General features: G+C 68.6%; 44 protein-coding genes and 3 pseudogenes. 22 read left to right on the top strand and 25 right to left on the bottom strand.

Annotation, left to right across the window (positions count from 1 at the left end; translation table 11 throughout):
- The 4 genes and pseudogenes from Taqua_RS13240 to Taqua_RS08980 form a co-directional block, all read left to right on the top strand.
- Positions 1-301: pseudogene (locus Taqua_RS13240) on the top strand (hypothetical protein); the annotation flags it as partial.
- A gap of 370 nt (positions 302-671) precedes the next feature.
- Positions 672-2,915: an RNA polymerase sigma factor RpoD gene (gene rpoD, locus Taqua_RS08990; protein ID WP_144326349.1), complete on the top strand. Its 2,244-nt coding sequence runs from the start codon at positions 672-674 to the stop codon at positions 2,913-2,915.
- An 89-nt stretch (positions 2,916-3,004) separates the two neighbouring features.
- A pseudogene (locus Taqua_RS13795) lies at positions 3,005-3,088 on the top strand (hypothetical protein); the annotation flags it as partial.
- 82 nt (positions 3,089-3,170) lie between these two features.
- The gene (locus tag Taqua_RS08980; RefSeq protein ID WP_246094670.1) at positions 3,171-3,509 is read left to right on the top strand and encodes a PD-(D/E)XK nuclease domain-containing protein; all 339 of its coding nucleotides are present in this window, start codon (positions 3,171-3,173) and stop codon (positions 3,507-3,509) included.
- A 67-nt stretch (positions 3,510-3,576) separates the two neighbouring features.
- On the opposite strand, the gene Taqua_RS08975 is transcribed toward Taqua_RS08980, so the two are convergent.
- Together Taqua_RS08975 and Taqua_RS08970 are read right to left on the bottom strand one after the other, a co-directional pair.
- Positions 3,577-4,428 carry a class III extradiol dioxygenase family protein gene (locus tag Taqua_RS08975; RefSeq protein WP_144326342.1) on the bottom strand — a complete coding sequence of 284 codons (852 nt, stop codon included), beginning with the start codon at positions 4,426-4,428 and terminating at the stop codon, positions 3,577-3,579.
- 40 nt (positions 4,429-4,468) lie between these two features.
- Entirely contained in the window at positions 4,469-4,825 is a 357-nt protein-coding gene (locus Taqua_RS08970; RefSeq protein WP_144326341.1) for a protocatechuate 4,5-dioxygenase subunit alpha, read from the bottom strand.
- A gap of 115 nt (positions 4,826-4,940) precedes the next feature.
- On the opposite strand from Taqua_RS08970, the gene Taqua_RS08965 reads away from it, so the two are divergent.
- On the top strand, positions 4,941-5,843 hold the full coding sequence (locus Taqua_RS08965) for a LysR family transcriptional regulator (RefSeq protein ID WP_144326340.1): 903 nt from the start codon (positions 4,941-4,943) through the stop codon (positions 5,841-5,843).
- Here the strand turns inward: Taqua_RS08965 and Taqua_RS08960 are convergent.
- From Taqua_RS08960 to Taqua_RS08920, 9 genes are all read right to left on the bottom strand, one after another.
- On the bottom strand, positions 5,840-6,844 hold the full coding sequence (locus Taqua_RS08960; protein ID WP_144326348.1) for an aldo/keto reductase: 1,005 nt from the start codon (positions 6,842-6,844) through the stop codon (positions 5,840-5,842). The two genes, Taqua_RS08965 and Taqua_RS08960, sit on opposite strands and share 4 nt — an antisense overlap.
- Positions 6,845-6,928: 84 nt before the next feature.
- On the bottom strand, positions 6,929-7,912 hold the full coding sequence (locus tag Taqua_RS08955) for a Gfo/Idh/MocA family oxidoreductase (protein WP_144326339.1): 984 nt from the start codon (positions 7,910-7,912) through the stop codon (positions 6,929-6,931).
- Positions 7,909-8,766, bottom strand: a complete 858-nt coding sequence (locus tag Taqua_RS08950) for a class III extradiol dioxygenase subunit beta (protein WP_144326338.1) — start codon at positions 8,764-8,766, stop codon at positions 7,909-7,911. Before Taqua_RS08950 ends, Taqua_RS08955 begins: the two co-directional genes overlap by 4 nt.
- Positions 8,767-8,788: 22 nt before the next feature.
- Positions 8,789-9,229: a protocatechuate 4,5-dioxygenase subunit alpha gene (gene ligA / locus Taqua_RS08945; protein ID WP_144326337.1), complete on the bottom strand. Its 441-nt coding sequence runs from the start codon at positions 9,227-9,229 to the stop codon at positions 8,789-8,791.
- A gap of 10 nt (positions 9,230-9,239) precedes the next feature.
- Positions 9,240-10,964: a tannase/feruloyl esterase family alpha/beta hydrolase gene (locus Taqua_RS08940; protein WP_246094669.1), complete on the bottom strand. Its 1,725-nt coding sequence runs from the start codon at positions 10,962-10,964 to the stop codon at positions 9,240-9,242.
- An 18-nt stretch (positions 10,965-10,982) separates the two neighbouring features.
- On the bottom strand, positions 10,983-11,927 hold the full coding sequence (locus Taqua_RS08935) for an amidohydrolase family protein (RefSeq protein WP_144326336.1): 945 nt from the start codon (positions 11,925-11,927) through the stop codon (positions 10,983-10,985).
- 17 nt (positions 11,928-11,944) lie between these two features.
- Complete coding sequence (ligK, locus tag Taqua_RS08930) at positions 11,945-12,631, bottom strand: 4-carboxy-4-hydroxy-2-oxoadipate aldolase/oxaloacetate decarboxylase (RefSeq protein WP_144326335.1); 687 nt, start codon at positions 12,629-12,631, stop codon at positions 11,945-11,947.
- A gap of 30 nt (positions 12,632-12,661) precedes the next feature.
- Positions 12,662-13,702, bottom strand: coding sequence for an amidohydrolase family protein (locus Taqua_RS08925; protein WP_144326334.1), 1,041 nt, complete (start codon positions 13,700-13,702; stop codon positions 12,662-12,664).
- 67 nt (positions 13,703-13,769) lie between these two features.
- Positions 13,770-14,495 (bottom strand): substrate-binding domain-containing protein, encoded by a 726-nt coding sequence (locus Taqua_RS08920; RefSeq protein WP_246094668.1) that lies wholly within the window; start codon positions 14,493-14,495, stop codon positions 13,770-13,772.
- Positions 14,496-14,631: 136 nt separating this feature from the next.
- Between Taqua_RS08920 and Taqua_RS08915 the strand changes: the two genes are divergently transcribed.
- Positions 14,632-15,567, top strand: a complete 936-nt coding sequence (locus Taqua_RS08915; RefSeq protein ID WP_144326333.1) for a LysR substrate-binding domain-containing protein — start codon at positions 14,632-14,634, stop codon at positions 15,565-15,567.
- Between the two features lie 22 nt (positions 15,568-15,589).
- On the opposite strand, the gene Taqua_RS08910 is transcribed toward Taqua_RS08915, so the two are convergent.
- The 9 genes from Taqua_RS08910 to Taqua_RS08870 form a co-directional block, all read right to left on the bottom strand.
- Entirely contained in the window at positions 15,590-16,531 is a 942-nt protein-coding gene (locus tag Taqua_RS08910; protein WP_144326332.1) for an NAD(P)-dependent oxidoreductase, read from the bottom strand.
- Between the two features lie 30 nt (positions 16,532-16,561).
- The gene (locus Taqua_RS08905) at positions 16,562-17,884 is read right to left on the bottom strand and encodes a TRAP transporter large permease (RefSeq protein ID WP_144326331.1); all 1,323 of its coding nucleotides are present in this window, start codon (positions 17,882-17,884) and stop codon (positions 16,562-16,564) included.
- Position 17,885: 1 nt separating this feature from the next.
- Positions 17,886-18,407, bottom strand: a complete 522-nt coding sequence (locus Taqua_RS08900; RefSeq protein WP_144326330.1) for a TRAP transporter small permease — start codon at positions 18,405-18,407, stop codon at positions 17,886-17,888.
- Between the two features lie 129 nt (positions 18,408-18,536).
- Entirely contained in the window at positions 18,537-19,583 is a 1,047-nt protein-coding gene (locus Taqua_RS08895) for a TRAP transporter substrate-binding protein (RefSeq protein WP_144326329.1), read from the bottom strand.
- Positions 19,584-19,795: 212 nt separating this feature from the next.
- Positions 19,796-21,112 carry a fumarylacetoacetase gene (gene fahA / locus Taqua_RS08890; RefSeq protein ID WP_144326345.1) on the bottom strand — a complete coding sequence of 439 codons (1,317 nt, stop codon included), beginning with the start codon at positions 21,110-21,112 and terminating at the stop codon, positions 19,796-19,798.
- Between the two features lie 36 nt (positions 21,113-21,148).
- A complete protein-coding gene (locus Taqua_RS08885; RefSeq protein ID WP_144326328.1) occupies positions 21,149-21,355 on the bottom strand; it encodes a DUF2783 domain-containing protein in 207 nt (68 codons plus the stop codon).
- Positions 21,356-21,393: 38 nt separating this feature from the next.
- The gene (locus Taqua_RS08880; RefSeq protein ID WP_144326327.1) at positions 21,394-23,001 is read right to left on the bottom strand and encodes an FAD-dependent oxidoreductase; all 1,608 of its coding nucleotides are present in this window, start codon (positions 22,999-23,001) and stop codon (positions 21,394-21,396) included.
- Between the two features lie 97 nt (positions 23,002-23,098).
- Positions 23,099-23,644: a VOC family protein gene (locus Taqua_RS08875; RefSeq protein ID WP_132963535.1), complete on the bottom strand. Its 546-nt coding sequence runs from the start codon at positions 23,642-23,644 to the stop codon at positions 23,099-23,101.
- Between the two features lie 46 nt (positions 23,645-23,690).
- On the bottom strand, positions 23,691-24,647 hold the full coding sequence (locus Taqua_RS08870) for an MBL fold metallo-hydrolase (RefSeq protein ID WP_144326326.1): 957 nt from the start codon (positions 24,645-24,647) through the stop codon (positions 23,691-23,693).
- A gap of 172 nt (positions 24,648-24,819) precedes the next feature.
- Here Taqua_RS08870 and Taqua_RS08865 point away from each other — a divergent pair, with 172 nt between their 5' ends.
- Positions 24,820-25,644, top strand: a complete 825-nt coding sequence (locus Taqua_RS08865; protein ID WP_144326325.1) for an IclR family transcriptional regulator — start codon at positions 24,820-24,822, stop codon at positions 25,642-25,644.
- Between the two features lie 61 nt (positions 25,645-25,705).
- On the opposite strand, the gene Taqua_RS08860 is transcribed toward Taqua_RS08865, so the two are convergent.
- Complete coding sequence (locus Taqua_RS08860; protein WP_144326324.1) at positions 25,706-26,497, bottom strand: enoyl-CoA hydratase/isomerase family protein; 792 nt, start codon at positions 26,495-26,497, stop codon at positions 25,706-25,708.
- 102 nt (positions 26,498-26,599) lie between these two features.
- Between Taqua_RS08860 and Taqua_RS08855 the strand changes: the two genes are divergently transcribed.
- The 6 genes from Taqua_RS08855 (at position 26,600) to Taqua_RS08830 (ending at position 33,536) form a co-directional block, all read left to right on the top strand.
- Positions 26,600-27,388, top strand: coding sequence for a crotonase/enoyl-CoA hydratase family protein (locus Taqua_RS08855; protein ID WP_144326323.1), 789 nt, complete (start codon positions 26,600-26,602; stop codon positions 27,386-27,388).
- 25 nt (positions 27,389-27,413) lie between these two features.
- Positions 27,414-29,312 carry a feruloyl-CoA synthase gene (locus tag Taqua_RS08850; RefSeq protein ID WP_144326322.1) on the top strand — a complete coding sequence of 633 codons (1,899 nt, stop codon included), beginning with the start codon at positions 27,414-27,416 and terminating at the stop codon, positions 29,310-29,312.
- 19 nt (positions 29,313-29,331) lie between these two features.
- Complete coding sequence (locus Taqua_RS08845; protein ID WP_425472591.1) at positions 29,332-30,609, top strand: thiolase family protein; 1,278 nt, start codon at positions 29,332-29,334, stop codon at positions 30,607-30,609.
- A gap of 63 nt (positions 30,610-30,672) precedes the next feature.
- On the top strand, positions 30,673-31,461 hold the full coding sequence (locus Taqua_RS08840) for an SDR family NAD(P)-dependent oxidoreductase (RefSeq protein WP_144326321.1): 789 nt from the start codon (positions 30,673-30,675) through the stop codon (positions 31,459-31,461).
- A gap of 16 nt (positions 31,462-31,477) precedes the next feature.
- Positions 31,478-31,903 carry an acyl-CoA thioesterase gene (locus tag Taqua_RS08835; RefSeq protein ID WP_144326320.1) on the top strand — a complete coding sequence of 142 codons (426 nt, stop codon included), beginning with the start codon at positions 31,478-31,480 and terminating at the stop codon, positions 31,901-31,903.
- Between the two features lie 58 nt (positions 31,904-31,961).
- Positions 31,962-33,536 carry an acyl-CoA dehydrogenase family protein gene (locus Taqua_RS08830; RefSeq protein ID WP_144326319.1) on the top strand — a complete coding sequence of 525 codons (1,575 nt, stop codon included), beginning with the start codon at positions 31,962-31,964 and terminating at the stop codon, positions 33,534-33,536.
- Here Taqua_RS08830 and Taqua_RS08825 read toward each other — a convergent pair whose 3' ends face one another.
- Positions 33,537-34,289, bottom strand: a complete 753-nt coding sequence (locus Taqua_RS08825) for a type 1 glutamine amidotransferase (RefSeq protein ID WP_144326318.1) — start codon at positions 34,287-34,289, stop codon at positions 33,537-33,539.
- Between the two features lie 276 nt (positions 34,290-34,565).
- On the opposite strand from Taqua_RS08825, the gene Taqua_RS08820 reads away from it, so the two are divergent.
- The gene (locus tag Taqua_RS08820) at positions 34,566-35,048 is read left to right on the top strand and encodes a MarR family winged helix-turn-helix transcriptional regulator (protein WP_144326317.1); all 483 of its coding nucleotides are present in this window, start codon (positions 34,566-34,568) and stop codon (positions 35,046-35,048) included.
- A gap of 37 nt (positions 35,049-35,085) precedes the next feature.
- On the opposite strand, the gene Taqua_RS08815 is transcribed toward Taqua_RS08820, so the two are convergent.
- The gene (locus Taqua_RS08815) at positions 35,086-35,946 is read right to left on the bottom strand and encodes a fumarylacetoacetate hydrolase family protein (protein ID WP_144326316.1); all 861 of its coding nucleotides are present in this window, start codon (positions 35,944-35,946) and stop codon (positions 35,086-35,088) included.
- A gap of 127 nt (positions 35,947-36,073) precedes the next feature.
- Here Taqua_RS08815 and grpE point away from each other — a divergent pair, with 127 nt between their 5' ends.
- From grpE to dnaJ, 3 genes are all read left to right on the top strand, one after another.
- Positions 36,074-36,640, top strand: coding sequence for a nucleotide exchange factor GrpE (gene grpE, locus Taqua_RS08810; protein ID WP_144326315.1), 567 nt, complete (start codon positions 36,074-36,076; stop codon positions 36,638-36,640).
- Between the two features lie 80 nt (positions 36,641-36,720).
- Positions 36,721-38,652 carry a molecular chaperone DnaK gene (gene dnaK / locus Taqua_RS08805; protein WP_144326314.1) on the top strand — a complete coding sequence of 644 codons (1,932 nt, stop codon included), beginning with the start codon at positions 36,721-36,723 and terminating at the stop codon, positions 38,650-38,652.
- Positions 38,653-38,750: 98 nt separating this feature from the next.
- Positions 38,751-39,878, top strand: a complete 1,128-nt coding sequence (gene dnaJ, locus Taqua_RS08800) for a molecular chaperone DnaJ (RefSeq protein ID WP_144326313.1) — start codon at positions 38,751-38,753, stop codon at positions 39,876-39,878.
- 126 nt (positions 39,879-40,004) lie between these two features.
- Here the strand turns inward: dnaJ and Taqua_RS08795 are convergent, their stop codons facing one another.
- Positions 40,005-40,733 (bottom strand): spherulation-specific family 4 protein, encoded by a 729-nt coding sequence (locus tag Taqua_RS08795; protein ID WP_185969596.1) that lies wholly within the window; start codon positions 40,731-40,733, stop codon positions 40,005-40,007.
- Between the two features lie 272 nt (positions 40,734-41,005).
- Between Taqua_RS08795 and Taqua_RS08790 the strand changes: the two genes are divergently transcribed.
- From Taqua_RS08790 to Taqua_RS08770, 5 genes are read left to right on the top strand one after another with little or no spacing between them, the layout of a single operon-like run.
- Positions 41,006-43,741, top strand: coding sequence for an endo alpha-1,4 polygalactosaminidase (locus Taqua_RS08790; RefSeq protein WP_144326312.1), 2,736 nt, complete (start codon positions 41,006-41,008; stop codon positions 43,739-43,741).
- Positions 43,701-47,492, top strand: a complete 3,792-nt coding sequence (locus Taqua_RS08785) for a tetratricopeptide repeat protein (RefSeq protein ID WP_144326311.1) — start codon at positions 43,701-43,703, stop codon at positions 47,490-47,492. The genes Taqua_RS08790 and Taqua_RS08785 overlap by 41 nt, the downstream gene beginning before the upstream one ends.
- 43 nt (positions 47,493-47,535) lie before the next feature.
- Positions 47,536-48,057 carry a penicillin-binding protein activator LpoB gene (locus tag Taqua_RS08780; protein ID WP_144326310.1) on the top strand — a complete coding sequence of 174 codons (522 nt, stop codon included), beginning with the start codon at positions 47,536-47,538 and terminating at the stop codon, positions 48,055-48,057.
- Entirely contained in the window at positions 48,054-49,358 is a 1,305-nt protein-coding gene (locus Taqua_RS08775) for a PelD GGDEF domain-containing protein (protein ID WP_144326309.1), read from the top strand. The genes Taqua_RS08780 and Taqua_RS08775 overlap by 4 nt, the downstream gene beginning before the upstream one ends.
- Positions 49,355-50,137: a hypothetical protein gene (locus Taqua_RS08770; RefSeq protein ID WP_144326308.1), complete on the top strand. Its 783-nt coding sequence runs from the start codon at positions 49,355-49,357 to the stop codon at positions 50,135-50,137. The genes Taqua_RS08775 and Taqua_RS08770 overlap by 4 nt, the downstream gene beginning before the upstream one ends.
- A gap of 2 nt (positions 50,138-50,139) precedes the next feature.
- On the opposite strand, the pseudogene Taqua_RS08765 reads toward Taqua_RS08770, so the two are convergent.
- Positions 50,140-50,250, bottom strand: a pseudogene (locus Taqua_RS08765) (IS5-like element ISCARN85 family transposase); the annotation flags it as partial.

The raw sequence follows: 50,250 nt of genomic DNA, 5'->3' as shown, positions 1-50,250 counted from the left end.
CCACGGCGCCCAACCATGGGCGGCGCTGCGCGAGGCGCTGCGTGGCCAGCCTTTCGAAGCCCTGGCCACGGCGCTGCACGACAGCACGTTGGTGCTGGGCGAGGCCACCGACGGCGCCAGCAGCGCCGAGGAATTGCGCCAGGAGCTGCATGAACTGATGCGGCGGCTGCGTATCGAACACCTGAAGGCGCGCGAGACCGAACTGCTGGCGCGTGCCGCGCACGACCCCGCCGCGTTGGCGGACTATCGGCGTGTGCAGGCCGAGCGGCGCGCCTTGCTCGAAGGCGAGGATGCGGTATAATGAAAAGCTTCGCAAGTGCGACAGCAGCACCTCCGGACAGAGCCCGCCGGGCCCGCTTGAACCACCAAGCCCGCACACCCCGGCGCCGCGGCAGCACGACCGCAGGCTGATGGCGCCCCGCGCCGATTCCGCAAGGGCTGCACACCAAATGTTCGCCCACCGGCTTGCGAAATATCGACCACGCCCCCACCTTGCCCGGGCGCGTGGTTGGGGCTGGCCGCCGCCATGGCGTCCGCCCGCTTGGCCTGCTTTGGACCCCACCACGCTTGGATCGTCGTGTTGACCTGAACCCTGCCGGCCCCGCGCCGGATGGAGAGCGTTTGCCGTGAGCACCCGCAAAAAGACCACCGCTGCCGAACCCGTCGAGTCGATGGAAACCGCCGCCGCGCCGGCGCCGGCTGCCCGCAAGCGCAGCAGCAAAAAAGCCGCTGAAGCCGAGGCCGCGGCCGCCAGCGTCCCTGCCCAGGCTGCCAGTGGGGCCGAGGCGGACGCGGCGCCAAAGCCCAAAGCCCGCAAGGCCAAGACCAGCGGCGGTGGCGGCGCCAAGCGCGGCCGCAAACCGAAGGCCAAGGCGTCCGGCGACGACGACGTCTTTGCCGACGCCGAGCTGGACGTGCTGGATGACGAGCTGGCCGACGTCGACGCCGAGGCCGTACCCGACGAGGTGGAAGCCGCGCCGGACGAGCCGGCCGAAAAGGCCAAGCGGCTGCGCATGAAACTGTCCAAGGCCAAGGAACGCGCCTTGATGAAGGAATTCGGCCTGGACGACACGGTGCTGACCGAAGAGGAAGCCAAGCTGCGGCGCGAAAAGCTCAAACAGCTGATCAAGCTTGGCAAAACCCGCGGCTACCTGACGCACGCCGAAATCAACGACCACCTGCCTGACAAGCTGGTCGAGCAAGAGACGCTGGAGATCGTCGTTTCGCTGCTCAACGACATGGGCGTGGCGGTCTACGAGCAGACCCCCGACGCCGAAACGCTGCTGCTGACCGGCGCGCCCACGGCTGTCACCTCCGAAGAAGAAGCCGAGGAAGAAGCCGAAGCGGCGCTGTCCACGGTGGACAGCGAGTTCGGCCGCACCACCGACCCGGTGCGCATGTACATGCGCGAAATGGGCACCGTCGAGCTGTTGACGCGCGAGGGCGAAATCGAAATCGCCAAGCGCATCGAGCGCGGCCTGCACGACATGATGGCGGTCATCTCCGAGTCACCCGCCACCATCGCCGACATCCTCAAGATGGCCGACGATATCCGCGCCGGCACGGTGATCATCTCCACCGTCGTCGACGGTTTCCGCGACCGTGACGAGGCGGACGACTACGTCGCCGAAGAAGACTTCGACGACTACGAAGATGATGACGACGGCAAGGGCGGCTCCAAGGCGTTGACGCGCAAGATGGAGGAACTCAAGCAGGAGGCGCTGCGTCGCTTCGACCTCATCCGCGCCGATTACGATGAGCTGCGTGACGTGGTGGCCGCCGAAGGCTGGGGCACGCCACGCTACCGCGAGGTGCAAGCGCGCATCACCGAAACGCTGATGACGATCCGCTTCACCGCCAAGACCATCGAAACGCTGCGCGACACGGTGCGTCAGCAGGTCGAAACGGTGCGCAAAATCGAGCGCGAGCTGCGCCGCATCATCGTCGACAAGTGCGGCATGCCGCAGGACAAATTCGCCGCCGAGTTCCCGTCCAACCTGCTCAACCTGCAGTGGGTCGAACGCCAGGCCGCGGCCGGCAAGCCGTGGAGCGCGGTGCTGGGGCGCAACATCCCCGCCATCCACGAGCTGCAGCAAAAGCTGATCGACCTGCAAACGCGGGTGGTCGTGCCGCTGGAAGAGCTCAAGGCGATCCACAAGCGCATGAACGACGGCGAGGCCATGTCGCGCGACGCCAAGCGCGAAATGATCGAAGCCAACCTGCGCCTGGTGATCTCGATCGCGAAGAAGTACACCAACCGCGGCCTGCAATTCCTGGACCTGATCCAGGAAGGCAACATCGGCCTGATGAAGGCGGTGGACAAGTTCGAATACCGCCGTGGCTACAAATTTTCCACCTACGCCACGTGGTGGATCCGGCAAGCCATCACCCGCTCGATCGCCGACCAGGCGCGCACGATCCGCATCCCCGTGCACATGATCGAGACGATCAACAAGATGAACCGCATCAGCCGCCAGCACCTGCAGGAGTTTGGCGTCGAGCCAGACGCCTCGATCCTGGCGGAAAAGATGGACATGCCGGAGGACAAGATCCGCAAGATCATGAAGATCGCCAAGGAGCCGATCTCGATGGAAACCCCCATCGGGGACGACGACGACTCGCACCTGGGCGACTTCATCGAGGACACCACCAACGTCGCGCCGGTGGACGCCGCGATGCAGGCTGGGCTGCGTGAGGTGGTCAAAGAAATTCTCGACACCCTCACGCCGCGCGAAGCCAAGGTGCTGCGCATGCGCTACGGCATCGAAATGTCCACCGACCACACGCTGGAGGAAGTGGGCAAGCAGTTCGACGTCACGCGCGAGCGCATCCGCCAGATCGAAGCCAAGGCGATCCGCAAACTCAAGCACCCGAGCCGCTCGGAAAAGCTGCGCAGCTTTTTGGACAACCTGTGATCGGCACCTGCCCCGGGTGAGCAGCCCACCACGCCGCCCACCCCGGGGCGTCCCGCCACACGGCAAGCCGTTGGGCTAAGATCGTCGGCATGACCCTGCGTCGCAAGCTGCCGATCGGCATCCAAACCCTGCGCGACATCCGCGACGGCGGTTACTACTACGTCGACAAAACGCCGCTGGTGGCGCAACTGACCCACAGCGGCAAGTACTATTCAAGGGCGCGACGCCGACGTGCGCTTTGCCATGCTGACGGGTGTGAGCAAGTTTTCCAAGGTGTCGATCTTTTCCGGGCTCAACAACCTGCGCGACATCACCCTGTCGGCACAGTATGGCACGCTGTGCGGCTACACCGAAGACGTCAGCCACGAAGGGCAGTGCGACCTCACCGTCAAGCACGCCGGCATCGCCTGGGTATTTGAGTTCAAGGTGGTCGATGGCGACCAAGGCACGGGTGAGGCGCTGCGCCAGCTGCAGGCGCGCAACTACGCGGCCAAGTACCGCGGCGCGCCCGGCATCGAGCGCGTCATCGAGGTTGGTGTGGAGTTCAGCCGCACGCGGCGGCAGGTCGTCGGGTGGGACGTGCGCGCGCGGTAGCCGTGCCCCACCCCGCACGGCTGGGCATGCAGGCCCGGCAGGTGGGGGCGTCGGCACGGTACGGCGATCAGGCCTGCACCTCCAGCGCCATGACCCCCGTGGCGGTGTTCGAGATCGGGATATGGTAGTTGCGGTGCACCAGGCGCACGCCGCTGCCGGCCTCGGTCAGCGCGGCGCGCATGGCCAGCCACATCAGCAGCTCCACCCCCTGGGTGCCGGCGAGTTCCACCAGCTCCCGGTCGGTGAACTGGGTGGCCCATTGCGGGTTGGTCTCCATGCTTTGCAGAAATTGCAGGTCGAAGCGCTTGTTGATGAAGCCGGCCCGCTCACCCTCCAATTGGTGGCTCAGCCCGCCGGTGCCGATGACGGCCACGCGGCGGGCATCGTCCCAGCAGCCGATCGCGCGGCCAACGGCGCGGCCCAGCTCGTAGACGCGGCGGGCAGTCGGCAAAGGAAACTGCACGGTATTGATGTGGATCGGCACGATGCGCACCGGCGCCGGCTGTTGGTCGGGCCAAAACAGCTGGAATGGGATCGTGCAGGCGTGGTCGACCAGCATCTCCTGGCAGACGGTCAGGTCGAATTCGGCCGCGGTCAGCTGTTCGACCAGGTGCCATGACAGCTCGGGGCAGCCCGCCAGCGGTGCGGTGGTCGGGATACCCCAGCCTTCGTCGGCGTGGCGGTACTCGGCCGCCGCGCCGATGGCAAACACCGGCAGCTTGTCGAGGAAAAAATTCAACCCATGGTCGTTGTAAAAGACCACGGCCACCTCCGGCTGCACCTGCTGCAGCCACGTGTGAATCGGGGGAAAGCCATCGAAAAACGGCTTCCAGTACGGCTCGGCCTGCCGCCCTTTGGCAATGGCGGCACCGATGGCAGGGATGTGCGAGGTGGCCAAGCCACCGACGATCTGGGCCATGGCAACGTGCTCCTGTGCGTGGGTTGGAAGGGCAGCGGGGTCAGCACTGCTGGTTGGCCGCGACGAGCTTGGCCTGAAACTCGGCCTTGGTGACGCCGGTTTGCTGCGCGCCAATGTCTTGCATGTCCCAGCCAAAGATGCCAGCCAGCTTGGCCAGGTAGTAGGCGTTGCCACCGGCGGCCAGCATCGCCAGCACCTGGCCGCTGCGCACAGCTTGTTTTTGCGCCTCGGTCAGGCCATAGCGCTGCATGTAGCCCTCGGGGTCGTTGCGAAACGCCTCGCGGTTGGCGGCGTCGTTGAACGAAAAGCACATTTTGTTGAGCGCGTAGCCGCGCTGCGCCAGCGTGGCGTCAAACGGCTGCGTGCCCGGGATGGGACGGTGATGCGGTTGGCTCATCGGGCCGGTCTCCTCTGGAAAAACTCAGCGGCGGGGTGGCAAGTCACCACCGTGCCGCCGGCCCAGTGTCGCGCAGGGCTTGCATCGTGTAAACCGATCCATCAAGATACGACACATGAATGAAATTGATGAGTCGGCACTGGACCCGCGCTCGTTGCGGTTGCTGCTGGCGGTGCTGGAGACGGGATCGTTCACGCGCGCGGCGCAACACCTGGGCTTGACGCAATCGGCGGTGAGCCACGGTGTGCAGCGGCTGCGTCAGGCGCTGGGGGACCCGCTGTTTGTCAAAAGCGGACGCGGCATCGTGCCCACCGCACGGGCGCAAAGCCTGGCGGAGCCGGCGCGTGAGCTGCTGACCGCGCTGCAGCGGCTGGCGCACGCGCACGCCTTCGACCCGGCGCGCTGGCAGGCCGAAATCACGATCGCGGCCAACGATTTGCAGCGCGACGTGCTGGTGCCGCCGCTGCTGGCGCGCTTGCGCGCGGCCGCGCCCGGGGTGACGCTGCGCATTGTGCCCTCTGGCGCGCCGACGCCGGAGCTGCTGCGCGACCGCCATGCACACCTGCTGCTGACACCGCGCCCACCGCAGGTGCACGACTTGCTGCAACGGCGCTTGTTCGTCGACCGCTGGGTGGTGTACCACGACCCCACCCAGCGCCCTGCCCCCACGACGCTGGAGGACTATCTGGCGGCGGAGCACGCCACCGTGGTGTACGAGCCACGGCGCACGCTGGCGCTGGACGATGCGCTGCTGCGGCGTGGGGTGCGGCGGCGCATCCGCGTGACGGTGCCGGGGTTTGCGGGGCTGGGCGCGCTGCTGCGCGGCAGCGACTTGCTGGCCACCGCCCCGGCGCGTCTGGCCCAGCACCTGCTGGCCGGACTGGCGTGGGTCGAGCCACCGCTGCCCTGCCCACCGTTGCCGATGTACCTGGTGTGGCACCGGCGCGACCATGACGACCCGGCATTGCGCTGGTTGCGCGCGCAGCTGGTGGAGGTGGCCGCCACCGTCGCCGGCTAAAAACGCTCGGTGTCCACTTCCTCTTCGCCCTGCGCGTTGTAGCGCGCGCCGCTGGGCGCGCCGGGGACGAAGATGGCGTCGAGCTCGGCCAGCACCGCCGCGCCCGGCTGCACGTGCAGCGCACCCAGGTCTTCCAGCAGATGCGCCACACGCGTGGTACCGGGCAGCGCGTGCACGTGCTGCCCGCGCGCCAATACCCACGCCAGCGCCAGCTGCGCCGGGGTGCAACCCACTTGCTCGGCCAGCGCCACCAGGCGCGTACGCAACGCCAGGTTGCGCGGCCAGTGCTCGGGGGCAAAGCGCGGCATCGCGCGGCGGATGTCCTGCGCGTGCAACGCCTGGGGGTCGGGCGGGGTGCTGGTGAACACGCCACGCCCCAGCGGGCTGAACGCCACGAAGGCCACCCCCAGCTCGCGGCAGGCATCCAGCACAGCGATTTCGGGGTTGCGCGTCCACAGCGAATACTCCGACTGTACCGCGGCAATCGGATGCACGGCGTGGGCTCGGCGCAGGGTGGCGGCGGACACTTCGCTCAAGCCAATGGCGCGGATCTTGCCCTCGCGCACCAGGTCGGCCAGGGCGCCGACGCTGTCTTCGATCGGCACGCGCTTGTCCCAGCGGTGCAGGTAGTACAGGTCGATGGCGTCGGTGCGCAGGCGCCGCAACGCTTCATCGCAGGTGGTTTTCAGGGTAGCGGGCCGCCCGTCGATGACGCGCACGCGCTTGCCATCGCCGCGCAGGTCCACGCCGGTCATGCCGCACTTGCTGGCCAATACAAAGCGGTCGCGGTGCGGGGCCAGGTACTTGCCGATCAGCGTTTCCGACAGGCCAAAGCCGTACAGCGCTGCGGTGTCGAAATGCGTCACGCCGGCGTCCAGCGCCGCCAGCAGCAGTCGCGCGGCGTCGGCCTCGGGTACTGGCTCCCCGTAGGCGTGGCAGATGTTCATGCAGCCCAGCCCGATGGCCGAAACGCTGAACGGCCCCAACCGCCGCTGCGGCAGCGGGGTCGGCGGCGCCTTCAGGGGCTGCGCTGGGGTCGCGGCAACTCCGTCGGATGTCGAAGACGTCGACGCAGCCATGGCGGTTCAACGTGGTGCCGGGCCGTTGTCGGCCAGCAGTTGTTGCTCCAGCTGGTGCAGCACCTGGTAGCACGGCAGCACCTGCGCAACGCTGGCGTTGGGCTCGCGCCGTTCACGGATGGCGGCAAAAAACTCGCGGTCTTGCAGCTCGATGCCGTTGAGCGACACGTCCACACCCGACACGTCGATCGGCGTCTCGGGCCCTTTGCTGTGCGACTGCACCAGGTCGTCGTAGCGTGCGATGTAGGTGCCGGTGTCGCCGATGTAGCGGAAGAACGTGCCCAGCGGGCCGTCGTTGTTGAACGACAGCGACAGCGTGCAAATCGCCCCGCTGGCGGCCTTGAGCTGGATGCTCATGTCCATCGCGATCTTGAGCTCAGGATGGTACGGCCCCTGGATGGCGTGCGCCTGCACGATGGGGCTGCGCGTCTGGTACGCGAACAGGTCCACCGTGTGCGCGGCGTGGTGCCACAGCAGGTGGTCGGTCCACGAGCGCGGCTGACCCAACGCGTTCATGTTGGTGCGCCGGAAAAAGTAGGTCTGCACGTCCATTTGCTGGATCGTGTACTCGCCGGCCAGGATGCGGCGGCGCACCCATTGGTGGCTGGGGTTGAAGCGGCGGGTGTGGCCGACCATGGCCACCAGACCTGTCTGGCGCTGCAGCTCGACCACTTCTTCGCCCTCGCGCAGCACGTCGCACAGCGGGATTTCCACCTGCACGTGCTTGCCAGCCTCAAGGCACTGCTTGGCCTGCCGGGCGTGGATTTGGGTGGGGGTGCACAGGATCACCGCGTCCACCTCGCGCATCGCCAGCGCGTCGGCCAGCTCGGTGCTGGTATGCGGGATGCCGTACTTGTCGGCCACCTCGCGGGTTTGGTTGGGATCGCGGCCGATCAGCGAAATGACCTTGACATCGGGGATGTTGCGGATGGCGTCGAGGTGTTTTTGGCCAAAGGCCCCCGGCCCGGCCAGGGCAACTTGGATGGTCATGCGGCGTTCTCCAAAATCAGGTGTCCGACGGCGGTGTTGCTCGCCGGTACATGGTAAAAGCGATGCGCCACGCGCGGCTTGGGGCCGCCGGCCACGTCGGCCATGGCGCCACGGGCGATCAGCCACATCACGAGCTCGATGCCCTCGGAACCGGCTTCGCGCACGTATTCGATGTGCGGCACCTCGGCCAAAGCGGCCGGGTCGTCGATCAGGCGGTCGAGGAACTGGTTGTCCCATGCCTTGTTGATGAGGCCGGCGCGCGGCCCCTGCAACTGGTGGCTCATGCCGCCGGTGCCCCAAATCTGCACGTTGAGGTCGTCGTCGAAGCTTTCGATCGCGCGACGGATGGCCTGCCCCAACTGGAAGCAGCGCCGCCCGCTGGGCACCGGGTACTGCACCACGTTGACGGCAAACGGGATGACCTTGAACGGCCACGCCTGCGGCTGGCCGCACATCAGCGACAGCGGCACGGTCAGGCCGTGGTCCACCGCCATCTTGTTGACGATGGTGAGGTCGAAGTCCTCTTGGATGACGCTTTGCGCGATGTGGCTGGCCAGCTCGGGGTGGCCGATCACCGGCGGCACCGGGCGCGGCCCCCAGCCTTCGTCGGCGATGGGGAATTCGGCCGCGGTACCGATGGCGAAGGTCGGGATCAGCTCCAGGCTGAACGCGGTGGCGTGGTCGTTGTAGACCAGGAACACGACGTCGGGCGTGTGCTCGCGCAGCCACTGTTTGGAAAACTCGTAGCCGGCAAACAGCGGCTGCCAGTACGGCTCGTGGGTTTTGCCCAGGTCGATGGCCGCGCCGATGGCGGGAACGTGGCTGGTGTAGACGGAGGCGGTGATGCGTGCCATGGATGAGGTCTCCCGGGGATGGTCACAGCAAGCGGCCACTGCCGTGGCCTTGGGGCTGGCGATGCGGCTGGGCGTCGCCGTCCTCACCCAGGTGGCGGTTGCCCTCGATCGAGCGCCCACCGCGCAGCATCATCGCGCGGTACTCCTCTTCGGTCATGCCGGTCATCGAGCCCGCCATCTGCTGAAAACTCTTGCCGTGCGTGGCGCCGAGCTTGGCCAAAAAGTAAATGTTGCCGCCCAGTTGGATGCAACGGTTGAGGTCGCCGTCGAGCACGGCCTGTTTTTGCTCTTCGGTCATCGGCCACTCGTCCAGGTAGGCACGGCGGTCGGCCAGGTAGCGCTGGCGGTTTTCCGGCTTCATCAGGCTCATGCAGAACTGGTTGAGCCAGTAACCGCGGCGCGATTGGTCGGCGTCGAAGATGACGGTGCCGGGGATGTCGGCGTAGGGTTTGTGCAGGGCCATCTCAAACCTACTAGCGGGTACAAACAAAACTCTCTGCCTTCGTTTGATCTCCGCCCCGATAGCGCGGGACCTCAGGCCAACGACAAAGCGGACGACTACGGATCACTGCAAACGGCGGCTTATCGGCCTGTTCGACCACCGTGAGCGTCGCTGGGGCGCGCCCGCGCTCGACCCAATCTACCAGTACGTCCAGCATGTCTACTAGTGCAGGTGCACCAGTGCCGACGTGGTCGACGTTTGGAGCGACATACAGACGGGCAAACTCCGCGACTCGATCTGCACCGAGCCGTCGTTCAACACCCTCAAAATATTGGATACCCGCGTAAGGACTTTGTGCATAATCGCCCATGTACTCAAACATAATTAACTTGCCGCCGCGAGCCGCAAACGCCGAGAGATCAGGATCAGTTGCATCCATTAGACGAGATATGTACATAACACGATCACGATATTCGCGCGGATCGTATTTTCGAACGTCGAGCGCAGGGTCGCGCGCGAAGAAATACTGTATAGCACCAGCGCCGTAATACCACGCGATGCCGTTCTTGGGTGGTGCGGAAGGCGGAAAATCGGGAGGCATCTCGCCCAGCCACCAGCTCACCCAACCACCGGCTGCCCCGGATGCCGGAATCGCCTCGCCACTCGGTCCGCGACCCGGATACTCGCGCACGCCGTTAGCAAGACCGAACGGCATAACGAGCGGACTCATTAGGGTGCGTATCGCTGCGATTTGCGACTGTGTCAGGCAACCGTGCGGGGGCGTACCTGCACCCACCGCACCGCAAGCAAGAGCGTCAATATCGAAGCGCTCGCGGCAAGCTAGCGGATCACCGACGATGCCATCGGCAAGACCGTCGAGCGCATCGCAGGCAGCGAGCACCGCGCGACCGACGAGCTCCGTGTGAGCACGGTTCATCCACCCGCCACGAGCCAGCGCCAGGCCATCGCGCAATCCAGTATGCTGAAGTCCCGTCCAGTTAAGAACAGGCACGCGTGAATAGATGCCATCAAAAGCATCCGGATAGCGCTGCGCCATCACGAGGCCCTCTCGCCCACCCTCGCTACTACCGACGAAATATTGGCGCTCTGGCGGAGCACCATACGCGCGACGTACAAGCTCAATAGCAACGTCGCGCACTTTCTTGTATGAAGCGTGAGCAAAGTTGACCAGCGCTTCATCATCCAGCGCAAAGCGCTGCAGTGGCTCACCCGGTTTGTTTTGGTGGCCAGAATCGGTACCCACAGTAACGAACCCGCGGGCTAACGGAACCGGGTAGTCATAAGGCTGCCCAGGCACCAGCCCGGTTCCTGTGATCAAGACCCCATTAAACCCGCCGCCACCGTATTGGACCAACCGTCCATTCCATGTCAGCGGGAGGTTCACTCTAAACAAAATTTCTGACGAGCCCGCATTAACCGGCGCAATACGCCCTATAAGCCTGCAGTAAGCAGGCAAGGCAGGCTGGATACGCGCGGCCGGCGTTGGCCCTCCATCGCTGACACGAAGGGATTTCGATTCCTCCCAGCTGGCTTCTATAACCGTCGCGGGGCCACTGCCAGTGCCGGTATCCGCGCCAATGAGGCCGGCATCGATCGTAGCCCCCCTGAAAGCCTCGCAGCGTTGCGGAAGCTCGTTATACGTGCGGGGCGCATCCAGTCTTGGCGAATCGGCCCAGCCGTATTGCGCCACTACGCACACAAGTACCACCCACAGCTTCCGCGTTATAGTCATCATAATCATTGTCTCCTCTCTTTAACACTCTTCCGGCCAATACAGGCGCATCGGGTTGTCCACCAGCAGCTTGCGCTGCAGCTCGGGCGTCGGCGCGATGTGCGGGATGAAGTCCACCAGCAGCCCGTCGTCGGGCATGTGGTCCTTGAGGTTGGGATGCGGCCAGTCGGTGCCCCACAGCACGCGGTCGGGGAAGGTTTGCACGAGGTGACGCGCAAACGGGATGACGTCGGCGTACGGCGGCTGCTCAGGCCCGCAGCGGCCCGGCAGCGCCGGCGGGCCGGACACCGACAGCCGCTCTGGGCAGCTGACCTTGGTCCAGATGTTGGGGTGCTCGCGCAGCAGCCGCACGAACAGGCCAAACTCGGGGCCATCCAGCGGCTTGCGCACGTCCGGGCGGCCCATGTGGTCGACGACGACGGTGGTGGGCAGCGCGGTGAAAAAGTCCCACAGCTCCGGCAGGTCCTGCGCCTCGAAGTACACCACCACGTGCCAGCCCAGCGGCGCGATACGCTGCGCGATCTCCAGCAGCTCGTCCTTGGGCGTGAAGTCCACCAGGCGCTTGACAAAATTGAAGCGCACGCCGCGCACGCCGGCGCTGTGCAGGGTCTGCAGTTCGGCGTCGGTGACGCTGCGCCGCACGGTGGCCACGCCACGCGCCCGCCCGCCGCTGGCGACGCAGGCGTCCACCAACGCGCGGTTGTCGGCGCCGTGGCAGGTGGCCTGCACGATGACGTTGCGCGCAAAGCCCAGGTGGTCACGCAGGGCAAAGAGTTGCTCCTTGCTGGCGTCGCAGGGGGTGTATTTGCGCTCGGGCGCGTAGGGGAAACGCTCGCCCGGGCCGAAGACGTGGCAGTGGGCGTCCACGGCGCCGGGGGGCAACTGGAAGTGCGGCTGGCTCGGGCCGTCGTACCAGTCGAGCCAGCCGGGCGTTTTGACAAAGCCACCGGTGGTGGGTCGGTCCATCGCAACCCTCCCCCGCTTCAGTCGATGTAGCGCAGGCCCGCCTGGGCCAGCGCCGGGCGCATGTCGTACATATCCAGCCCCAACACGCCGGCAGCCAGCTTGGCACGTTTACCCGCCTCGTTGGCTTCGCGCTTGCGGGCGGCCTCCAGCGTGGCGGCGGCCTTGTCGCGCGGCACGACGACGACGCCATCGTCATCGGCCACGACCACGTCCCCCGGGTGCACCAAGGCCCCGGCGCACACCACCGGGATATTGACCGACCCGAGCGTGGCCTTGATCGTGCCCTTGGCGCTGATGCACTTGCTCCAGACCGGAAAGCGCATCTCGGTCAGCGTTTTGACGTCGCGCACGCCGGCGTCGATGACCAGCGCGCGCGCGCCACGGGCCTGAAAGCTGGTCGCCAGCAGGTCGCCAAAGTAGCCGTCGCAGCACTCGGCGCTGATGGCGGCCACGACGATGTCGCCGGGCTGGATTTGCTCGGCCACCACGTGCATCATCCAGTTGTCGCCCGGGTGCAGCAGCACCGTGACGGCGGTGCCGGACACCTGCGCGCCCGGGTAAATGGGCCGCATGTACGGCTTCATCAGGCCAACGCGGCCCATGGCCTCGTGCACGGTGGCGCTGCCAAAGGCAGCCAGCGCGTCGGCGACATCGCGTGGGGCGCGCTCAATGCGGCGGTACACGACACCGAGTTCGTAGTGCATCGGGAGTCCTCCTGCGTCAGTGGGGGTGGGTCACAGGCCGCGCGCCTTGAGCTTGGCGTCCAGGCGCGGGAAGACCCGCCGCGCGTTGGTCTCGAACACCTTGCGGCGCGCCTCATCGTCCAGGTGCGGCGTGGCCAGCACGTAGCGCTTGGTGTCGTCGTAGTGGTGGCCGGTTTCGGGATCGATGCCGCGCACCGCGCCGATCATCTCGCTGGCAAACAGGATGTTGTCCACCGGCACGACCTTGGTCAGCAAATCGATGCCCGGCTGATGGTACACGCAGGTGTCAAAGAACACGTTGCCCAGCAGGTGTTGCTGCAACGGCGGCTTTTTGAGCTCCTGCGCCAGCCCACGGTAGCGGCCCCAGTGGTATGGCGCGGCGCCGCCCCCGTGCGGGATGATGAAGCGCAGCGTCGGGAAGTCCTTGAACAGATCGCCCTGGATCAACTGCATGAACGCCGTGGTGTCGGCGTTGATGTAGTGCGCGCCGGTGGTGTGAAAGCACGCGTTGCACGAGGTGCTGACGTGCACCATGGCGGGGATGTCGTACTCGGCCATGACCTCGTAGATCGGGTACCACCAGCGGTCGGTCAGCGGCGGCTCTTTCCAATGCCCGCCGGAGGGGTCGGGGTTGAGGTTGATGCCGACGAAACCGTACTGCTCGATGCACTTGCGCAGCTCGGGGATGCAGGTGCGCGGATCCACCCCAGGCGACTGCGGCAGCATCGCCGCACCAACGAAATGTTCCGGGAACAGTTGCGTGACGCGGTAAACCAGCTCGTTGCAGATGGCGGCCCAGGTGGCCGAGGTGTTGAAGTCGCCGATGTGGTGCGCCATGAAGCTGGCGCGCGGACTGAAGATGGTCAGGTCACCACCGCGCTCGCGCATCTTGGCCAGCTGGTTGGTCTCGATCGACTCGCGGATCTCGTCGTCGCTGATGCGCAGCTCGGCCGGGGACGGGGCCAGGCTGGGGTCGTTCAGCGCCGCGATCTGACGGTTGCGCCATGCTTCCAGCGCCTTCGGCGCCGTGGTGTAGTGGCCGTGGACGTCAATGACGAGCGGGGGTCTCATAGGGTGCTCCAAAGGGACGAATCCAAAAAGCGTGTTGGGGTGCCGTGCAGGGCGGGGATGGCACGTTTCATCGGGCTGGCTCCATGCCTTGACGGCGTTTGGCCTCGTCGGCGGCTGGCGAGGCCATGAACGCCAGCACGCGGCGCACGGCATCGCCATGGGGGCTGCGGCACGCCACCGCACCGGCAAACACGGTCACCAACCCCAACTCGGGCGGCAACGTGCCAACCAGCTGGATGCCGGGGATGTGAATCAGCTCGCTGAGCTGTTGAAAACCCAGGTCGATGTCCTCCGACGCGACCAAGCTGCCGACCGGCACACCGGGCGGCGGCACGACCAAACGCTGGCGCACCAGCTCGCCCAGCCCCCAGTCGTCGAACAAACGCTGCAACGCCTGGCCACTGGGGCCGGTGGACACGCCGATGCGCCGCGCCTGCTGCACCGCCGCGCGCACGTCGGCGGCGCTGTCCAGCGCGGGCCGCGCGGCGTGGGCCGGCACCGCCACCGCCACCGGCGAGCGCACCAGGTCGACGATGCTGTCGACGCAGACGTGGCCGTCGGCGGCCAAGCGTTGCAGCGCATCGCGGGCCAGGAAGACCGCGTCGAACGGCTCGCCGGCGGCCACGCGCCGCGCGGCATCCACCCCACCAACCGATTCGATCAGCAGCGGCTCGCCCCCGCTGGCCTGCCAGGCCTGCGCCAGCTCGGCCAGCAGCAGCCGCGTGGCCATCGACGAAATGCCGCGCAGCGTCGGCGCGGCCGCAGGCGGGTGGATGGGGCTGGATGCGGACATGGCAGCGCCGATTGTGCAGGGGTTGGTGGGTCAACGCGCAGCATGGCCGCACTAGCTGCTATCGCACAATGTAATAGATTGGCACCGTGGTGGCTACAATCGGCATTCCTCACGACCTTGGTGCGAGGCCGCTGCCATGGACCTCAGGCAACTGGAATATTTTGTGCGCGTGGCCGAGCTGGGCAGCTTCACCCGCGCTGCGCACGCGCTGGGGGTGGTGCAGCCGGCCCTCAGCCGCCAAATCCGCGCGCTGGAGGTGGAGCTACGCCAGCACCTGCTGGTACGCAACGGACGCGGCGCCGTCCCCACCGAAGCCGGCAAGGTGTTGCTGGCGCACGCACGCGGCATCCTGCACCAGGTGCAGCGCGCGCGCGAGGAACTGGGCCGCGTGCGCGGGGCGCTGGCCGGGCGGGTGGCCATTGGGCTGCCGCCCAGCCTGGCGCGCACGCTGGCGGTGCCGCTGACGCGCGCGTTTCGGCGCGCGCTGCCGCAGGCCACGCTGTCGATCAGCGAGGGGCTGACCGTGGCGATGCTGGATGCGCTCACGCAGGGCCACCTGGACCTGGTGCTGGCCTACAACCCCCCGCCGCTGCCGGACATCACGTTGCAGCCGTTGTTCGACGAGCCGCTGGCGCTGGTGCAGCGGCGCCAGCCGGGGCTGGCCGAAGATCCGCCGTTGCCGGTGCCGCTGCGCGAGGTGGCCACGCTGCCGCTGATCATCCCCAGCCGCCCCAACGCGCTGCGCGTGCAGGTGGAGGCGGCCCTGGCGATGCTGGGGCTCAAACCGCAGGTAGAGCTGGAAATCGACGGCGTGGCGGCCATCCTCGAACTGGTGGCCGACGGTGTCGGCGTGGCGATCCTGTCGCCGCACGCGCTGGTGGCCGCCGCCCATGCCGACGAACTGATCGCCCGCCCGCTGAGCGAGCCCGCGTTGCACGCGCACGTCATGCTGGCCTGCAGCGACCGCCGGCCTGCCACGCTGACCCAGCAGGCCGCCGCCGACCTGATCCGCGCCCTGTGCGCCGAGCGGTTCGGCGCCCCCAGCGCCGCACCGTCCGCCACCAGCGCCTGACAGCGCGCTTTGGCCGCAGACGTCACGACGTCGTCTTGGACGCACGCGCCGCCAGCAGCGCGTCGGCCCAGACTTGCCAGGGGGCGTCGGCCGCCACGTGGTCCAGTGCGCCGGCGCGGCGCAACGCGGCCATCCCGTCGTCCTTGCGGGCGGTGGCGTCGGCCATCACCGGCTCGAAGCCCGCTTCGACCACCGTGCGCGCCACTTCGCGCATTTCCTCGGCGCGGCGCTGGCCGTGCTGGGCCACACGGCTGTAAAAGTACGCCGCCTGCGCCGCCCAGTCGATGCCGGGGAAGGTCTCGTGCAGGGTGGCAATCATCGCGTCTTCCACACCGTAGTGGCGCGCCGCGGTGAAGCTTTCGATGACCAGCGCCTCGAGCCCTTTGATGATGACGCTGCGGCACATTTTGGTGGCGCTGGCCACGCCGTAGCGGTCGCTGGCCACCTGCACCTGCATGCCCCAGCCCTGCAGCACGGGGGCCAACGCTGCGGCGTGCGGACCGCCCAGCAGCATCGGCACCCGTACCCCATAGGGCGGCACCGAGGTCATCACGCCCGCTTCGACGTAGCGTCCACCGGTGGCCTCGATGGCGGCGGCGGCCTGTTGCTTGGTGCCGGGCGACGCCGAATTGAGGTCCAGCACCCACGTGCCCGGCCGCAGCTGCGCGGCCAGCAGCTCGGCCGCCGCCAGCGTGTTGGCCGCGGTGACGGCGCTGATGATCAGCTGCGCTTGGGCGCACAGCGCGGCCACGTCGGCGCAGACCGTCGCGCCGGCGGCCACCGCCCGGGCGCGCATCGCGTCGGCCTCGGGGTGGCCGGGGGTGAGCTTGACATCCCAACCACCGACCCATGCCACGCCGAGCTGCGCCAGCGCCCGGGCGAAGATGGTGCCGACCTCGCCCAAACCGATCAACCCGACCCGCGACGGCGGCTGCGGGAGGGTGGTGTCTTGCGGTGCCAGCATATCACCTCCGGTCGTGTCCGACGCAGGTCGTCAGGATGTGATCCGCAACGCGAACAAGGTGATTGCTGGGAACGCCGCCAAGATCGCCGTGCGCACCAGGTCACTCAGCACAAACGGCGTCACCCCCCGGTAGGTGTGGGCAATCGGCACGTCGCGCGCCAGGCTGTTGATGACGAACAGGTTCATGCCGACCGGCGGCGTGATCAGGCCCACCTCGACGACGATCAGCACGAGGATGCCAAACCAGATGGCTTTTTCGTCGGGCGGCAAGCCGAAATCCAGCCCCATGATCATCGGGAAAAAGATCGGGATGGTCAGCAGGATCATCGACAGCGAGTCCATCACGCAGCCCAGCAACAGGTACAGCACCAAGATGATGGCCAGCACCACCCAGGGGCTCAAGCCCATGCCAATGACCCACTGCGCCAGCTCCTGCGGCAGTTGTGACAACGCCAAAAACGTGTTGTACAGGCCAGCGCCCAGCACGATCATGAAGATCATGCCGGTGGCCACCGCGGTGCCGTAGATCGACTCGCGCAGCGTCTTGAGGTTCAGCCCCCCCGACAGCCATGCCACCAAGCCGGTGCCAAACGCCCCCACGGCGGCACCTTCGGTCGGGGTGAACACGCCGCTGTAAATGCCGCCGACCACCGCCAGGAAGATCACGATCACTGGCCAGGTGCTGGCCAGCGCGCGCCAGCGTTCGGCCATCGGGGCCGGCTCCATGTGGCCGGCGCTGTCGGGCTTGAGGCGCACGTAGACGGAAATCACGATGATGTAGCCGACCGCCGCCAGAATGCCGGGAATGAAGGCCGCCAGAAACAGCTTGGCGATGTTCTGCTCGGTCAGGATGGCGTAGATGACCAGCACCACCGACGGCGGGATCAGGATGCCCAGCGTCCCCCCCGCGGCCAGGCAGGCCGTCGACAGCGCCCCACTGTAGCCGGCGCGGCGCAGCTCGGGCAATGCGACCTGCCCCATCGTGGCCGCGGTGGCCAGCGACGAGCCGCAGATCGCGCCAAAGCCCGCGCAGGCGCCCACCGCGGCCATGGCGACGCCGCCGCGCCAGTGGCCGACCCAGGCCTCCGCGGCCTTGAACAGCGAGCGCGACAGCCCACCCAGCGCGGCAAACTGCCCCATCAGCAAAAACAGCGGCACCACCGACAGGTTGTAGTTGGCAAACGTCGTGTAGCCCACATGCTTGAGCTGGTTGAGAAGCGGCGCCGGCGTGCCGTAGATGAAATACGCCCCTACGACCCCGCACAAGGCCATCGCCAGGCCGATCGGCACCCGAATGAAGATCAAGCCCAGCAAGATGGGAAACGACCACGCGGCCAGTTCGATGCTGGACATGTCAGTGCCCCCCCGCGTGTTGCACCGGCCAGCCCTGCGGGTACTGCGCCAAGCCCAGGTTGATGAGGGTTTTCGTCAGGTACGCCAGGCAACCAATCAGCGCGCCCACCAGCGAAGCCGCGTACCCCCACCACACCGGCATTTGCAGGATGAACGAGGTTTCCAGGTACTCGCGTTTTTCCAGCATGCCGTCCCACAGTTTCCAGGTCAGCACGACCCACAGCGCCAGCATCAGCAGGTCGCAGGCCATCGACACCGCCTTGCGCGCCGCAGCCGGCATGCGGTCGTACAACAAATCCACGGTGGCGTGGCCGCCGCGCAAATAGGTCCAGGGCAAGAATAAAAACACCGCCACACCGGTGCCGATTTCGACCAGTTCAAAATCACCCGGCACCGGCCCCAGGCCCAGGCCAATCAGCGCGCGGCCGGTGATGCTGGCCACGCTCATCAGGGTCAGTGCCACCAGCACCAACCCACCCACGAGGGCCGACCACTTGGCCAGCCGGAAGACCCATACCGTCATGTCGATTGCCGTTTGCGTTGTGCGATGAACGAAACTGTCCCAACGACCCCCGCCGCCCCCCCAAAGACACGGGCGCGCAGAGCCAAGGGATTGGCACGCTGCGCGCCCGCGCAGGTGGGGCCAGCCAGTTTACTTGGTGTCGTGCTGTTTGATCATGGCGCGTGCCTCACGCAGCAGGGCCGCGCCGTCGATCCCCTTGCCTTTGACTTCCTTGACCCAATCGTCTTCGACGCTGCTGGCGGTGCGCAGCCAACGCTGGGTTTCGGCGACGTCGAGCTGGGTGATCTTGTTGCCGGCCTTCAGCGCGATGTCGCGGCCGATTTTGTCCGCTTCGTCCATGGCCTTGCCAAACGCTGCCGACAGCGCCGCGCCGCTGTTGGCGTCGATGACCTTTTTGAGGTCCGGCGGCAGCGACTCGTACTTGGCCTTGTTCATCGAAAACGCAAAGGCCATCGTGTACAGCGCCCGGTCACCGCCAAAAGTGGTGTGGTTTTTGACGATCTCGTGCACGCGCAGCGAGGGGCCGACCTCCCACGGAATCGTGGTGCCATCGAGCACGCCCTTGGACAGTGCCTCGGTCACCTGCGGCACTGGCATACCCACCGGCGTGGCGCCCAGCTTGACCAGCATGTTGTTGACGATGCGCGTGCCGCCGCGAATCTTCATGCCGCGCAGGCTCTCCAGCCCAGTGACCGGTTGCTTGGTGTGGAGCAGACCGGGCCCGTGGGTGTGCACGGCCAGTAGCTTGACGTCTTTGAACTCTTCCGCCGCGAACTTGTTGGCAAAGTCCCACGCGGCTTTCGACATCACCTCGGCCGAGCGGTCGTGCGACGGTGCGATGAACGGGATTTCAAAGACCTCCATGCGTGGGAAACGGCCCGGCGTGTAGCCCAGCACCGTCCACGACACGTCGACGACGCCGTCCTTCGCCTGGTCGAACAATTGCGCCGGCGTACCACCCAGCTGCATCGCCGGAAACACCTGCACCTTGATGCGACCGCCGGAGTCGGCCTCGACTTTCTTGGCCCAGGGCTCGATGGCCGTCTTCGGAATCGAGCCTTGGGCCGGCAGGAAGTGGTGCACGCGCAGCGTCACCTGCTGCGCCCATGCGGCGCCGGCCAGCACGGCGCCGCCCAAAGCCACGGACATGGCACGCAGGGTCCAAGGTGTTTTCATCGGGAGTCTCCTTCGGGTTGGGGCAAACCAAATGCACACTGATGATTATCTGTACTAACGGATTACGCCGCCAGGGGAACGGCATCGGGGTTTTCCCGCATGCCGCACGACCCCCGGCAGCACCGCTCGCCACAGCACACTGTAGAGCGGTGCGCGCACATCGGGCGCCCGAGCGCGGTCAAGCTGCTATTGCAAAACGGCATGGCTGGCCATCAGCCCGCCAACGCAGGCAACACCGTGCCGATGCAGGTGCCAAAGCCGATGCGCGCCGCCCCCGGCGCCTGACACCAGCCGCGCAGGATGACCTCGTCGCCGTCTTCCAGAAACGTGCGCCGCTCGCCGCTGGGCAGCTCCAGCGGCTGCTTGCCGCCTTGCGTCAACTCGATCAGCGCCGCGGCCTGGTGCGGTTCGGGTCCGGACAGCGTGCCGGTGCCGAGCAAATCGCCCGGTTGCAGGTTGCACCCCCCCACGGTGTGGTGGGCCACCATTTGCGCCACCGTCCAGTAGGTGTAGCGCAGGTTGGTCGTGGCCACGGTATGCGCGGCCATGCCGCACGCGGCCATGGCCGCCGTGCGCAGCTCGACGCTGAGGTGGATGTCGACGCCACCGGCGCGCCGGTTGGCGCCACCGTCCAGGTAGGGCAACGGCGGCGGGTCATCCGCGGGCCGCTCGAACGGCACGCGGTACGGTGCCAGCGCCTCCCACGTGACCACCCACGGTGAGATGGTGGTGGCGAAATTTTTGGCCAAAAACGGCCCCAACGGCTGGTACTCCCAGGCCTGGATGTCGCGCGCCGACCAGTCGTTGAGCAACACGACGCCGAACACGTGGTCTTCGGCCCGCTCGATGGGGATGGGCTCGCCCAAGGGGTTGCCCGGCCCAACGAACACACCCATTTCCAGCTCGATGTCCAGCCGCCGGCTGGGCGCGAGCACCGGCGCGGCGGCATCGGGCACCTTGATCTGCCCGCGCGGGCGCCGAAACGCTTGCGGCGACACGCCGATGCTGGAGCAGCGCCCGTGGTAGCCGATGGGCACCCATTTGTAGTTGGGCAGCAGCGGGTTGTCCGGCCGAAACAGCTTGCCGATGTTGGTGGCGTGGTGCACGGAGGTGTAAAAGTCGGTGTAGTCGCCGATGTGCGCCGGCAGGTCGTACTCGGCGTCGGCCTGGGGCAGCAGACACGGCTCGACGGTGGCGCGCAGCGCGCTGCCCTCGCGCAGCGCGTGCGACAGCGCGCGGCGCAACGCGCTCCAGTGCGCCGGCCCCAGGGCCATCAGCGCGTTGAGCTTGGGTTGCGCCGCGGCGGCCAGCGCCTCGGCCGCCAGCCCCTCCCACGGGTGCGCGCGGTGCAGCGCGGCCAGGTCGACGATCTGGTCGCCGATGGCCACGCCGCCACGCCAAGGTTCGCCACGGCCGCGGCGGCGAACAATCGCCAGCGGCAGGTTCTGGATCGGAAAGTCGGTGCCCGGCGCCTGTGCCGAGGCAACCCAGCTGCGCAGTGCTGGGTCGTGGGTTTCGTTGACGGTCATCATGCGGTGGGGGTGTAGCGCACGCGTGGCGCCGCGTCAAGCGCGCTGCGCCAGCGTGTTGGCGCGCGCCAGTTGGATGGCCTGGCTCAGCACCTCGCGATCACCGACGTGGTTGGCCAGGATGAGCACGAGCTTGGCCAGAAACATGTCGGCCTGCTCGTCGTTCATGTCGCGCTGGGCGTCGATCAGCTCCTCGTAAAAGGCGTCGTGATCGACGATGTTGGGCAGTCGCATCAGGGGCATGGTCGGTTTCTCCATCGAGGGCCGCTTGGCGGGCGGCGTCAGGCCAACGCCAGGGCGCGGGACAGCGCGGCGCGCACTGCCTGCGCGTCGAAGCGACGCCAGCGGGCCGCCACGTACTGGTCGGGCCGGATCAGGTAAACAGTGCCGGGCCGGCCGTCGTAACGTTCGGTCAGTACGCCCAGGCGGTCGTGCACGTCACGGCCAACCTCCAGCACTTCGGCCTGCACGTTGCCCACCCGCACCGGCTCGGCGCCGGCGCCAAAGCTCAGCAGCACGAAGCCGCGACCGAGCTGCTCCAGCAGCCACCCTGGGCGCCCCTGCACCTGCAACGGGGCGTCGGCGCAGAACATGCCGGGCACCATGCGGCCCGCGAACGGCTCGCTGTCCGGGGTGTTGAGTGGCGAGCCCAAGTACGGCGTCGGCGTGGACAGACGGCCGCTGTTGACCAGCGGGCGCGCCAACGGCTCGGCGCGCGCCAGCTCCAACACGGCGTTGCGCAGCCGCAGCGACGCGCGGCTCTTGGGCGTGATGAAGTCGGTCGAGCGCGTCGAGTTACGGATGTTGTCGTCGGCCGCCAGCGCGCGCTCCCAGTGGTAGGTGTCCAGCAGCGCTTCGGGCGCGTCGCCGGCCAGCACGGCGGCCAGCTTCCAGCTGAGGTTGTCGCAATCCTGCACGCCGCTGTTGGCGCCACGCGCGCCAAACGGCGACACCTGGTGCGCCGCATCGCCGGCAAACAGCACACGGCCGTGGCGGAAGTTGTCGATGCGCCGGCAGGCGAACTGGTACACCGACACCCACTCCAGCTCGAACGGCACGTCCGGCCCTAGCATGGCCTGGATACGCGGAATGACGCGCTCGGGCTTTTTTTCCTCGTTGGGGTCGGCGTCCCAGCCGAGTTGGAAGTCGATGCGCCAGACGTTGTCGCGCTGCTTGTGCAGCAGCACGCTCTGGTTGCGGTGGAACGGCGGGTCGAACCAGAACCAGCGCTCGGTCGGAAAGTCGGCCTTCATCACCACGTCGGCGATGAGGAACCGGTCCTGAAAAAACTGCCCGGTGAAGTCCGCCCCAATCATGCGGCGCACGTCGCTGTGCGCGCCGTCGCAGGCGATGAGCCATTGGGCCTCCATCTTGAAAATGCCGTCCGGTGTTTCCACCGTCAGCACCACGTGGTCGGGCTGTGGCTCCACCGCCAGCACCTTGTGCTTCCAGCGCAGGTCCACCCGTGGTGATGCTTCGCACGCCTGCACCAGCCGCTCTTCCAGGTAGTACTGCTGCAGGTTGATCATCGCCGGCATCTTGTGGTGGTCTTCCGGCAGCAGGTCGAATTGGTACACCAGCTCGTCGCGGAAAAACACCTTGCCCACCTTCCACTGCACGCCCTGCTCCACCAAGGCTTCGCCCAGCCCCAGGCGGTCCCAGATTTCGAGCGGGCGCTTGGCGTAACACACCGCCCGCGAGCCGACGCTGACCGTGTTGTTGTCGTCCAGCACGACGCACGGCACGCCGCGCGCGGCCAGGTCCAGCGCCTGCGTCATGCCCACCGGGCCGGCGCCGACGACGACCACGGGGTGGCGCGTGCGGCGGCCCTCGGCCTGCTCCGGGCTGGGGCGGTACGCGTACTGCGGGTAGGTGTAGGTGTGCAGCATGATGGGGAGCCTCCGGGCAAAGCCACCCCCACGCCACCCGCGCGGGGAGCGTTGGGCGTGTGGACATCAGCAGGATGAAACGGCCAGCGGCGCGCGCTCAACCGTCCACCGCGTGGAACTCTTTTTCGTGCATCCAGGCGGCGTGGCGCGGTGCGCGCTTGGTCTGCGCCCACTCGTTGAGCATGTCCCACTTGACCGCGTCGAGCCGCTCGTACATGTCGGGCGTGCCGACGTCGGCGGCCAGCTCGATACGGTGGCCGTTGGGGTCGAAGAAGTAAATGCTCTTGAAGATCGTGTGGTCGGTGATGCCCACCACCGGGATGCCGGCCGCCTCCAGCCGCGCCTTGGTCTCTTCCAGCGTGCGCACGCTGTCGACCTTGAAGGCGATGTGCTGCACCCACTCCGGCGTGTTGGGGTCCCTGCCCATCGCGGGGGAGTTGGGCAGCTCGAAAAACGCCAGCACGTTGCCCTGCCCGGCGTCCAGGAAGACGTGCATGTAGGGATCCGGTGCCTTGGTCGAGGGCACTTGGTCTTCGGCGATGGCCAGCACGAACTTCATGTTCAGGTGCTTGACGTACCACTCGACGGTCTCTTTGGCGTCCTTGCAGCGGTAAGCGACGTGGTGGATGCGTTCGATACGCATGGCGTGTCTCCTGCGGCGGGGTGGTTGCGACGGGCTGGGCGTTGGGTCAACCTTCCAGCGTCTCCCACATCTGGCGGTCGCGCTCGGCGGTCCAGATGCGCGGGTCGGGGTACTGCGTGACTTCGTCGTAGCAGCGGGTGACGTCGAACGGCATGCAGTGGTCGAAGATGACCCAGCGGCCGTACTTGGGCTGCAGCCGGGCGTAGGTTTCCTTGTACACGGCGCGCAGGTCTTTGCCGGCACGCACGCCCTCTTCCACCGCGGCGCGCACGTCTTCGATGAACGCCTTGGTGCCCGCCAAGCCGGCCTGCACATGCTCGGGCGTGATCAGCGCAGCACCTCGCCCCGGCACCAGCTTGGCCGGCTGCAGCGCGGCGATGTTGTCCAGCGTCTTGGGCCAGTCGCGGAAGTAGGCGTCACCGGCGTAGGGGGTTGCGTCGAACTCGACCAGATCGCCGCTGAACAGGATGCGCTCCTGCGGCAACCAGATCACCGTGTCGCCTTTGGTGTGGCCGCGGCCCAGCTGCAGCAGTTGCACCTCCAGCTTGCCCAGCCACAGGGTCATCTTGCCGGTGAAGGTGATGGTGGGCCACGTCAGCCCCGGCGGAATGGTTTCGACCGCGCGGAACAGACGCGGGAAGCGGCCAATCTCGCTGGCCTTGTCGGCCTCGCCACGCTCGACGATGAGGTCGTAGGTGTCCTGACTGGCGATGATGTGCTCGGGCTGATAAGCGCTGGCGCCCAGCACCCGCACCGCGTGGTAGTGGCTCAGCACCACGTACTTGATGGGCTTGTCGGTGACTTCGCGGATGCGGCGGATGACGTCCTGCGCCATGGCCGGCGTGGCCTGGGTGTCGATGACCATCACGGCGTTGTCGCCGATAACGACGCCGGTGTTGGGGTCGCCCTCGGCGGTGTAGGCGTAGGCGTGGTCGGACAGCTTGGTGAAGCTGACTTGCTTGTCCTGCAGGTCGGCCTGGCTGGCAAAGGCTTTGGTGCTCATCGGAAACTCCTGGAAGGTCGGCACGGTGATTCAACCATACCGAACGCGTTTGTCATACATTGATCCAGATCTTACGCGAGGTTTTTGTACCATGTCAAACCCATTTGTATAGGTATAAACCCGTAGAGGCCGACCCGCTCACGCGGACCGGCGCGCAGCGACAATGATGCGCATGAACAACCCCACGCTGCACCCCGCCGCGACGAACGGCGGCACCGACGACGACGGCGATGCCCGCAGCCCGCGCGGCATCCAAAGCATCGAAGTGGGCGGCCAGTTGCTCAAAGCCCTGGTGCGCGCCGGCAGCGCGTTGGCCCTGAAAGACCTGGCCCGCGCGGCGGGCATGACCCCGGCCAAGGCCCATCCTTACCTGGTCAGCTTCGGCAAACTGGGCTTGGTGGAACAAGACGCCGTCAGCGGGCGCTACGGGCTGGGGCCGCTGGCGTTGCAGTTGGGGCTGATCGGGCTGCAGCAGGTGGACCCGGTGCGGCTGGCGGTGGCACAGCTGCCCGCGCTGGCCGCGCAGCTGGGCTGCACGGTGTCGGCGGCGGTGTGGGGGCCGATGGGCCCGATCATCGTGCACGTCGAGCACGGGCCCACGCCGGTGCACGTGGCCATGCGGCACGGTACGCCGGCGTCACTGCGGCACACCGGCACCGGCAAGGTGTTTGCGGCCTTCGCGCCGCCGCAGGCGGTGGCTGAGGCGCTGGCGCGCGAAGGTGAAGCCGCCGCCCTGGACGACCCCGCCTTTGCCGCCGAGCTGCAAGACATTCGGCGCGAGCGGCTCAGCCGCGTGCGTGACGAGCTGCTGCCAGGCATCAGCGCGATGGCGGTGCCGGTGTTCGACGGCTTTGGGCGCTTGGCGCTGGCGCTGGCCGCGATCGGCCCCAGCGCCTTGTTGGACCTTGGCGTGGGCAGCCCGCAAGCGCAGGCGCTGCGCGCGTGCGGCGAGCAGCTGTCGCGGCGCCTGGGCTACACAGGCCAAGGCATAGCGTAAACAGCGGCCACGGCCCCGCGCCCGACACTGGCAGGCGCGCGGCCGCGCCTGTGTCGCCGCTTCAGCGCCCCACGAAACGGGGCGCACGCCGCTGCAGCGCCGCCACGCGGCCCTCAGCGAAGTCGGCGCTGGCTTGGGTGAGCCGCTCGCGCTGTCGCCACGTCGCCGCATCGCCGGTGCCGGTGGCCAGCTCCAGCAGCGTGCGCTTCATGCCCTGCACCGCCAGCGGCGCCAGCGCGGCCAGCGCCTGTGCGCGGCGCTGCACCTCGGCCGCCAGCGCCGACGGCGCCACCAGCGCGTCCAAAAAACCACTTGCCAGCAACTCGTCGGCGCCCAGGGTATGGGCCGCCACGAACAGCCGCCGCGCCACCGGCAGGCCCAACACCGCCACCGCGCGGCGCAGCCCGCTGCTGCCGTAGTGCAGCCCCAGTGCCGCCGCCGGCACGCGCGCTTCCATGCCAAGCACGCCAATGCGCAGGTCACACGCCAGCGCCAGGTCCACCGCGCCCCCATAGACGCTGCCGCCCAGCGCCGCCAGCGTCACCGGCCGGGCGGCGGCCAGCGCGTCGGCGGCCTGCACAAACGCATCCGCCGCCGCCCCAGCGCCGCCATCGGCCTGCTCGAAATCCCCCAGGTGAAACCCTGCGCTGAACACCGGCCGCGCACCCGCGCGCACGCGTGCGGCCAACACCAACACGCGCACTTGTGCGTCGTCGTTGGCGCGCTGCACGAGCTCGCGCAGCCGCTGCAAATCGTCCAGATGCAAACGGTTGTGGTGCTGCGGCCGGCACAGGGTGATGGTGGCCACGCCGTCGGCCAGCGCCCACTGCGGAGGGCCGGAGGGGGTATGCATGGCGCGCGAGTATGCCCCAGCCGAACTCAGGGTTTACCCCAGTACAGTCGGCGTCGAGGATGCGCTAAGCTTCCCATATCGTTATTCTTTGTAATCATTACCATGCAACCCCAACCCGACCTCGACGCGATCCAATGCACCCTCGACGGCCCGGTGGCCGTGGTGCGCTTGCGGCGCCCGGCCAAGCGCAACGCGCTGTCGGACGGTCTGATCCTGGCGCTGCGCCACACCTTCGAAACGCTGCCCGAGGCGGCCCGCGCCGCCGTGGTCTGCGGCGAAGGCGAGCACTTTTGCGCCGGGCTGGACCTGAGCGAGCTGCGCGAGCGTGACGCCGCCGAAGGCGTGCTGCATTCGCGCATGTGGCACACCGCGCTGGAGGCGGTGGAAAAAGGCCGCGTGCCGGTGGTGGCGGCGCTGCACGGCGCGGTGGTGGGCGGCGGTCTGGAGCTGGCCAGCGCCTGCCACATCCGTGTGGCGGACGACACGGCCTACTTCGCGCTGCCCGAGGGCTCGCGCGGCATTTTCGTCGGGGGCAGCGGCTCGGTGCGCATCCCCAAGCTGATCGGGGTGGCGCGCATGACAGACATGATGCTGACCGGACGTGTGGTCGGCGCCGACGAAGCCGAGCGCATTGGGCTCGTGCAGTACCGCGTCGGTGCTGGGCAGGCGCTGGACAAGGCGCTGGCGCTGGCGCGGCGCATCGCCGACAACGCGCCGTTGACCAACTTCGCACTGATGCATGCGTTGCCGCGCATCGCCGAGCAGGCCAGCGACCACGGCCTGTTCACCGAAGCGCTGATGGCCGCCGTGGCGCAGGCCGCGCCCGAGGCCAAGGCCCGGCTGCGCGCTTTTCTGGAAGGCAAGGCCGCCAAGGTGCGCCAAGACGCCTGACGGCCCCTACGCAGAGGAGACCACCATGAACGCCCCCGAGACACCGACGGCGTTGGACGTGGCGCAGGCACCGTTTCGACCGCTGCGCTTTGGTGTGACCCGTGTGCTGGTGCGCGACGGCGCCCCCGGCGTGCACTACCTGCGCGCCGAGCAGCCGTTGCAGCCGTACCCCGAGCGGCTGACCGACCGGCTGCGTCACTGGGCCCAGACGCAGCCCGAGCGCACGCTGCTGGCGCGCCGCCGGCGCCAAGCGCTGGCCGATGGACGCATCGAGCTGGGTGAGTGGGAGCACGTCACGTACGCGCAAGCGTGGCACACCGCACGCAACGTCGCGCAGGCGTTGCTGCAGCGCGGCCTCAGCCCCGAGCGGCCAGTGCTGATCCTGAGCGAGAACAGCCTGGAACACGCGCTGCTGGCGCTGGGCTGCATGGTGGCGGGGGTGCCGTGGGCGCCGGTGTCGCCGGCCTATTCGCTGGTCAGTCAGGACCATGCCAAGCTGCGCCATGTGTGGGCCACGGTCACGCCGGGGCTGGTGTTTGCGCAAGACGCCCGCTACGCCCGCGCCATCGAAGCCGTGGTGCCACCTGAGGTCGAGGTGGTGCTGGCCGAGGGGCAACTGCCCGGCCGCCGCAGCACGCCGTGGGCCGAACTGGCGGCGACCCCGGCCACGGCGGCGGTGGAGGCCGCCATCGCCGCCACCGGGCCGGACACGATCGTCAAGTTTCTTTTCACCAGCGGCTCGACGAAGGCGCCGAAGGCCGTCATCAACACCCAGCGCATGTGGTGCGCCAACCAGCAGCAAATGACGCAGTCGATGCCGGTGCTGGCCGAAGAAGACCTGGTGCTGGTGGACTGGCTGCCGTGGAACCACACGTTTGGCGGCAACCACAACTTCGGCATGGTGCTGTACCACGGCGGCACGCTGTACATCGACGACGGCAAGCCCACGCCGGCGCTGATCCACGAGACGCTGCGCAACCTGCGCGAGATCGCGCCCACCGTGTACTTCAACGTGCCGGTGGGGTTTGAGGCCATCGCCAACGCGATGCAGACCGATGCGGTGCTGCGGCGCAACCTGCTGTCGCGGGTGCGCATGTTCTTTTACGCCGGCGCGGCGCTGGCGCAACCGGTGTGGGACAGCCTGTACGCCAGCGAGGTGCGCGAGCTGGGCATGCGCATCCCGATGACCTCGGGCCTGGGCATGACCGAAACCAGCCCGTTTGCGCTGTTCGTCACCAGCCCCGAGGTGCGCGCCGGCGACCTGGGGCTGCCCACGCCGGGGCTGGAGGTCAAGCTGGTGGACGTGGACGGCAAGACCGAAGTGCGCTACCGCGGCCCCAACGTCGCCCCGGGCTACTGGCGCAACCCCGATGAGACCGCAGCGGCCTTCGACGAAGAAGGGTTTTTCCGCTCCGGCGACGCGGTGGCCTGGATCGACGAGACCGACGTGCACCGCGGGCTGCGCTTCGACGGCCGCATCGCCGAGGATTTCAAGCTCGCCACCGGCACGTTCGTCAGCGTCGGCCCGCTGCGCGCGCGCATCATCGCGGCGGGTGCGCCCTACGTGCAAGACGTGGTCATCACCGGCCTGAACCGACACGACGTCGGCGCCCTGGTGTTCCCCACCGCACGCGTGCGCGAGCTGGCCCCGCTGCCGCCCGAAGCCTCGCTGCACGAGGTGCTGGAGCACCCCGCGGTGCTGGCGCACTTCCAGCGCGTGGTCGACGAGCTGGCGCGTCAGGCCACCGGCAGCGCCAACCGCGTCGCACGGCTGATCCTGCTGGCCGACCCGCCCAGCCTGGACCGCGGCGAAATCACCGACAAAGGCTCGATCAACCAGCGCGCCGTGTTGGCTCACCGCGCCGACACGGTGGACAAGCTCTACGCCGACGCACTGCACCACATCCTCAAACCCTCCATCTGAACCGACCGGCAGCCCCACCATGACGATGACCGACCCCTTGCGCAACCCCCACGGCCTGTTCAACACCTTCGACGGCTGCTGGATCCTCGACGGCGCCCGCACCCCCATGGTGGATTACTGCGGTGCGCTGGGCGGTGTATCCCCGACCGACCTCGGCATCCACGCGGCGCGCGCAGCGCTGGCCCGCGCCGGCGTGGACGCCGGCAACGTGGGCACCGTGCTGGCCGGCAACATGGCCCCGGGCGACAGCTTCCAGTACATGCTGCCGCGCCACATCGGCCTGTACGCCGGTGTGCCGATCGAGGTGCCGGCGCTGATGGTGCAGCGCATCTGCGGCACCGGCTTTGAACTCTTCCGCCAAGCCGGCCTGCACCTGCGCGACGGCATCGACGTGGCGCTGGTGGCCGGCACCGAGAGCATGACGCGCAACCCCATCGCCGCGTTCGAACACCGCACCGGCTTCAAGCTCGGCGCACCGGTCAAGTTCGAGGACTTCATGTGGGAAGCGCTCAAGGACCCGGCCGCCGGCGTCGACATGATCGGCACCGCCGAGAACCTGGCGCGCCGCTACGGCATCACGCGCGCCGAGGTGGACGCCTGGGCGGCACGCTCGTTCGAGCGGGCGCTGGCGGCCCAGGCATCCGGCTACCTGGCTGGGGAAATCGAACCGGTCGTCAGCACGACCTTCGAGCGTGAAGGCTACGCCGCGCGCCGGCTGCAGCTTCCTCCCAAGGTCGAGCGGCTGGAAGCCGACACGCACCCGCGCCCCTCCCCGGTGGAGGCGCTGGCGCGGCTGCGCCCGGTGCACCCGGGCGGCGTGCAAACCGCCGGCAACAGCAGCGCGTTGGTTGACGCCGCCGCGGCGGCCGTGGTGGCCAGCGACGCCTACGCCCGCGACTGGCGCACCCGCAGCGGCCGCGCGCCGCTGGCACGCGTGGTGGCGGCGGCGGTGGTTGGCGTGCCGCCGGAGATCATGGGCATCGGCCCAGCCCCGGCCATCCGGCTGCTGCTGCAGCGCACCGGGCTGACGCTGGACGCCATCGCGCGCTTCGAAATCAACGAAGCCCAAGGCGCGCAGGTGCTGGCCGTGGCGCGCGAACTCGGGCTGGACACCGAGCGGCTCAACGTCCACGGCGGCGCCATCGCGCTGGGCCACCCGCTGGCGGCCACCGGTGTGCGGCTGACGCTGACCTGCGCACGGGCGTTGCGCGCCTGCGGCGGCCGCTGGGGCGTGGCCTCGGCCTGCATCGGCGGTGGCCAGGGCATCGCGCTGCTGCTGGAAAACCCCGACGCCTGAGCGCTGCCCGGGCCTGTGCTTGCCGTTTTATCCGTACGTAGCCCTTTTCGAGGAGTCCCACCTATGCAACCCCTGCAAGGACACACGGCCCTGGTCACCGGCGCCGGCTCCGGTCTCGGCGAAGCCACCGCGCGCGCCCTGGCCGAGCGCGGCGTGCGCGTGGCCGCCATCGACCTGTCGGCAAGTGCCGCGCAACGCGTGGCCGACGAACTCAACCACGCCCACGGCGCCGGCACCGCGCTGGCCCTGGCCGCCGATGTGACCGACCCGGTCGGCCTGCAGACCGCGTTCGAGCAGGCCGCGGCCGCCCTGGGGCCGGCCCGCATCCTGATGCATGTGGCCGGCATCGGCAGCGCGCGGCGCATCGTCGGCAAAGACGGCCAGCCCGCGCCGCTGGAAGATTTCGAGCGCGTCGTGCGCGTCAACCTGATCGGCAGCTACAACGCCGCGCGCCTGTTCGCGGCCGCGTGCGCCAAGCTGCCGCCACTGGCCGACGGCGAACGCGGCGTGATGGTGCTGACCGCCTCGGTGGCGGCGTTCGACGGCCAGGTCGGCCAACAGGCCTACAGCGCCTCCAAAGGCGGCGTGGTCGGCATGACGCTGCCGATGGCGCGCGACCTGGCGCAGCATGGCATCCGCGTTTGCACGATCGCGCCAGGCTTGTTCAACACGCCGCTGATGCGCACCCTGCCCGAGGCGGTGCAGCAGTCGCTGGCGGCCAGCATCCCCTTCCCGCCCCGGCTGGGCAAACCCGAGGAGTTTGCCGAGCTGGCCTGCCACATCGTCACCAACGGCCACCTCAACGGCGAGGTGATCCGGCTGGACGGCGCGCTGCGCCTGCCGCCGCGTTGACCCCCTGGAGCCCGGCATGAGCAGCAAAACCACCGTGTGGGAGGTCGACGTCCTGTTTGGCGACTGCGACCCCGCCGGTATCGTCTTTTTTCCCAACTTCTGCAAGTGGATGGACGCCGCCTCGCTGCACTTCTTCGTGCAGTGTGGCGTGCCGCCGTGGCGCGAACTCGTCAAAACCACCGGCATCATCGGCACGCCCTTGTTGGAAATCCATACGCACTTTTACCGCCCCGCCACCTACGGCGAGCGGCTGCACGTGCACACGCGCGTGCAGGAGTGGCGCGACAAGGTCTTCATCCAGCACCATCAGGTGCGCCGTGGCGACGAGCTGCTGTGCGAAGGGCGCGAAACGCGCGCCTTTTGCATCCGTCACCCGGACGACCCGGGCCGCATCAAAGCCATCCCGATCCCCGCGGACATCCGCGCCCTGTGCGGAGGCTGACCCCCATGAGCCAACCCTACCACCCCGACCCGGACGCCGCCGCGCACCACCTGTTCTCGTGCGCCAGGTGCTGCACGAAGCGGCCACCTTCGTGCACGCGGTGGTGGCGCCGCTCAACCGCGTCGGCGACGAGGTGGGCGCACGCTGGCGCGACGGTGCCGTGACGATGCCGCCCGGCTTTGCCGATGCCTACCGGGCGTTTTGGCAGGCGGGCTGGCCCGCCCTGGCAGCCGCCCCCGAACACGGGGGGCAGGGTTTGCCAGTGGCGCTGTCGTTCGTGCTGTACGAATGGCTCAGCGCCGCCAACCACGCCTGGACCATGGCCCCCGGGCTGCTGCACGGCGCCTACGAGTGCCTGGCCCACCACGGCGACGCGGCGCTGCAGGCACGCTACCTGCCCAAACTCGCCAGCGGGGAGTGGCTGGCCACGATGTGCCTGACCGAGCCCCACGCCGGCAGCGACCTGGGCCTGCTGCGCACCCGGGCCACGCCGTGCGACGGCGACACCTACCGCATCGAGGGCACCAAGCTCTTCATCTCCGGCGGCGAGCATGACCTCACCGACAACATCGTGCACCTGGTGCTGGCGCGGCTGCCCAACGCCCCTGCCGGGGCCAAGGGTCTGACGCTGCTGCTGGCGCCGAAGTGGCTGCCCGACGGGCAGCGCAACGCCATCGTTTGCGAGCGCATCGAAGACAAAATGGGCCTGCACGGCAGCCCCACCTGTGTGCTGCGTTTCGACGGCGCCACCGGTTGGCTGGTCGGCCAACCGCACCAAGGGCTGGCCGCGATGTTCGTGATGATGAATGCCGCACGTCTGCACGTGGCGCTGCAGGGCATCGGCCTGCTGGATGCGGCCTGGCAAAAGGCACACGACTACGCGCAGCAGCGCCAGCAGATGCGCGCGCCACGGCGGCGCGACCCGACCCAGGCAGCCGACCCGATCATCGACCACCCGGCGGTGCAGCGGCTGTTGGACACCCAACGCGCCTGGGTCGACACGGGGCGGGTGCTGGCCTACCACACCGCCCTGCAGCTGGACGTAGCCCACCACCACCCGGACCCTGCCGTGCGCCGCGCCGCCCACACCTGGTGCGCGCTGGCCACGCCGGTGCTCAAGGCCGCCTGGACCGAGCAGGCCTTCCACGGCGCCAGCGATTGCCTGCAGGTGTTCGGCGGCCATGGCTACGTGCGCGAGTGGGGCATCGAGCAGATCGTGCGCGACGTGCGCGTGACGATGATTTACGAGGGTACCAACGAAATCCAGGCGCAAGACCTGCTGCTGCGCAAAACCCTGCCGGACGGCGGCGCGGCGCTGCGCGCCCTGCTGGAGGGGCTGCGCGGCGATCCCCAAGCGGCCGCCACACCCGCGTGGCTCGACGGTTGTCAGCGGCTGCTGGAGCTGCTCGGTGCGCTGGCCGCGGCCAGCGAAGCGCAGCGCTTGGCGTTGTACCCGGTGGCTGGCGACTGGTTGCGCGCCGTCGCCATCACGCTGATGGGGTGGGCGCGGGCTCGCTTGGGCGCCACCGACGCCACTTGGGACGCCGGGGCCGGCGCGGCGTTCGACCGCTGGGTGTGGCCGCAGCAGGGTTGGCACTGCCAGATGGTCGAGCAGGCACTGGCACGGGCCTGATCAGCCCGTGCGCCAGCGGCGCCGCCACTCGGCGTAAATGCGGTCGGCCAAGCGGTAGCTGGCGGCTTGGTGCCGCTGCGTTGCGGCCCGCATCGCCTCGGGGTCTTGCACCGTGTCGGGGTGGCGGCCAATCGCGTCGGGGTACACCGTGCCAGGGTCGGCCAGCCAGGTTTCGATTTTCAGCGGCGTGATCTCGACGTGAAACTGCATGCCCAGGTGCGGCCCCAACGCATACGCCTGCACCGCACAGGCCGACGAGGACGCCAGCACCACCGCGCCCGCCGGCAGCACCACCACCCCGTCGTAGTGCCACTGGTACACGACCGGCCGGGGGTCGTCGCCCAGCCACGCGCGGGCGCTGGCGCTGCCGTCGTGCTCGATCGGCAGCCAGCCTACCTCCGGCTGCGGCAGGCGCGCCACGCGGCCGCCAAAGGCGCGCGCCAGCAGTTGCCCGCCCAGGCAGTGGCCGATGACCGGTATGCCCAGCGCGTCGGCCTCGTGCATCAGCGCTTCGGCGTGGCGCAGCGAGGGACGGTCGTCGTTGGCGCTCCACTCGCCCCCCAACACCGCCAGCGCCCGGTATCCCGCCACCGACGCCGGGTACGCCTGGCCCGCCTCGGCGCAAAACACATCCCAGCGCGCGCCGACGGCATCCAGCCACGTGGCCAGGTAGCCCGGGGTGTCTTCCAGCGTGTGTTGCAGCACCAGCACGTCGGCCGTTTCACCGGCCGCAGGGGGGGTCAGGGTCGCCATGATGGCGCCGATGCTAAGGCGTCACGCCCCGCCCGCGGGGCCACTGCCAACGCCCCCCTGGGTGCCAATCGACACCCTGTGGCCGTCCCTGGCCACCGCACCGCCGGGGCCATCGGCGCGGCGGACGCTGGCGGGTCCGCCGGCACCCAGCATGCCAGCACCGCCTGCAGTAGTCCCGCGACGGTGAAGGGCTTGTACAGGCCGCGGCTCTTGGCCTCGAGCAGCGATTCGGCCTGCTTGCCCGACTGCACGACCAAGGGTGAACTATGGCGGAAAATGCGCACTGTGAACGCCCTACCCGAAAGGCCCCTTCAGGCCGCCCCCGTCGACACGGGTTTTTTGGAGTCGCTCATCGGCTACAACGCCCGCCGCGCCGCACTGGCCATCATCGGCCACGTGCTGCAGCGGCTGCAGCCGTACGGCCTGCGGGTGGTGGAGTTTTCGGTGTTGACGGTGATCGCGCACAACCCCGGCGTCACCTCGCGCCAGGTGTGCGCGGCGCTGGACATCCTGCCGCCCAACCTGGTGGGTCTGTTGCGGCGGCTCGAACAACGGGGACTGATCGAAAAACGCGCCCACCCCGGCGACCGCCGCGCCCAGGGGCTGTACGTCACCGACGCGGGCGCGCACCTGCAGGCGCAGGCACAGCAAGCGGTGGCGGCCGTGGAATGCTCCGACGTCACCCACCTCGACGCCGCCGAGCGAGCCACCTTGATCGCGCTGCTGCGCAAGGTGTACCAAGGCCCGGCAGCGGCATAACACGCCCTGGGGCCGCCGATGCCCGCCCCCCCGACGCTCAGGGCGCCGCGCCCAACGGCGCTGCCACCACGCGCTGGCGCTGCTCCCCCAGCACGCCGCCGCCCAGCGCGACGACATCACCCGGCCGCAGAAACAGCGGCGGCTTGTGGCCCATGCCCACCCCCGGGGGGGTACCGGTCAGGATGACGTCACCGGGCAGCAGGTGCATGAAGCGGCTCAGGTAACTGACCAGGTACGCCACCCCGAACACCATCGTGCGCGTGCTGCCGCGCTGGCGCGGCTGGCCGTTGACGTCCAGCCACAGGTCCACCGCCTGCGGGTCGGGTACCTCGTCGGTGGTGACCAGCCACGGTCCCAGCGGACAGTGGGTCGGGTAGCTCTTGCCTTTGATCCACTGGCCGTCCATTTCGAGTTGGTGGGCGCGCTCCGACACATCGTTGGCCAGACAGTACCCGGCCACGTAGCCCAGCGCGTCGGCCTCGGGCACGTGCCAGGCGCTGCGGCCGATGACGACGGCGAGCTCCACCTCCCAGTCCAGCTTGGCCGCCCCGGGCGGCGCCCACACCTCGTCGTGCGGGCCGGCGATGGCCGCGGTGTGTTTGCTGAACACGATCGGCTGGCGTGGCAAGGGCAGCCCCGCTTCGGCGGCGTGGTCGGCATAATTGAGGCCGATGGCCAGCACGTTGCCGATTTGCCCCACGGGCGGCCCCAACCGCACGGCCGGGTCGACTTCGGGCAAACGCTGCGTGTCCAGCCGCGCCAGCCGGGCCAACGCATCCGGCCCCAGCGTGTGGGGAGTGATGTCGCCCAGCACGCCGCTGAGGTCGCGCCGCACGCCATGGGCGTCGAGCAGGCCGGGGCGTTCGTCGCCGGGCGGGCCATAACGAAAGAGTTTCATCGCCACGTCTCCTGGTCGGTCAGCGCGATTGTGGCACGCCCCTTGAAAGCGGGCCCAGGTGCCCCCAGCTGGCTGACTTGTACGTGACACCTTGTTGGCCTGATCACCCCCATCGAAACACGACACCATGAACGACCACACCACCCCGCGCGCCGAAACCGAAGCCCCCACCGCGGCCGCCGACAGCGGCACCGAAGCCGCGACCGAAAGCCCGGCGGTCGACCTCCAAGCGGAGCTGCAAACGCTGCGCCAGCGCAACGCCGAGCTCAACGAACAACTGCTGCGCGCGCTGGCCGACGCCGACAACACCCGGCGCCGTGCCGAGGAAGAAATCGCCAAGGTGCGCAAGTTCGCCGTCGAGGCCTTTGCCGAAAGCCTGCTGCCCGTGGTGGACAGCCTGGAGGCGGGGCTGAGCGTGCAGGATGCCACGCTGCAGCAAATCCGCGAAGGCACCGAAGCCACGCTGCGCCAACTGCTGGCTGCGCTGCAGCGCCACAAGGTCACCCCGATCGCGCCGGCGGCGGGCGAGCGCTTCGACCCGCACCAGCACCAAGCCATCAGCGCGGTGCCGTCGGACCAGCCCGCCAACACCGTGGTGGCCACGCTGCAAAAGGGCTACCTGATCAACGAACGCGTGCTGCGCCCGGCGCTGGTCACGGTGGCCGCGCCCCAAACCGACGGCAGCGGGGCTTGAAAGTCGGCGCCCCCAGCCCTACATAGGCAACAGTTCAACGATTGCACGGTTGCACACCGTATTTCCATAGGAGCACCAACATGGGCAAGATCATCGGCATCGACCTGGGCACGACCAACTCCTGCGTCGCCGTCATGGAGGGCAACACGCCCAAGGTCATCGAAAACTCCGAGGGCGCGCGCACCACGCCATCGGTCGTGGCCTACCTGGAAGACGGCGAAATCCTGGTCGGCGCCCCGGCCAAGCGCCAGGCCGTCACCAACCCCAAAAACACGCTGTTTGCGGTCAAGCGCTTGATCGGTCGCAAGTTCGAAGAAAAAGAAGTCCAAAAAGACATCGGCCTGATGCCGTACAAGATCGTCAAGGCCGACAACGGCGACGCTTGGGTCGAAGTGCGCGGCCAGAAGCTGGCGCCGCCGCAGGTCAGCGCCGAGGTGCTGCGCAAGATGAAAAAGACCGCCGAGGACTACCTGGGCGAGCCGGTGACCGAGGCCGTCATCACGGTGCCGGCCTACTTCAACGACGCGCAGCGTCAGGCGACCAAGGACGCGGGCCGCATCGCCGGGCTGGAGGTCAAGCGCATCATCAACGAGCCCACCGCGGCGGCGTTGGCGTTCGGGCTGGACAAGGCGGGCAAGGGCGACCGCAAGATCGCCGTCTATGACCTCGGCGGCGGCACGTTCGACATCTCGATCATCGAAATCGCCGACGTCGACGGCGAAAAGCAGTTCGAAGTGCTATCCACCAACGGCGACACCTTCCTGGGCGGCGAAGACTTCGACCAGCGCATCATCGACTACGTCATCACCGAGTTCAAAAAAGAACAAGGCGTTGACCTGTCCAAGGACGTGCTGGCGCTGCAACGCCTCAAGGAAGCGGCCGAAAAAGCCAAGATCGAGCTGTCGTCGAGCCAGCAGACCGAAATCAACCTGCCGTACATCACGGCCGACGCCACCGGGCCGAAGCACCTCAACATCAAGCTGACGCGGGCCAAGCTGGAAAGCCTGGTGGAGGACCTGATCGAGCGCACGATCGAGCCGTGCCGCATCGCCATCAAGGACGCCGGCGTCAAGGTCAGCGACATCGACGACGTCATCCTGGTGGGTGGCATGACGCGCATGCCGAAGGTGCAGGAAAAGGTCAAAGAGTTCTTCGGCAAGGATCCGCGCAAGGACGTCAACCCCGACGAGGCGGTGGCCATCGGCGCGGCCATCCAGGGCTCGGTGCTGTCGGGTGAGCGCACCGACGTGCTGCTGCTGGACGTGACGCCGCTGTCGCTGGGCATCGAGACGATGGGCGGGGTCATGACCAAGATGATCAAGAAAAACACCACGATCCCGACCAAGTACTCGCAGATCTTCTCGACCGCCGAGGACAACCAGCCGGCGGTGACGATCAAGGTCTACCAGGGCGAGCGCGACATCGCTGCGCACAACAAGCTGCTGGGCGAGTTCAACCTGGAGGGCATTCCGCCCGCGCCGCGCGGCGTGCCGCAGATCGAGGTGACCTTCGACATCGACGCCAACGGCATCCTGCACGTGTCGGCGCGCGACAAGGGCACCGGCAAAGAAAACAAGATCACCATCAAGGCCAACTCGGGTCTGACCGAGGAGGAAATCCAGCGCATGGTGAAAGACGCCGAGCTCAACGCCGCCGAGGACAAGAAAAAGGTCGAGCTGGTGCAGGCGCGCAACCAGGCCGACGCGCTGGTCAGCTCGGTGCGCAAGAGCCTCAAGGAATACGGCGACAAGCTCGACGCCGCCGAGCGTGACAAGATCGAGGCGGCGATCAAGGAGGTCGAAGACGCCGTCAAGGGCGACGACAAGGCCGCCATCGAAGCCAAGACCGAAGCGCTGATGAGCGTCAGCCAAAAACTGGGCGAAAAAATGTACGCCGACATGCAAGCGGCCCAGGGTGCCGCCGGCACCCAGGCCGCGGGCGGCGGTGGCAGCGCCAAAGCCAGCGACGACGATGTCGTCGACGCCGAGGTCAAGGAGGTCAAGCGCGACTGAGCGCGCCGCAGCTAGCGTGATCGCCCACCGCCGCGCCGGGTGGCCTGTGCCAGGCCCCGGCGCGGCTTTTGTCCACATCGACACCCTTTGTCCTGCCCATGGCCAAACGCGACTACTACGAGGTGCTGGGGGTACCCCGCAACGCCAGCGAAGACGACATCAAAAAGGCGTACCGCAAGCTGGCGATGAAATACCACCCGGACCGCAACCAGGGTGAGGCCGCCAAGGCCGCCGAAGAAAAGTTCAAGGAAGTCAAAGAGGCCTACGAAATTCTGTCGGACGCCGACAAGCGCGCCGCCTACGACCGCTACGGCCACGCGGGGGTTGACTCCAACATGCGCGCCGGCGGCGCCGACGGCTTTGCCGGGTTCTCCGAAGCCTTTGGCGACATCTTCGGCGACATCTTCGGCGCGCCGCGCGGCGCGCGCGGGCGCCAGGTGTACCGCGGTGCGGACCTGTCGTACGCGCTGGAAATCACGCTGGAAGAAGCCGCACGCGGCAAAGAAACCCAGGTGCGCGTGCCCAGTTGGGAAACCTGCGACACCTGCCACGGCAGCGGCGCCAAGCCCGGCACCAGCGCGCGCACCTGCCCCACCTGCCACGGCAACGGCGTGGTGCAGATGCGGCAAGGTTTCTTCAGCGTGCAGCAGACCTGCCCGCACTGCCACGGCAGCGGCAAGATCATCCCCGAGCCCTGCCCCACCTGCCACGGCGAGGGCCGCGTCAAGCGCCACAAGACGCTGGAGATCAAGATCCCGGCCGGCATCGACGACGGCATGCGCATCCGCTCCAGCGGCAACGGCGAGCCCGGCCGCAACGGCGGCCCGCCCGGCGACCTCTACATCGAGATCCGCATCCGCCGCCACGAAATCTTCGAGCGCGACGGCGACGACCTGCACGTGCAGGTGCCGGTCAGCATCACCACCGCGGCACTCGGCGGCGAGGTCGAGATCCCGACGCTGGACGGCCAGAAGGCCGTCATCGACATCCCCGAGGGCACGCAGACCGGCAAGACGTTCCGCCTGCGCGGCCGCGGCATCAAGGGCGTGCGCTCCAGCTACCCCGGCGACCTGTACGCGCACATCGTCGTGGAAACCCCGGTCAAGCTGACCGAGCACCAGCGCCGCCTGCTGCGCGAACTGGACGAGTCCTTCCGCAAGGGCGGCACCAAGCACAGCCCGCACGAGAAGAGCTGGTTCGAGAAGGCGCGCGATTTTTTCTCGTGAAGGGCAGGCGGTGGCGGCGCTGATCGATGCGCAGCCGACTGCCCGCAAGATGGCCTCAACCGCCCGACTTCGACCTTGAGCCGATTCGGGCGCGCTCGGCAATGTTGACGGACACGGATCGCCGATTCAGAGAGCCACCTGCTGCGCCCAATACGATGGCAGCCGCAGGTGGTATTCGGCCGAGCTGGTGTCGGTGACAAAAAAGCCGTGCAGCCCCTGCCGTCGCACAAAGTCGTACACGGAAAGCAGTGCCTCCTGTGGTGCCGAATACACGATCAGATGGCTGCGCGCGCGCCATGGCCTCAGCGTATCCGGAAAGCGGTAGGCCGCAAACGCCGTCCAGCGATCTTCGAACACCACGATTTCCAACGCCGGATCGAGCCGAAAATAGCCCGGGTCCGGGGTCGTGCCTGAATTCAGCACGATCAAGCCACCCGGCTGCAACCGCCGCCAGCCCGCGATCAAATCGGCGTAATACGCCAGGCCGCTGGCCTGCGCAGCCACTTCATCGACGAACAGATGGCCTACCCCGTAGAGCTGATCCCAGCGCGCCGCCGCATCCAGCACCGTGGCCAGCGGCACGCGGGTGTAGTTGGTGGCGACATAACCCAACACCTGATGGCCACCCTGGCGCGCCTGCGCAATGAAACCCGCCAGTACTTCATCGCGCCGGCTTCCCGGGCCGCTGGCGGCGTTGGCGATGATCCAGTGCGCCGGATCGCGCGGTGTACTGACCGCCGCCCAAAGCGCCGTCTCGCGGAAATACGCCGGCACCAGCAACCGTGGGCGCGCGATCGCTGACGCATCCGCATCATCGCCGCCACCGCCACAGCCGGCCAAACTGCTTGCGGCCAAGCCCAACCCTGTCGCCAGGACATGGCGACGTGTCAGAGCGTTTTCGAAATACCGTTGCGGGCAGCTGCAAGGCCGCTTCCAAAACAGATCCGGCTTTTGTTTGTACCAATTCTTCATGATTTGCTATGGCATTCAGCTATGCTGACTGATTGAGGCGGATGATGAAGAGCGGCACCGCAGCCAGCCCACTACGACCGCTTCAACGCTTCACCCTACGCCGGCGCGTCGCCAAGAGGAGCTTGTCAGCTTTAGGCTGATATGATGATGGGGTTATGTTCTTGAATCTAGGCCGATTCAGCCTCGGAATCCTCGCTCTGCTCGCCCACCTCGGCGGCTGGGCACAGGCGCCGTCGGTGGCGTTGTACTACGGCGAGACCTGGCGGCCCGAGCTGACGGCGTTCGACATCGTCGTGCTGGAACCCGCCTACGGCCACGATCCCCAGCGCCTGCGCGCGCCGGGGATGGAGCCGTTCGCTTACGTCAGCGTAGGGGAGCTGCCCGACCACCACCCCGGCGCCGCGCAAGCGCCAGCCGGGTGCCTCTCGTCGGTGCGCAACCCGCACTGGGGCGCACGGATCTGGAACCACGCCGAGGCGGCGTGCCGCGGATTCTGGATCGAGCAGGTCTTTGCGCCGTTGTGGCAGCGCGGCTGGCGCGGGTTTTTTCTCGACACGCTGGACAGCTACCGGCTCGACCCCCAACTCGACCCCACACGCCAGCAAGCCGCTCTGGCGGAACTCATCCGCGCCATCCGGCAACGCGCCCCTCAAGCGCGCCTGATGCTCAACCGCGGCTTTGAGCTTTTGCCGCAGGTGGCCGACGCGGTGGAGTTGGTGGCGGCGGAATCGCTGCTGCACCGCTTCGACGCCGCCCGCGGCGCTTACAGCCCCACGTCCGAGGCCGACCAGCAGTGGCTGCTGCAGCAGCTGCGCCAGGCGCAGCAGCGCTATGGCAAGCCGGTGGTGGTGATCGACTACGTCGCGCCCGCCGAACGCGCGCAGGCGCGCGAAGTGGCCAAGCGCATCGAGCAGCTGGGCTTCATCCCCTACGTCACCGACGGGCTGTTGCAAGGCGTCGGCGTCGGGCGAGTGGAAAGCCTGCCGCGCACGTTGCTGATCGTGCTGGATCGCCAGCGCCACCCCGATTTGCAAACCACGCCGATGCTGCGCTGGCTCGACATGCCGGCCCAATACTTGGGCTACCGCACCGAAGTGGTAGCGCTGCAGGGCCCCTTTCCGCAAGAGCCGCTCGGCGGACATGTGGCTGGCGTCATCGTGTGGGGCGAGGGCCCGGCGCCCGATCCGGCGGGATTGCACGCCTTTTTGCGCCGCGCGCGGGCCGAAGGGCTGCCGATCCTGGTGCTGAACGAGTGGACGCTGGATCCGCGCGTGCTGGATCCAGCGCTGCGCACGGTGCGCATCGCGGCGCAGACCCCGCTGCAGCACGAGCGGCTCGGCGCTGAAACCCGCCCGCCGGCCCGACTGCCGGGGCCGGCGACGGGCCTGGCCGGCCCCGACCTGCGCCGCTGGGCGTGGGCCGGGACGGGGGCGTTGGTCGGCGCCGCGCCGTGGGGCGGCTTTGCGCTGCAGCCGGCGCTGGTGGATTTCGTGCCAGGTTTCAAGCAGGTGCGTTGGCTGCCCGATCCGTTTGCGCTGCTGACCGAAGCGCTGCGGCTGCCGCCGATGCCGGCGCCGGACGTCACCACCGAAAGCGGGCGGCGGCTGCTGACCATCCACATCGACGGCGACGGCTTCGTCAACCGCGGCGAATGGCCCGAGCGCCCCTTGGCGGGCGAGGTGCTGCGGCGCTTCATTGAGCGCCACCCTTGGCCGCACAGCATGTCGCTGATCGAGGCCGAACTCTCGCCGCAAGGCCCCTACCCGGCCACCGCGGACGAAGCGCAGCGCATCGCGCGCCGCCTGTTCGAGCTGCCGTGGGTGGAAGCGGCCACCCACACCTTCAGCCACCCCTACCGCTGGCAGCCGCTGGAGCAGGCCGCGCGCAACGACGAGGATGTCACCGAGCTGAACTACAACCTGACCATCCCCGGCTACCAGTTCGATCTACGGCGCGAGGTCGAAGGCAGCGTGGCGTTCATCCGCCGTCTGCTGCCGCCGGGCAAGGACGTGCGGCTGCTGTTCTGGTCCGGCGACTGCAACCCGAGCGCCGCCCAAATCGCCCACGTGCGACGCGCCGGCCTGCTCAACCTCAACGGCGGCGACACCCCCAAAAGCCAGCAATGCCCAAGCCTGACCTGCGTGGCCCCGATGGGCATCGTCAAGGAGGGACAGCTGCAGGTCTATGCCCCGCTGGCCAACGAAAACCTCTACACCAACCTGTGGACTGGGCCGTTCTGGGGCTATCAACGCGTTATCGAAACGCTGGAAATGACCGAGCGGCCCCGCCGCCTGAAACCCGCCAGCATCTACTACCACACCTACTCCGCCTCCAAGCCCGCCTCGCTGCAGGCGCTGGAAAAAGTCTATGCGTGGGCGCGCGCGCAGCCGCTGCACCCGCAGCCGGTCAGCGCCTACGTGCGCAAGGTCGAAGATTTTTTTGAGCACGTCGCGGTGGCGCGGCTGGCCGACGGGCGCTGGCTGCTCAAGGGCCGTGGCGATCTGCGCACCGTGCGCCTGCCGCCGGGCAGCCGCCCCGACTGGGCGCGCAGCGCAGGCGTGGCCGGCTACGCCGACCATCCTTCCGGCACGTATGTCCATCTGGCCAGCCTGCCGGCTGAGCTCGCGCTGCGCGAGGCAGCCGGCACCGACGATCCCCCTTATCTGATCAGCGCCAACGCCGCCATCGACCAGCACGAGGCCGTGGCGGCGCAGCGCTGGCGCTGGCGCTTGCAAGGCCACGTCCCCGTGGAAGCCGAATGGCGCGTGCCGGACGGCTGCCGCCTGATCCCTGCCACTTCCGCCACGGTGACCGCATCCGCAGGTCACCGCGTTCGCGTCACGAGCCCCCATGCAACGGTCACCCTGGACATCGACTGCACGCCCCGCTGAGCGTCCGGCGCGCGCCGTGCCGCCTTGGAGCGTCGCGCTGCTGGCGCTCGGGGTGGCGGCAGCGCTGGCGGCGCTGCAGTGGCGGCAACACGCCGGCGGCTCCAGCCATCAGGCTCAGGCGCTCGAACGCCTCGTGCAAGCCGTCGCCCCCGAAGACCCGCGCTCGGATTCAACGGCCCTGATGGCCGAAGCCGAACGCCTCTTGCAGGAACGCCGCTCGGCAGAGGCGCTGGCGCTGCTGACGGCGCTGCAAGCCCAAGGCAGCGTGGAACAGCAAGCGTGGGCCCGGCAGCGCGCTTGGTATGCGCGCTGGCAGCTGTGGCACGCGCAGGGCTGCGCCGACCCCAAAAACAAGGCGGTGGCGTGCGAGGCCGACGCCGGCGCGCTCACCGCCGACGCCTGGCCCCTGCTGCGGGAGCCCGAAACCGCGCTGCCGCCCGCCATGCGCGAGCTGTTGCAACAGTGGCTCTGGCAGCGCGCGCCGCTGGATCAGCTGCGCGCGCAAGCCCAGGCGCTCACCGCCCCCAACCCCGCCTTTGCGCCGCTGCCTGAGATCCTGAGCCGCGCCGCCCAGGCCGCGCTGGCGGCAGGGCTGCATCGGCGCAGCGCGGAGCTGTGGCTCTGGGCCGCCGAGCTCAGCCCGCCCGGCGCGCAGCGGCTGCACGCCTGGGGCCAAGCGTTGCGCGCGCTGGAAAGCGCCGGCCAATGGCCGCTGCTGCTGCGCTGGCTGCAAGACCACGAGGATTGGTTCGCCCACGACCGTCAGAGCTTGCTCGAGGCGGTGCGGCTCAGCCGCGCCGCCGGCCAGCCGAAATTGGCGTTGCGCTACGTCAACAAGCTGCTGGCCCTCACCGAGCGGACGGCCCCCGCGCCGACACCCCAAGCGGCTCGCTTGAGCGACGCCAGCGCCATGCCCGGCTGGGCGCTGGGCCCGCGGCTGTGGGCGTGGCAACGCGCGCAGGCCCACGCAGCCGCATCGGCCGGCGGCTTGCGACGCGTCGTCTGGCCAACCTCGGTAACGGCGCCCTCTGCCCGGCCTGCGCCGCACGTCAAGCCAGCCCTTGACTTGGAAGTAATGGAGCTGGCCTACCAGGTCTTTCTGGAAAACCGCAAGCTCGACGACGCTCTGGCGCTGGCGCAGCGCGTGGCGCAGCAGCGCCCTGACAACCTGCGCTGGCAGCGTCGTCTGGCGCAAGTGGCGGAATGGAACCAGCGCCCCGAACTGGCGCTGGATGCGTGGTGGCAGGTGGCGCGCTTGAGCGACGAACCCGCCGCCTGGGAAGCCGTGCGACGCCTCTCGATCGGCCTGCTGCGCGACGACGCCTACGTCGCCTATCTGCAGCAGCGGCTGCGCCGCCAACCCGCCGAAAGCCCAACCTGGCTGGAGCTGGCCAGCGTGCAGGAGCGGCTCGGCGACCCGGAGTCAGCCTGGCAAACCCTGCAACGCGGCTGGCAACATCAGCCCGATGCGGCGCTGGCGCGCGCTCTGGCCGAATTGGCCGAGCGGCTGGGCCGCGCGCGCGAGGCCCTTGTTTGGTGGAGCCGCAGCGCCGCGCCGCCCTGGCCGGCGGAACTGGCGCTTCGCTTGGCGCTGCTGCACCTGCTGCTGGACGAGCGCGAACAGGCGCTCATGGTGCTGCGTCAAGCGCAGGAACCCCAGGCCGACGCGCCAGAAGCGGACGATTACCGCCGCCTGCGCGCCGAGCTCGCGCTGGAAAGCGGCGACGCCGACGAGGCGAGCCGCCAACTGCGCGTCTTGGCCGAGCGGCCGCAGGCCAGCGCGCAAGACCTGGCCGACTGGGAATACGCCCTCGAAGTGGCCGGGCGCGATCTGGATGCGGCGCAAGCCGCAGCGCTGCTGTGGCACCGCCACCAGCAGGAGGACGCGCTGATCCGCGCCGTCACCCGCTGGCAAAACCACGCTCGGCTGGATGCGGCGCAAACGCTGCTGGCCTCGCTGACCGAGGCGCAGCGCGCCCAGCTGGAGCGCAACCCGCGCTACCTGGTGGCCGCCGGACGCCAGGCATGGCAAACGGGCCAATGGCCCGAGGCGCGCCGCCTCTACGGCCTGGCGCTGCAACGCGCGCCGCAAGACGCCGACATCGTGGAGGCCGCCCTGTGGTTCACGCTCGACACCCAGGACGTGGCCGCGGTGCGCCGCCACTGGAGCCGCCATGGCGCCGTGGTGCAAGACCGGCTGGAGCTGCGCGTGGCGATGGCCCTCACGCTGGGCGACGTGGCCGAAGCGTGGCGCCTGACCGCCCCTACCCTGCGCGAGCGCCGCCACGACCCGCTGTGGCTGACCCAAGCCGCCGACATCCTGCAAGCGCTGGATCGGCACGACGAAGCCTGGCAGCTGCGGCTGCACACCTGGCGCCAGCTGCGCCACCAACCGCTGGCGCCGCAGACCATGCTGCCGATCCTGCGAGCGCGGCTGAGCGCCTTTTTGCAGCCCGGCGACGCTGAGTGGGCCGCGCTGCGCGAGGTGGCCGCGCTGCCCGACACCGCCGCGGCGCGCAGCGTGCTGCTGGCGCAGTGGATCCAGCGCGGCCAGTATTCCGCCGCGCGCGCCTGGATGCTGCGCCGAGTGGCCCCGGGCCTGGCTCAGCCTGGCTGGGCCGAGCTGGCGGTGGCCCTGGCCGAAGACGACCGCGAAACCCTGCAGCGTCTGCTGGACGACCCGCGCCCGCTGCCGCGGCGCGACATCGTGCAAGCCGCCCGACGGCTGGACGAGGCGCAAGCCGCCAAGCTGGCCTCCGAGGGGCTGGAGCGCTACCCCGACGACGACCTGCTGCACGAGCAGTGGGTGGCCCTCACGCGCAGCCAGCGCAACCGCTTCAGCGTCGAGCTGCAACGCACCGAGCGCCTCGCCTGGGACGAGCTGCAAACGCTGCTGCACTGGCAAGCGCTGCTGACGCCGCACCTGCGCTTCAGCGTCACCTTGCAGCGGTTCAACCGCACCTTGCAGCGGCCCGATCTGCTGGGCGCCGCGCCGGATGAGCGGCAGCTCCAGCTGCGTCTGGACGCCGGCGACGCGCGCGAATCCTGGCAGTGGCGCTTGGGCTGGCTGGAAGCGCTGGGCACGCACGCCTCGCTGGGCTTGCGCTGGCAGCGCCGCTGGGATCGCCTGCAGCTTGGCCTGGAAGCCGGCTGGGCCGAGCCGGCCAGCGCCAGCGACAACCTGCGCCTGATCGGACTGCAGGACTGGCTCGGCGCCGACCTGGTCTGGCCGCTGCGGCCCACGCTGGCGCTCAACGTGCGCGCCAGCGCCGCGCGCTGGCGGGCGCAACCTGGCGGGGACACGCTTGGCCGCGGCCAGCGGCTGGACGTGATCCTGAGCTGGCAGGCCGAGGCCAACCCGCACGGCCTGCGCGTCGATCTGGGCTGGAACCGCCAGCGCTACCGCGCCGCCGCCCCCAACGCCCTGCCTGCGCTGCGTGCGCTGCTGCCGACAGGGGCCACGCTGTTTGCGTCGGATGCCTTCGTGCCGCGCAGCCGCACGCAGTGGGCGCTAACCGTCAGCCACGGGCTGACGCTGCAGGCCGAGCCGCGGCGGGGCTGGCTGCCGTATGCGGCGCTGACCTGGTCCACCGACAGCGAACTCGGGGTCGGCCTCGGCGGCCAATTGGGCCTCGCGGGCAGCGTGCTGGGCCACGACCGCGGCCTGATTGGGCTTCAGCTCGACCGCAACCTCGGCGCCAACCCTGGCCTGACTCGCCGCCTGCTGCTGCGCTACCGGGTCGATTGGTGACCCTTGCCTTCAACCCCAACAAACCCAGACGAAGGAACCCGCCATGCGACGACGCTCCCTGATGATCGCCACCGCCGCTGCGCTGGCTTTGAGCGCCTGCTCCACGGTGCAGCGCTCCAGCCGCCCCACGCTGCAGCCCAACGCCGTGTGGGCCGTGGCCCCGTTTGTCAACCACACCGAAACCCCCATGGCCGGCCGTCGTGCGCAGAGCATCGTCACCGAATGGCTGGCCGCGTCCGTGTCGCCGTCGGTGGTCACGCCCCCGGTGGAGTGGCTGGATGAAAGCCTGTTTGAAAAAGGCCAATTGCGCAGCACGCCCGAGCTGTTGCAATGGGCCCAGTCCGCTGGCGCGCGCTACCTGGTCATCGGCCAGGTTTCGGAGTGGCGCTACAAGGTCGGCGTCGATGGCGAGCCGGCCGTGGGCCTGGCGCTGACGGTGCTGGATGTCGGCAGCGGCCAGCGTGTTTACAGCGCCGTCGGCGGCAAGAGCGGCTTTTCGCGCGAATCGCTGGCTGGCGTGGCGCAAAAGCTGGCGCGTGAGCTGCTGGGGCCGCTGGCGCCATGACGGCGTTAGTCTGGCGCGCCAGCCCCACGCTGGCGCAGCGTTGGGATCACGTCCAGCCGCGCCCGTGGGCGCTGATCGAAGCCGTGGCGCTGCCGCTGCTGGCCGGGCTGCTGGCCGTGGGGCTGGGCAGCCCTGGTTGGTTGAGCGGTCAGCCGGGTTTTCCGTGGGCGTGGCTGGCGCCGTGGATCGTCACACTGCGCTACGGCACGCTGGCTGGCGCGCTGGCCGCCGCAGCGCTGACCGCCGTCGGCATGGTATGGCTGGGCGCCAGTTTCGCCCAGGACGACGGATCGGGCTGGGCGGGGGGCTGGATCGTCACCCTGATCCTGGGCGAGTTCGCCGACCGCTGGATCGAGCGGATGCGCCGGCATCAAATTGAGCGCGATTACGCTCAAGATCAGCTGCAGCGCTTGAGCCGGCAGCACTACACCCTGCGCCTGTCGCACGATCGACTTGAACAGGAGCTGCTGCACCAGCCGCTGACGCTGCGCGCGACGCTGGAGCAGCTGCGCCGCCTGGGGCCGGATACCCCCGATGGCGAGGCAGGCCGCCTGCTGCTGCAGCTGCTGGCCGGCTTTGCCAAGGTGCAGCAGGCCACGCTGCACCGGCTCGACGAGGCAGGCCGGCCTGACCCCGCGCCGCTGGCGCACTTGGGCCCGCCGCAGCCCCTCAATCCTGATGACCCGATGGTGACCCAGGCGCTGCGGCGAGGCCGGCTCGCCCACGTGCGCGACGTCGCGGAGCTGGCCGCCTCGCGCTACCGGGTCGTGCTGCCATTCGGGCTCGACGGTCAGGCGGCGCAGTGGCTGCTGGCGGTGCATCACCTGCCGTTTCTGGCGCTGCACGATGGCACGCTGGTGGCGCTGCAGGTGCTGTGCGACGACTTCGCCGCGTTGCGCCAAGCGCGTCTGAGCACGGCCGACGTGCTGCGCCGGCAGCTTGGCTGCGCCGCGGATTTCGCACTGGAGCTGCAGCGGCTGCATCGGCTGCAGCAGCGCTGGGGCCTTTCTTCGACGCTGGGCGTGCTGCAAGCCCGGGACGCGGCGGCTGCCAACTGGCTGCCGCGGATTGCAGCGCAACTGCGCTCGCTCGACCTCAGCTGCGAGCCGGCTCCAGGTCGTCTGCTGGTGTTGTTGCCGCTGACGCACGGAGCAGGCAGCGAAGGCTTTTTTCAACGCTTGGAGCAGTGGCTGCAACAACAAGGAGGGGGCGGCTTGTCTGAGGCAGGCTTGCGCTGGCGCGTGCGCACGCTGGATGCGCCGCCGGCTGAGCTGCTGCGCTGGGGCACGGAGGGCCCATGAGACGGCTGCCGCGAGGCGCGCTGGCGGCGCTGGCCGGTGTGCTCGGCATCGGCCTGGAACTGGCAGCGCTGGCGACCTGGTTTGCGAAGGGGCTGGATCGGGCATCGCTGCCCGCGTTCTGGGCCGCGCACACGGCAGCCAGCGCGTTGCTGGCCGCTGCTCTGGCACTGGGCTTGGCCCGCAAGCGCACGCAACGTCGCCCGGCAGGGGTGGCGCTGGTTGGTACGCTGTTGATGGCCTGGCCGGTGCTGGGCTGGGCGCTGTTGCCGCTGGCGCTAGGGCGAATGCGCCGCCTGCAGCCCCGCCCGCCACGCCAACGCTTCGGCGAAGTGCGCTTGCCGCCGCTGGAGCGCATCGAACCCAGGCGCTTGGCGCGCCGCGTGGCGGGGCTTGGAGCGCAGGTGGCGCGCGGCTCTGCGCCGCTGCCGTTGCAGCAGCAAGTGCTGACCCTGCTGACGCAGCGCCCCTCCGCCGCCGGCAACCAAACCCTGGCTGCGCTGCGCGAAACCGGCCAGCTGGAGGATGTGCGGCTGCTGGCCTACGGCGTGCTCGACCGCCAGCAGCAGCGCCTGCAGAACTGGATTGCGCAAGCGCGCGCAGCGCTGCCCGCCGCCGCCGACCCGGCGCGGCTGTGGGCGCTGCTGGCCGAGCTGCACTGGGAGCTGGCGCACCAAGGGCTCGCCAGCGATGACCTGCGCGAGCACGCGCTGCAGCAGACCCTGCACTGGCTGCAGGCGCTGCAACAGCGGCAAGGCGAACTCGCGCCTAGGGCCTGTTAACACTATCGCAACGATTCGACGATCAGTGCGAAGTGGATGAAGGCCGCGAACATGACGTCGAGCTTGTCGAAGCGGCTGAAGATGCGGCGGAACCCTTTCAGACGGCGGAACAG

Source organism: Tepidimonas aquatica (assembly GCF_007556585.1).
Classification (GTDB): Bacteria; Pseudomonadota; Gammaproteobacteria; order Burkholderiales; family Burkholderiaceae_C; genus Tepidimonas; species Tepidimonas aquatica.
The sequence above is the reverse complement of the archived record's forward strand: the minus strand, read 5'-3'. Positions and strand labels throughout refer to the sequence as shown.

Coding starts and splice junctions, on each gene's coding strand:
- Taqua_RS08790 (WP_144326312.1), top strand. CDS start 41,006: ATGTTCTTGAATCTAGGCCGATTCAGCCTCGGAATCCTCGCTCTGCTC.
- Taqua_RS08895 (WP_144326329.1), bottom strand. CDS start 19,583: ATGAAAACACCTTGGACCCTGCGTGCCATGTCCGTGGCTTTGGGCGGC.
- Taqua_RS08975 (WP_144326342.1), bottom strand. CDS start 4,428: ATGGCCCAGATCGTCGGTGGCTTGGCCACCTCGCACATCCCTGCCATC.
- Taqua_RS08940 (WP_246094669.1), bottom strand. CDS start 10,964: ATGATGACTATAACGCGGAAGCTGTGGGTGGTACTTGTGTGCGTAGTG.
- Taqua_RS08860 (WP_144326324.1), bottom strand. CDS start 26,497: ATGCATACCCCCTCCGGCCCTCCGCAGTGGGCGCTGGCCGACGGCGTG.
- Taqua_RS08850 (WP_144326322.1), top strand. CDS start 27,414: ATGAACGCCCCCGAGACACCGACGGCGTTGGACGTGGCGCAGGCACCG.
- Taqua_RS08770 (WP_144326308.1), top strand. CDS start 49,355: ATGAGACGGCTGCCGCGAGGCGCGCTGGCGGCGCTGGCCGGTGTGCTC.
- Taqua_RS08835 (WP_144326320.1), top strand. CDS start 31,478: ATGAGCAGCAAAACCACCGTGTGGGAGGTCGACGTCCTGTTTGGCGAC.
- Taqua_RS08965 (WP_144326340.1), top strand. CDS start 4,941: ATGAATGAAATTGATGAGTCGGCACTGGACCCGCGCTCGTTGCGGTTG.
- Taqua_RS08970 (WP_144326341.1), bottom strand. CDS start 4,825: ATGAGCCAACCGCATCACCGTCCCATCCCGGGCACGCAGCCGTTTGAC.
- Taqua_RS08955 (WP_144326339.1), bottom strand. CDS start 7,912: ATGACCATCCAAGTTGCCCTGGCCGGGCCGGGGGCCTTTGGCCAAAAA.
- Taqua_RS08775 (WP_144326309.1), top strand. CDS start 48,054: ATGACGGCGTTAGTCTGGCGCGCCAGCCCCACGCTGGCGCAGCGTTGG.
- Taqua_RS08825 (WP_144326318.1), bottom strand. CDS start 34,289: ATGGCGACCCTGACCCCCCCTGCGGCCGGTGAAACGGCCGACGTGCTG.
- Taqua_RS08900 (WP_144326330.1), bottom strand. CDS start 18,407: ATGACGGTATGGGTCTTCCGGCTGGCCAAGTGGTCGGCCCTCGTGGGT.
- Taqua_RS08935 (WP_144326336.1), bottom strand. CDS start 11,927: ATGGACCGACCCACCACCGGTGGCTTTGTCAAAACGCCCGGCTGGCTC.
- ligK (WP_144326335.1), bottom strand. CDS start 12,631: ATGCACTACGAACTCGGTGTCGTGTACCGCCGCATTGAGCGCGCCCCA.
- Taqua_RS08885 (WP_144326328.1), bottom strand. CDS start 21,355: ATGCCCCTGATGCGACTGCCCAACATCGTCGATCACGACGCCTTTTAC.
- Taqua_RS08950 (WP_144326338.1), bottom strand. CDS start 8,766: ATGGCACGCATCACCGCCTCCGTCTACACCAGCCACGTTCCCGCCATC.
- Taqua_RS08785 (WP_144326311.1), top strand. CDS start 43,701: ATGCAACGGTCACCCTGGACATCGACTGCACGCCCCGCTGAGCGTCCG.
- Taqua_RS08820 (WP_144326317.1), top strand. CDS start 34,566: ATGCGCACTGTGAACGCCCTACCCGAAAGGCCCCTTCAGGCCGCCCCC.
- Taqua_RS08845 (WP_425472591.1), top strand. CDS start 29,332: ATGACGATGACCGACCCCTTGCGCAACCCCCACGGCCTGTTCAACACC.
- fahA (WP_144326345.1), bottom strand. CDS start 21,112: ATGACCGTCAACGAAACCCACGACCCAGCACTGCGCAGCTGGGTTGCC.
- Taqua_RS08780 (WP_144326310.1), top strand. CDS start 47,536: ATGCGACGACGCTCCCTGATGATCGCCACCGCCGCTGCGCTGGCTTTG.
- Taqua_RS08875 (WP_132963535.1), bottom strand. CDS start 23,644: ATGCGTATCGAACGCATCCACCACGTCGCTTACCGCTGCAAGGACGCC.
- Taqua_RS08920 (WP_246094668.1), bottom strand. CDS start 14,495: ATGTCCGCATCCAGCCCCATCCACCCGCCTGCGGCCGCGCCGACGCTG.
- Taqua_RS08905 (WP_144326331.1), bottom strand. CDS start 17,884: ATGTCCAGCATCGAACTGGCCGCGTGGTCGTTTCCCATCTTGCTGGGC.
- Taqua_RS08925 (WP_144326334.1), bottom strand. CDS start 13,702: ATGAGACCCCCGCTCGTCATTGACGTCCACGGCCACTACACCACGGCG.
- grpE (WP_144326315.1), top strand. CDS start 36,074: ATGAACGACCACACCACCCCGCGCGCCGAAACCGAAGCCCCCACCGCG.
- Taqua_RS08865 (WP_144326325.1), top strand. CDS start 24,820: ATGAACAACCCCACGCTGCACCCCGCCGCGACGAACGGCGGCACCGAC.
- Taqua_RS08915 (WP_144326333.1), top strand. CDS start 14,632: ATGGACCTCAGGCAACTGGAATATTTTGTGCGCGTGGCCGAGCTGGGC.
- Taqua_RS08840 (WP_144326321.1), top strand. CDS start 30,673: ATGCAACCCCTGCAAGGACACACGGCCCTGGTCACCGGCGCCGGCTCC.
- Taqua_RS08910 (WP_144326332.1), bottom strand. CDS start 16,531: ATGCTGGCACCGCAAGACACCACCCTCCCGCAGCCGCCGTCGCGGGTC.
- dnaK (WP_144326314.1), top strand. CDS start 36,721: ATGGGCAAGATCATCGGCATCGACCTGGGCACGACCAACTCCTGCGTC.
- Taqua_RS08870 (WP_144326326.1), bottom strand. CDS start 24,647: ATGAGCACCAAAGCCTTTGCCAGCCAGGCCGACCTGCAGGACAAGCAA.
- rpoD (WP_144326349.1), top strand. CDS start 672: ATGGAAACCGCCGCCGCGCCGGCGCCGGCTGCCCGCAAGCGCAGCAGC.
- Taqua_RS08815 (WP_144326316.1), bottom strand. CDS start 35,946: ATGAAACTCTTTCGTTATGGCCCGCCCGGCGACGAACGCCCCGGCCTG.
- Taqua_RS08880 (WP_144326327.1), bottom strand. CDS start 23,001: ATGCTGCACACCTACACCTACCCGCAGTACGCGTACCGCCCCAGCCCG.
- dnaJ (WP_144326313.1), top strand. CDS start 38,751: ATGGCCAAACGCGACTACTACGAGGTGCTGGGGGTACCCCGCAACGCC.
- ligA (WP_144326337.1), bottom strand. CDS start 9,229: ATGGCCCTGCACAAACCCTACGCCGACATCCCCGGCACCGTCATCTTC.
- Taqua_RS08855 (WP_144326323.1), top strand. CDS start 26,600: ATGCAACCCCAACCCGACCTCGACGCGATCCAATGCACCCTCGACGGC.